At 71.1% G+C, this 57,671-nt stretch carries 39 protein-coding genes and 2 pseudogenes (1 of these 41 running past the window's edge); 28 read left to right on the top strand and 13 right to left on the bottom strand.

All coding sequences use genetic code 11. The features are described 5' to 3' along the window. On the bottom strand, nucleotides 1–1,141 hold the 5' portion of the coding sequence (locus AB0J86_RS33630) for an RICIN domain-containing protein (RefSeq protein ID WP_363861715.1). 692 nt of this gene lie to the left of the window's left edge; the window shows 1,141 of its 1,833 coding nt (coding positions 1–1,141); the start codon lies at nucleotides 1,139–1,141; its stop codon lies beyond the left edge, outside the window. A gap of 306 nt (nucleotides 1,142–1,447) precedes the next feature. Between AB0J86_RS33630 and AB0J86_RS33625 the strand changes: the two genes are divergently transcribed. From AB0J86_RS33625 to AB0J86_RS33610, 4 genes are all read left to right on the top strand, one after another. Continuing rightward, nucleotides 1,448–2,680, top strand: coding sequence for an extracellular solute-binding protein (locus tag AB0J86_RS33625; RefSeq protein WP_363861714.1), 1,233 nt, complete (start codon nucleotides 1,448–1,450; stop codon nucleotides 2,678–2,680). Between the two features lie 149 nt (nucleotides 2,681–2,829). Next, the gene (locus AB0J86_RS33620; RefSeq protein ID WP_363861713.1) at nucleotides 2,830–3,669 is read left to right on the top strand and encodes a sugar ABC transporter permease; all 840 of its coding nucleotides are present in this window, start codon (nucleotides 2,830–2,832) and stop codon (nucleotides 3,667–3,669) included. Beyond that, nucleotides 3,666–4,490, top strand: a complete 825-nt coding sequence (locus AB0J86_RS33615) for a carbohydrate ABC transporter permease (protein WP_363861712.1) — start codon at nucleotides 3,666–3,668, stop codon at nucleotides 4,488–4,490. The genes AB0J86_RS33620 and AB0J86_RS33615 overlap by 4 nt, the downstream gene beginning before the upstream one ends. Before the next feature lie 32 nt (nucleotides 4,491–4,522). Continuing rightward, a complete protein-coding gene (locus AB0J86_RS33610; RefSeq protein WP_363861711.1) occupies nucleotides 4,523–6,235 on the top strand; it encodes a trehalase family glycosidase in 1,713 nt (570 codons plus the stop codon). Between the two features lie 60 nt (nucleotides 6,236–6,295). Here AB0J86_RS33610 and AB0J86_RS33605 read toward each other — a convergent pair whose 3' ends face one another. Together AB0J86_RS33605 and AB0J86_RS33600 are read right to left on the bottom strand one after the other, a co-directional pair. Continuing rightward, the gene (locus AB0J86_RS33605) at nucleotides 6,296–7,309 is read right to left on the bottom strand and encodes a LacI family DNA-binding transcriptional regulator (RefSeq protein WP_363861710.1); all 1,014 of its coding nucleotides are present in this window, start codon (nucleotides 7,307–7,309) and stop codon (nucleotides 6,296–6,298) included. Between the two features lie 141 nt (nucleotides 7,310–7,450). Further along, nucleotides 7,451–8,653, bottom strand: a complete 1,203-nt coding sequence (locus AB0J86_RS33600) for an ROK family transcriptional regulator (protein ID WP_363861709.1) — start codon at nucleotides 8,651–8,653, stop codon at nucleotides 7,451–7,453. Between the two features lie 153 nt (nucleotides 8,654–8,806). On the opposite strand from AB0J86_RS33600, the gene AB0J86_RS33595 reads away from it, so the two are divergent. The 6 genes from AB0J86_RS33595 to AB0J86_RS33570 all read left to right on the top strand — a co-directional run bounded on the left by AB0J86_RS33595 (nucleotide 8,807) and on the right by AB0J86_RS33570 (nucleotide 17,839). After that, nucleotides 8,807–9,850 (top strand): substrate-binding domain-containing protein, encoded by a 1,044-nt coding sequence (locus tag AB0J86_RS33595; RefSeq protein WP_363861708.1) that lies wholly within the window; start codon nucleotides 8,807–8,809, stop codon nucleotides 9,848–9,850. Between the two features lie 18 nt (nucleotides 9,851–9,868). Further along, the gene (locus tag AB0J86_RS33590; RefSeq protein WP_363861707.1) at nucleotides 9,869–10,579 is read left to right on the top strand and encodes an ATP-binding cassette domain-containing protein; all 711 of its coding nucleotides are present in this window, start codon (nucleotides 9,869–9,871) and stop codon (nucleotides 10,577–10,579) included. Further along, nucleotides 10,567–11,751 carry a sugar ABC transporter permease gene (locus AB0J86_RS33585; RefSeq protein ID WP_363861706.1) on the top strand — a complete coding sequence of 395 codons (1,185 nt, stop codon included), beginning with the start codon at nucleotides 10,567–10,569 and terminating at the stop codon, nucleotides 11,749–11,751. Before AB0J86_RS33590 ends, AB0J86_RS33585 begins: the two co-directional genes overlap by 13 nt. After that, nucleotides 11,748–12,689, top strand: coding sequence for an ROK family protein (locus tag AB0J86_RS33580; protein WP_363861705.1), 942 nt, complete (start codon nucleotides 11,748–11,750; stop codon nucleotides 12,687–12,689). Before AB0J86_RS33585 ends, AB0J86_RS33580 begins: the two co-directional genes overlap by 4 nt. A 199-nt stretch (nucleotides 12,690–12,888) precedes the next feature. Beyond that, nucleotides 12,889–14,679, top strand: coding sequence for a polysaccharide deacetylase family protein (locus AB0J86_RS33575; RefSeq protein ID WP_363861704.1), 1,791 nt, complete (start codon nucleotides 12,889–12,891; stop codon nucleotides 14,677–14,679). A 19-nt stretch (nucleotides 14,680–14,698) separates the two neighbouring features. After that, on the top strand, nucleotides 14,699–17,839 hold the full coding sequence (locus AB0J86_RS33570; RefSeq protein ID WP_363861703.1) for a beta-mannosidase: 3,141 nt from the start codon (nucleotides 14,699–14,701) through the stop codon (nucleotides 17,837–17,839). A gap of 221 nt (nucleotides 17,840–18,060) precedes the next feature. On the opposite strand, the gene ligA is transcribed toward AB0J86_RS33570, so the two are convergent. Together ligA and AB0J86_RS33560 are read right to left on the bottom strand one after the other, a co-directional pair. Next, entirely contained in the window at nucleotides 18,061–20,319 is a 2,259-nt protein-coding gene (ligA, locus tag AB0J86_RS33565; protein ID WP_363861702.1) for an NAD-dependent DNA ligase LigA, read from the bottom strand. A gap of 496 nt (nucleotides 20,320–20,815) precedes the next feature. Further along, nucleotides 20,816–21,181 carry a DoxX family protein gene (locus AB0J86_RS33560; RefSeq protein ID WP_363861701.1) on the bottom strand — a complete coding sequence of 122 codons (366 nt, stop codon included), beginning with the start codon at nucleotides 21,179–21,181 and terminating at the stop codon, nucleotides 20,816–20,818. Nucleotides 21,182–21,281: 100 nt separating this feature from the next. On the opposite strand from AB0J86_RS33560, the gene AB0J86_RS33555 reads away from it, so the two are divergent. The 4 genes from AB0J86_RS33555 to AB0J86_RS33540 all read left to right on the top strand — a co-directional run bounded on the left by AB0J86_RS33555 (nucleotide 21,282) and on the right by AB0J86_RS33540 (nucleotide 26,807). After that, the gene (locus tag AB0J86_RS33555; protein ID WP_363861700.1) at nucleotides 21,282–21,659 is read left to right on the top strand and encodes a helix-turn-helix domain-containing protein; all 378 of its coding nucleotides are present in this window, start codon (nucleotides 21,282–21,284) and stop codon (nucleotides 21,657–21,659) included. Nucleotides 21,660–21,854: 195 nt separating this feature from the next. Beyond that, nucleotides 21,855–23,117 (top strand): hypothetical protein, encoded by a 1,263-nt coding sequence (locus AB0J86_RS33550; RefSeq protein ID WP_363861699.1) that lies wholly within the window; start codon nucleotides 21,855–21,857, stop codon nucleotides 23,115–23,117. Nucleotides 23,118–23,242: 125 nt separating this feature from the next. After that, on the top strand, nucleotides 23,243–26,161 hold the full coding sequence (locus AB0J86_RS33545) for a tetratricopeptide repeat protein (protein WP_363861698.1): 2,919 nt from the start codon (nucleotides 23,243–23,245) through the stop codon (nucleotides 26,159–26,161). Between the two features lie 97 nt (nucleotides 26,162–26,258). Beyond that, on the top strand, nucleotides 26,259–26,807 hold the full coding sequence (locus AB0J86_RS33540; RefSeq protein ID WP_363861697.1) for a hypothetical protein: 549 nt from the start codon (nucleotides 26,259–26,261) through the stop codon (nucleotides 26,805–26,807). 454 nt (nucleotides 26,808–27,261) lie between these two features. Here AB0J86_RS33540 and AB0J86_RS33535 read toward each other — a convergent pair whose 3' ends face one another. Then, nucleotides 27,262–27,705, bottom strand: a complete 444-nt coding sequence (locus AB0J86_RS33535) for a helix-turn-helix domain-containing protein (RefSeq protein WP_363861696.1) — start codon at nucleotides 27,703–27,705, stop codon at nucleotides 27,262–27,264. 222 nt (nucleotides 27,706–27,927) lie between these two features. Beyond that, entirely contained in the window at nucleotides 27,928–28,941 is a 1,014-nt protein-coding gene (locus AB0J86_RS33530; RefSeq protein ID WP_363861695.1) for a hypothetical protein, read from the bottom strand. Nucleotides 28,942–29,801: 860 nt separating this feature from the next. Here AB0J86_RS33530 and AB0J86_RS33525 point away from each other — a divergent pair. Next, nucleotides 29,802–30,005: a hypothetical protein gene (locus AB0J86_RS33525; protein WP_363861694.1), complete on the top strand. Its 204-nt coding sequence runs from the start codon at nucleotides 29,802–29,804 to the stop codon at nucleotides 30,003–30,005. A gap of 135 nt (nucleotides 30,006–30,140) precedes the next feature. Here AB0J86_RS33525 and AB0J86_RS33520 read toward each other — a convergent pair whose 3' ends face one another. The 3 genes from AB0J86_RS33520 to AB0J86_RS33510 form a co-directional block, all read right to left on the bottom strand. After that, nucleotides 30,141–30,884, bottom strand: a complete 744-nt coding sequence (locus AB0J86_RS33520; protein ID WP_363861728.1) for an alpha/beta hydrolase — start codon at nucleotides 30,882–30,884, stop codon at nucleotides 30,141–30,143. Between the two features lie 97 nt (nucleotides 30,885–30,981). Next, nucleotides 30,982–31,551, bottom strand: coding sequence for a DJ-1/PfpI family protein (locus tag AB0J86_RS33515; protein WP_363861693.1), 570 nt, complete (start codon nucleotides 31,549–31,551; stop codon nucleotides 30,982–30,984). Nucleotides 31,552–31,638: 87 nt separating this feature from the next. Beyond that, complete coding sequence (locus AB0J86_RS33510) at nucleotides 31,639–32,382, bottom strand: GntR family transcriptional regulator (RefSeq protein WP_363861692.1); 744 nt, start codon at nucleotides 32,380–32,382, stop codon at nucleotides 31,639–31,641. A 269-nt stretch (nucleotides 32,383–32,651) separates the two neighbouring features. On the opposite strand from AB0J86_RS33510, the gene AB0J86_RS33505 reads away from it, so the two are divergent. Together AB0J86_RS33505 and AB0J86_RS33500 are read left to right on the top strand one after the other, a co-directional pair. After that, entirely contained in the window at nucleotides 32,652–34,112 is a 1,461-nt protein-coding gene (locus AB0J86_RS33505) for an NAD-dependent succinate-semialdehyde dehydrogenase (protein WP_363861691.1), read from the top strand. A gap of 489 nt (nucleotides 34,113–34,601) precedes the next feature. After that, nucleotides 34,602–35,810: an iron-containing alcohol dehydrogenase gene (locus AB0J86_RS33500; RefSeq protein ID WP_363861690.1), complete on the top strand. Its 1,209-nt coding sequence runs from the start codon at nucleotides 34,602–34,604 to the stop codon at nucleotides 35,808–35,810. A 204-nt stretch (nucleotides 35,811–36,014) separates the two neighbouring features. On the opposite strand, the pseudogene AB0J86_RS33495 reads toward AB0J86_RS33500, so the two are convergent. Together AB0J86_RS33495 and AB0J86_RS33490 are read right to left on the bottom strand one after the other, a co-directional pair. Continuing rightward, nucleotides 36,015–36,244: pseudogene (locus AB0J86_RS33495) on the bottom strand (site-specific integrase); the annotation flags it as partial. A 38-nt stretch (nucleotides 36,245–36,282) separates the two neighbouring features. Beyond that, on the bottom strand, nucleotides 36,283–39,303 hold the full coding sequence (locus AB0J86_RS33490) for an AAA family ATPase (protein ID WP_363861689.1): 3,021 nt from the start codon (nucleotides 39,301–39,303) through the stop codon (nucleotides 36,283–36,285). Nucleotides 39,304–39,935: 632 nt separating this feature from the next. Between AB0J86_RS33490 and AB0J86_RS33485 the strand changes: the two genes are divergently transcribed. The 5 genes from AB0J86_RS33485 to AB0J86_RS33465 all read left to right on the top strand — a co-directional run bounded on the left by AB0J86_RS33485 (nucleotide 39,936) and on the right by AB0J86_RS33465 (nucleotide 47,129). Beyond that, the gene (locus AB0J86_RS33485; protein ID WP_363861688.1) at nucleotides 39,936–40,832 is read left to right on the top strand and encodes a GNAT family N-acetyltransferase; all 897 of its coding nucleotides are present in this window, start codon (nucleotides 39,936–39,938) and stop codon (nucleotides 40,830–40,832) included. A gap of 1,348 nt (nucleotides 40,833–42,180) precedes the next feature. After that, nucleotides 42,181–42,738, top strand: coding sequence for a hypothetical protein (locus AB0J86_RS33480; protein ID WP_363861687.1), 558 nt, complete (start codon nucleotides 42,181–42,183; stop codon nucleotides 42,736–42,738). 219 nt (nucleotides 42,739–42,957) lie between these two features. Next, nucleotides 42,958–44,994, top strand: coding sequence for a S8 family serine peptidase (locus tag AB0J86_RS33475; protein ID WP_363861686.1), 2,037 nt, complete (start codon nucleotides 42,958–42,960; stop codon nucleotides 44,992–44,994). A 50-nt stretch (nucleotides 44,995–45,044) separates the two neighbouring features. Further along, a complete protein-coding gene (locus AB0J86_RS33470) occupies nucleotides 45,045–46,283 on the top strand; it encodes a S8 family serine peptidase (RefSeq protein ID WP_363861685.1) in 1,239 nt (412 codons plus the stop codon). A gap of 66 nt (nucleotides 46,284–46,349) precedes the next feature. After that, nucleotides 46,350–47,129 carry a hypothetical protein gene (locus AB0J86_RS33465; protein WP_363861684.1) on the top strand — a complete coding sequence of 260 codons (780 nt, stop codon included), beginning with the start codon at nucleotides 46,350–46,352 and terminating at the stop codon, nucleotides 47,127–47,129. 228 nt (nucleotides 47,130–47,357) lie between these two features. On the opposite strand, the gene eccCa is transcribed toward AB0J86_RS33465, so the two are convergent. Continuing rightward, the gene (gene eccCa / locus AB0J86_RS33460; RefSeq protein ID WP_363861727.1) at nucleotides 47,358–51,335 is read right to left on the bottom strand and encodes a type VII secretion protein EccCa; all 3,978 of its coding nucleotides are present in this window, start codon (nucleotides 51,333–51,335) and stop codon (nucleotides 47,358–47,360) included. Between the two features lie 227 nt (nucleotides 51,336–51,562). Between eccCa and eccD the strand changes: the two genes are divergently transcribed. The 6 genes and pseudogenes from eccD to AB0J86_RS33430 all read left to right on the top strand — a co-directional run. Continuing rightward, on the top strand, nucleotides 51,563–52,957 hold the full coding sequence (gene eccD / locus AB0J86_RS33455) for a type VII secretion integral membrane protein EccD (RefSeq protein ID WP_363861683.1): 1,395 nt from the start codon (nucleotides 51,563–51,565) through the stop codon (nucleotides 52,955–52,957). 3 nt (nucleotides 52,958–52,960) lie between these two features. Beyond that, a complete protein-coding gene (gene eccB / locus AB0J86_RS33450) occupies nucleotides 52,961–54,385 on the top strand; it encodes a type VII secretion protein EccB (protein WP_363861682.1) in 1,425 nt (474 codons plus the stop codon). Between the two features lie 131 nt (nucleotides 54,386–54,516). Beyond that, complete coding sequence (locus tag AB0J86_RS33445) at nucleotides 54,517–54,846, top strand: hypothetical protein (protein ID WP_363861681.1); 330 nt, start codon at nucleotides 54,517–54,519, stop codon at nucleotides 54,844–54,846. Between the two features lie 106 nt (nucleotides 54,847–54,952). After that, on the top strand, nucleotides 54,953–55,252 hold the full coding sequence (locus tag AB0J86_RS33440) for a WXG100 family type VII secretion target (protein WP_363861680.1): 300 nt from the start codon (nucleotides 54,953–54,955) through the stop codon (nucleotides 55,250–55,252). A gap of 126 nt (nucleotides 55,253–55,378) precedes the next feature. After that, the gene (locus tag AB0J86_RS33435) at nucleotides 55,379–55,747 is read left to right on the top strand and encodes a hypothetical protein (RefSeq protein WP_363861679.1); all 369 of its coding nucleotides are present in this window, start codon (nucleotides 55,379–55,381) and stop codon (nucleotides 55,745–55,747) included. A 105-nt stretch (nucleotides 55,748–55,852) separates the two neighbouring features. After that, nucleotides 55,853–57,671 (top strand): annotated as a pseudogene (locus tag AB0J86_RS33430) (hypothetical protein); the annotation flags it as partial.

Genomic DNA, 57,671 nt, shown 5'->3' with positions numbered 1-57,671 from the left:
CGGTGGTGCGACCACCGCCGACCAGGACCTTCGCCACGCCACTCGTCTTCGTGGCGTACGCGTCGTAGGACGGGCTGGCCGTCACCGCGGCGATCTGCCCGGTCTGGGAGGCGTAGTAGCGGTAGGCCCACCATTCGCCCTTGGGCTGGTGCTGGCCGGCCGAGTTGCGGACCAACAGGTTGCCGAGGTCGTTGTGCAGGTTGCCACCGCCGGCCCAGTTGGCCCGGAGACCGTCCGCGCGGGCCCGCTCCAGCCGCGTGATGTACCAGGCGCCGTCCGCCGGGTTCTGCTCGTCGGGCGCACCGTACTCGTTGATCTGGTACGGACGCGGGTGGGCGATGCCGCGCGGGTCGAGGGTGGCGTTGGCGGCGGCGACGTTGGCGACCGGGTCACCCGGCAGCGAGTGCCAGCTGACGATGTCCGGCACCGTGTTGGTCGAGCGGACGAAGTCCAGGTACTGGTTCCAGAAGGTGTGCGTGCTCGACGGTACGCAGGCGCAGCTCGGCCCGACGATCAGCTGGTTGGGGAACTCCGCCCGGATGCGCTGGTAGGTGCGGCGCCACAGCTCGAAATACTGCGAGATGGGGCGGTTCCAGAAGATGGTGATGTTGGGTTCGTTCCAGATGTCCCACTGCACGCTCAGCCCGGACGCCCGGACGTCGCCGACGAGGCGGGTCAGGAAGTTGTCGTAGTCGGTCCAGTCGCCGTTGTCGCCCGGGAAGCGGGAGATCCCGGCCCCGTCCGCACCCCACAGGTCATGCGGCAGGATGATGAACCGGCCGCCGAGCGCGGTGGTCCGGCGCGCCTGGGCGAGGGTGGAGTTCCACCGGCGGTCGTAGTTGCCGCCGACCCAGCCACTTCCCGGCAGCTGCGCGCCACCGGCGCGCATGTACTGGAACCTGACGTCTCGGTAGAAGTGGTCGGCCGGACCGCTGGCGTTCTCGGTCATGCCGTATATCCAGCCGGACGCGCGGTAGGTCGGCGTACCGCTGGTCGTGGCGAAGTCGACACTGATCGACTCGTCCGCCGCCCGGGCCGGCGACGCGGCGACGGTTAGGGCGGCGGCGGCGAGCAGACCGACCACGAGTGGGGCGACGAGCGCGCGGACTCGTCCTGGCCTGCCGCGGGACGGGGTTTTCACGGGCGGCTCCTTCGTGGGGCGTGGGGGCGCGCTCCGGAGGGCTGCACTTGCGAATCGATTCGCAGGGATCGTAGGCTCGGGAACTCAAGTATGTCAATGAAATGACGGGCGGATGAAGCCCGTATTTCCGAGGTAGCCTCCCGCCAGGCCGAGACTCCCTTGACCACCGGGCATGGACGGACCTATCTTCGTGCGAACCGATTCCTCGAACCGATTCGCCACATGGTCCCGCGCGATCCCGCCACCCTCACTCCCGAGGGTCGACCGCACGTCCCACCTGACGATCGACGTGAAGCGAGGCAACACATGACAGGACCCCATCGTCGGCGGCGCCTGGTCGCCGTCGCCGTGACAGCACTTGCCGTGGCGGCGGGCGGTGCCTGCTCGTCGTCCGCCGACGGCCCCACCGGCGACGGCGCCTACCTCGTCTGGGACCCGTATCCGCAGTTCGCCGCCGACTCCGACTGGGTCGCGCTGGTCAAGAAATGCGGCACGTCGGCGGGGGTGACGGTCGAGCGGACCGGCTACGACACCACCGACCTGACCAACAAGGCACTGCTCGCCGCTCAGCAGGGCAATTCACCGGACGTGCTGATCGTGGACAACCCGGTCATCTCGACACTGGCCGAGGCCGGCGTGCTCACCACCACCGACGACAACAAGCTGGACGTCTCGGCGATGGCGGCGAACCTGCTCGGCGCCGGCCAGCGCGAGGGCAGGACGTACGGGGTGCCGATCGGGGCGAACACCCTCGCCCTCTACTACAACAAGGACCTGCTGACCGCGGCCGGCGTCGATCCGGCCACGATCAAGGACTGGACGTCGCTGACCGCCGCGCTCGGCAGGGTCAAGGCGGCAGGAAAGAAGGGCATCACCTTCTCCGCGATCGGCACCGAGGAGGGCAGCTTCCAGTTCCTGCCCTGGTTCTGGGGGGCGGGAGCCCAACTGACCAGCCTGGACTCGCCGCAGGCTGTCTCCGCGCTGACCCTCTGGACGGACTGGGTCAAGCAGGGCCACGCCCCGAACTCCGTCATCAACAACACCCAGACCACGAGCTGGCAGGAGTTCGCCACCGGCGAGTACGCGTTCGCCGAGAACGGCACCTGGCAACTGGCCAACGCGAAGAAACTCGGCTTCTCGTACGGCATCATCGCGATACCGGCCAACGCGGGCGGCCCGGCGCCGGCGCCCACCGGCGGTGAGTTCGTCTCCATCCCCGTGCAGGACGACACCGGCCGGTACGAGGCGTCGCGAAAGCTCGTCGCCTGCCTGACCAGCGCCGACAACCTCCTCACCACCGACACCACCCTCTCCTACGTCGCGCCCGTCGCCGCCGTCCAGGAGCGACAGGTCGCGGCGCAGCCCGAGCTCAAGGTCTGGGTGGAGGCGGTCCGGGCGGCCAAGGGCCGCACCGGCGACAACCTCGGCACGAGGTATCCCAAGATTTCCGAGTCCCTGTGGACCGCGGTGCAGGCGGCCCTCAGCGGGGGGAAGCCGCCCCGCGAGGCGCTGACCGCCGCGCAGGCCGCGGCCGGCTGAGCGCGACGAGCCGACCAGTGCCCTCTACGACACGGCCGCCCGCCACGGTACGAGACCAGGGTGGGGCGGCGCCGGACGCTCCACCCGGGCCGGTCCGGTCCCGCACCCGCCGGTCCAGCCGCTGGCTGGCGTGGGGCTTCCTGGCACCCGTGACCGGCTACCTCGCGGCGTTCTACGCGTACCCGCTCTGCCGCAACGTCGAGTTGAGCCTGCGCGAGTACACCGTCCGCTCCTTCGTGCGGGGCGGCGCGCCCTTCGCCGGCCTCGACAACTACCGGACGGTGCTGACCGATCCGGCCTTCGGACCGACCCTGGCGCACACCCTGGTCTTCACCGCGGCGTCGCTCGCCTTCCAGTTCACCATCGGGATGGCCCTGGCGCTCTTCTTCCACCGGCATTTCCCGCTGTCGCGCACGCTGCGGGCGTTGATCCTCGTACCGTGGCTGCTGCCGCTGATCGTCTCGGCGTCGACCTGGTCGTGGTTGCTCAACAGCGACTCGGGTCTGGTCAACGCGGCGCTCGGCGTCGTGGGCATCCACCCGGTCCACTGGCTCACCTCGCCGAGCTGGTCGCTCACCTCGGTGATCATCGCGAACGTCTGGATCGGCATCCCGTTCAATCTCGTGGTCCTCTACAGCGGCCTGCAGGCGATCCCGACCGAGATCTACGAGGCGTCCGCGCTCGACGGCGCGACGGGATGGCAGCGGTTCTGGTGGATCACCTTCCCGGTGCTGCGCCCCGTCTCCGCGATCACGCTGCTGCTGGGGCTGATCTACACGCTGAAGGTCTTCGACGTCATCTGGATCATGACCAGGGGTGGCCCGACCGGCTCCTCGGCCACGCTCGCCACCTGGTCGTACCGACTCGGCTTCGGCAACCTGCTGCCCGACTTCGGACCGGGCGCCGCCGTCGGCAACCTGCTCATCGTGATGGCCCTGATCGCCGGGCTCGGCTACCTCCGGATCGAGCGGAGGCGGCAGCTGCGATGAGGACGTCGACACCCCGAGCCTGGTGGAAGACCGGTATCGGCCTGGTGCTGACCGGGCTCATGCTCTTCCCCGTCTATTGGATGGTCAACGTCTCGCTCACCCGGGACCAGGACATGCGGGCCGACCCTCCGCACCTCATCCCGACCAACGCGACGTTGGACGGCTACCGGGCGGTGCTCGACCAACAACTGCCGTACCTGGGCACCAGCCTCCTGGTCGGCCTCGGCACGGTGCTGCTGACGGTGGCGCTGGCCGCCCCCGCCGGATACGCGCTGGCGAAGCTCCGACCGCCCGGCGGTCCGGCCCTGAGCTTCGTGCTGCTGATCGCGCAGATGATCCCGGGAATCATCATGGCGATGGGCTTCTACGCCATCTATCTCAACCTCGGCGTCCTGAACACGCTGCCCGGCCTGATCCTGGCCGACTCGACACTGGCGGTGCCGTTCGCCGTGTTGATCTTCACGGCCTTCATGTCCGGAATACCCGACGAACTGCTCCAGGCCGCCGTGGTCGACGGCGCCGGCCGGCTGCGGACGTTCTGGTCGGTCGTGCTGCCGCTCAGCCGCAATTCGATCATCACGGTGTCGCTGTTCGCGTTCCTGTGGTCCTGGTCGGACTTCATCTTCGCCTCGACCCTCGCCGGCGGCGGCGACCACCAGCCGATCACCCTCGGCATCTACCGCTACATCGGCAACAACAACCAGCAGTGGAACGCCATCATGGCCACCGCTGTCGTCGCCTCCGTCCCCGCCGCCGTGCTGCTGGTCCTGGCCCAGCGGTACGTCTCGACGGGCGTGACCGCCGGCGCCGTCAAGGACTGACCACCCGCACTACAGAGAGGCACCCGCCGCCCATGACCGTCGCCCCGTCCGGTCCGGAGTTTCCCATCCAGGAGATCCCCTTCAGCTACCGCGGATCCTGGTTCGACATCTCACCCGTGGTAGCCGAGCAGACGTACGCCGACGACCTGCACCTGGTCTCCCACCAGACCGGGCTGCATCCCGTACTGCGCCTCGCCCCCACGGTCGCCGGCAGCACGGTCGTCGCCACGCCCACGCTGCTGAGCTGGCGGAACGGCGTGGACCGCATCGAGGCCGTCTACGACGGGACGGACACCCTGCGGATCCGGGGCCGGCGGCTCGGCCTGCGGGTAGCGGCGGCCGCGAGCACCCTCACCCCGTTCAGCGGCACCTACCTCTACCTGGACCCGGTCGACGGGTCACACGTGTTCACCTCGTACGAGACCGGTCGCCGCTACCGGATCACGGTGCTCTCCGGCGCTCTCCGGCGGTCCGACGGCGTGGAGGCGCTCGGCACCGCCGACCGCTTCCTCGAACTCGCCGCCGACCGGTCCTGGGAGATCGCGATCGAGGAGTACGCCACCGCCCGCCGTCCGTACGCCGGGTCTGTCACCTTCGAGCAGTTGTGCCGTGACCGGAGCGCCGAGTTCGCCGCGTTCGTCGACGCGGTCGCACCGTGGCGCGGCCCGAACACCCCGGCCGCCGAACTGGCCGCGTACGTGCTGTGGTCGGCCACCGTCGCCCCGGCGGGCTTCGTCACCCGGCCGGCCGTCCTGATGTCCAAGCACTGGATGGACAAGGTGTGGAGCTGGGACCACTGTTTCAACGCGATCGCCCTGGCGGCCGGCGAGCCGGAACTGGCCTGGCACCAGTTCCAACTGCCGTTCGACCACCAGGACGAGTTGGGCGCCCTACCCGACTCGGTGGCTCACTCCGAGGTCCTGCACAACTACGTCAAGCCCCCCATCCACGGCTGGGCCCTACGACATGTACGCCGACGCCTTCCGCAGCCGCCGGACCGGGCGGCGCTGGCCGAGACGTACGACCGGCTGGCCCGCTGGACCGGGTTCTGGCTCGACGCGCGCCGAGCCCCCGGCCAGGAGCTGCCCCACTACCAGCATGGCAACGACAGTGGCTGGGACAACGCGACTACCTTCGACGACGACCGGGTCCTGCAGACGGCCGACCTCGCCGCGTTCCTGGTCTCGCAGCTTCGCTGCCTGGCCGACCTCGCCACCGAACTGGGCGAGCCCGCCGACCGGTGGTCCCGGGAGGCCGACCGGATCCGCGGGGCCATGTTCCGGGACCTGTGGGACGGCGAACGCTTCACCGCCCGTAGCCCCCGGACCGGACGACGGCGGGCGGGTCGCAGCCTGCTCGACCTGATGCCCGTCGCGCTCGGGGCCGACCTGCCGGCGCCGGTCGCCGCCGTACTGGCTCGGGGCGCCGAAACCCACCTGACCACGCACGGGCTGGCCACCGAGCCACCGGACTCGGTCCACTACGTCGCCGACGGCTACTGGCGCGGGCCCATCTGGGCACCCTCCACCGTTCTGGTCGAGGACGGCCTGCGGCGGGCCGGGCAGACCAGGATCGCCGACGACATCAGTCGACGATTTCTCGCGCTGTGTGAGAAGTCCGGATTCGCGGAGAACTTCGACGCCGAGACCGGCGCCGGCCTCAGGGACCGCGCCTACACCTGGACGGCCAGCAGTTACCTCATCCTCGCCGCCGCCCAGGAGCAGCGGCGAACCACGGGTGGGTAGTCGCGTCGACCGAGCGGGGTCCGGTCCGGGCCACCGAGGCAGTTCCCCGCCCTCGCCGGGTCAGCGGGACCAGGCTGGACCGGTGCTGGACCGCAACGAGATGGGCGGGCTGTACAGCCGGTGGCGGGGGACGGCCCCGGGCGTGGCGATGATCTCCAGCAGCAGTGACACCGCCTCGGCGCCCATCTCGACCATCGGAACATCCGCGGCGGTCAACGGCGGGCGGAAATCCTCGGCCCAGTGCCGGGCGGCGACGCCGGTGACGGAGAAGTCGCCCGGCACGGACAGCCCGGCGCCGGTCAGGGCACGCTGCATTCCAGGTAGCGCGGCCTCGTTGATGGTGGCCACCGCGGTGACGTCCGGATGCGTCGCGAGCAGTTGTTCCACGCATGCCTCGCCGGCGGCCGTGTCGTCACCGCAGCAGACCTCCACACCGGTCAGGCCCCGCTCCTCCGCCGCCGCCCGGAAACCAGCCAGCGCTCGATGGCTGGGGCCATAGCCCGCGGCCACCAACTCGGCGGAACGGTTCACGAGTGCCACGTGCCGGTGCCCCAGATCGGCCAGGTGGTGCACGCACCGGGCGATCAGCCCGGCGTAGTCGATGTCGACCCAGCTCATGCCGTGCGGCTCGGCGGTCCGCCCGATCGTGACGAACGGCAGGCCGGCCTTGGTCAGCCGGAGCACCCGGTCGTCCGCCAACCGGATCTCCATCAGAATCACACCGTCCACCCGACGCCCGGTGACTATCCGCTCGAACGACCGGTCATGGTCGCCGCCGGACGGGGACAGCAGCACGTCGAGGTCGTGGCGGGCGGCGGCCTCGACGACGCTGGCGACGAAGCCCAGCTGCATGTCGGTCAATCGCTGGCTCGCCGGGGGGATCACCAGTCCGAGGGTGCGGGTGCGTCCCTCCTTGAGCGCGCGGGCGCTGGCGTTGGGTCGGTAGTCCAGCTCGTCGATGACCGCCTGGATCCGCTGCCGGGTCGCCTCCGACACGGTCCGTTTCCCGCTCAGCACGTAGGACACGGTGCTGCGGGACACCCCCGCCCGGCGGGCGATCTCGCCGATGTTCATACACCGCCCTCGGATCGATTCCTGCCCCGACGCGGGGACGTGCTGCCTCGTCGACGAGCATATCCGTCCCGAACCCAGCCCCTGGGCGGCGACGGCTGGCATCCACCGCCCGCGCGGATCGACGATCTACCAGGACGCGGCCTAGCCGTTCGCGGCCACGGTACGGTCCAGCACGAGATCGCGGGCGGCGGTGACGCCGACGGCCACCGCGCCCATGAGCACGGCGTCGGCGCCGAGCGTGGAGACCTCGATCCGCGGGGGCTGCAGCGCCACGAGGTGCCGCAGGCGGTGCTGGACCGGACCGATCAGCAGGTCGCCGCCCTGCACCCCGACACCGCCGCCGAGTACGACGAGTTCCGGGTCGAGCACCGCGGCCACCGCGGCCAGGCCGTGCGCGACGTGGTTGACCTCCACCTCCACCGCGCGCCGGGCGATCGGATCGCCGGCCCGCGCCGCGTCGAAGACCTCCTTGGCGCTGGTCGCCTGCGCCCAGCCCAGCCGCTGGGCCGCCGCGACGATGCCGTCGGCCGAGGCCACCGACTCGAACATGCCGCGGCGGATGGCGGCCGGGTCGTCCAGCACCGGATCGCCCTCACCGATCGGCAGGTAGGAGATCTCGCCGGCGCCGCCCCGCGAGCCGCGGTAGAGCTTGCCGTCGATCATGATGCCCATGCCGATGCCGGTGCCGATCGACACGTAGGCGAAGTGCGCGACCCCCCGGCCCAGACCGTAGGTCGCCTCGCCGACCGCGGCCAGGTCGATGTCGTTCTCCACCAGGTACGGCGACGCGGAAACCGCCGAGAACCGGTCGACGGCGCCGGGCCGGTCCCACCCGGGCAGGTTCGGCGCGAGGTGGAGCGCGCCGGTCTTCTTGTCGTGGATGCCGGGGGTACCGAGGACCGCGAGGGTGACGTCGGCGCGGCCGATCCCGGCCTGCGCGGTCAGCCGGTCGGCCAGCCCGGTCAACTGGGCGAGCAGCTCCGTCGGGTTCCGGCTGCCCGACGGGTCGTCGACCCGCGTGACGACCGTACCCACCAGGTTGGCCAGGGCCAGCCGGACGAAGGCCTGTCCGATGTCGACGGCGAGCACCCAACCCGCCTCCGGACGGACCTCGTACAGCAGCGCGGAACGGCCCGCGACCCCCGCGCGCAGGCCGACCTCCCGCACCAGACCTGCGCGGCCGAGGTTGGCGAGCGCGACCGAGATCGTCGGCTTGGACAGACCGGTGGCCTGGGCGAGCTCGGGCCGCGACACCGGACCCAGCCGGAAGATCTCCCCGAAGACCGCCCGCTCGTTCATGACCCGCAACACGCTCGTCGTGCTCGCGGTCTGGTGAGTCGGCACCCGCCCACGCTCTCACACGACTTCGTAAAGGTCCAATACAAATTTCGTTAGAGACATTGCCAAACGGCATTGTGAGGGTGCATTCTGCTGCCCTGGACCACCGACGAGAGGTATCCCATGAGACCTAAGTGGTTCCTTCTCCCACTGGCGGCCGTGTTGCTGGCCGCAGGCTGCGGCGGCGGGTCGGGCTCCGGCTCCGGCGGGCCCGCGGGGGATGCGCCGACGATCGCGCTGTTCCTGCCCGAGTCCAAGACCACGCGCTACGAGGCGTTCGACCGGCCGTTGTTCGAGGCCAAGGTCAAGGCGCTCTGCGCGAACTGCAAGCTGCTCTACAACAACGCCGACCAGGACGCCGCCAAACAGCAGCAGCAGGTCGAGGCGGCCCTGGCGCAGGGCGCCGACGTCCTGGTGCTCGACGCCGTGGACGCGAGCGCGGCCGCCTCCCTGGTCAACCAGGCCAGGCAGAAGAGGGTGCCGGTCATCGCGTACGACCGGCTGATCTCGGGCATCTCCTACGAGTACTACGTGTCCTTCAACAACGTCCGCGTCGGAGAGGTGCAGGGCCAGGCGTTGCTGGACGCCCTCAACGCCAGGGGGACGGCCGACAAGGGCAAGATCGTCATGATCAACGGAGCGCCGACGGACCCCAGCTCCGCGGACTACAAGTCCGGTGCCCACAAGGTCCTCGACGGCAAGGTCCAGATCGGGCGCGAGTTCGACACCCCGGACTGGAGCCCCGACAAGGCCCAGCAGCAGATGGAGCAGGCCATCACGGCGCTCGGCCGGGACAACATCGTCGGCGTGCTCTCGGCCAACGACGGCATGGCGGGCGGTGCGATCGCCGCCATGAAGCGGGCCGGCTACACCACCCTGCCGCCGATTACCGGACAGGACGCCGAGCTGGCCGCCGTCCAGCGGATCCTGACCGGCGAGCAGTACATGACCGTCTACCTGGACATCCGCAGCGAGGCCGAGAAGTCCGCCGAGCTGGCGGTGGCGCTGACCAAGGGCGAGCAACCCCCGGCGACCACCAAGGTCGACAACGGTGGGGCCGAGATCCCGGCGTTCCTGCTCGATCCGATCGCGGTCACCGCCGACAAGGTCAAGGACACCATCGTAAAGGACGGCTTCTACCAGCCCGGCCAGATCTGTACCGGTGCCGTGGCCGCCGCCTGCGGCAAGGCGGGAATCCAGTAGATGTTCGCGGCGCGAGGAGTGTCCAAGCGATTCGGTGCGGTACGCGCACTCGACGCGGTCGACCTGCACCTGGACGCGGGCGAGGTCGTCGCGCTGGTCGGCGACAACGGCGCCGGCAAGTCCACCCTGGTGAAGGTGATCTCCGGCGCGGTGACCGCGGACGAGGGACGGATCGAGTACGACGGAGTCCCCGTACAGATCAACAACCCCCATCAGGCCAGGAGCCTCGGCATCTCCACCGTCTACCAGGACCTCGCGCTCTCCGAGAACCTCGACGTCGTCGGCAACCTGTTCCTCGGCTCGGAGCGCCACCGCTGGGCGGTGCTCCGCAAGATCGAAATGGAACGCGCCGCGCGGGCGCTGCTGTCCTCGTTGGACGTCCGGATCCAGGACATCCAGGTGCCGGTCGCGATGCTCTCCGGCGGCCAGCGCCAGTCCGTCGCCATCGCCCGAGCGCTGGTGGGCGAGCCGCGGCTGGTCATCCTCGACGAGCCCACGGCCGCGCTCGGCGTCGAGCAGACCGCGCAGGTGCTGGACCTGATCCGGCGCCTGCGCGACCGCGGTCTGGCCGTACTCGTCATCTCGCACAACCTCGCCGACGTCCGCGCCGTGAGCGACCGCACGGTCGTGCTGCGGTTGGGCCGCAACGCCGGCGAGTTCCGTACCGCCGAAACCAGCCCGGAGGCGATCGTGGCCGCAATCACCGGAGCCGCAGCATGGCCACAGTAGCGAAGGAGATCCGCTGGCCGGGTCGCTCGGCGTCCCGACCCACGAGGCGCGGCGACGCCGGCGTCTGGCCGGTCGTGGGCGGACTGGTCGCCATCGCGATCGTGTTCGGCTCGCTCAACGGCCACTTCCTCTCCGCCGAGAACCTCACCAACCTGGCCCTGCAACTCGCCGCGACCGGCATGCTCTCCCTGGGCATCATCCTGGTGCTCCTGCTCGGCGAGATCGACCTGTCCGCCGGATCGGTGAGCGGGCTGTGCGCGGCGGTGCTCGCCATCGTGCACGTCCGGCAGGGCCACTCCGCGCTGCTCGCCGTCGCCATCGCGCTCGCCCTGGGCGCGGCGATCGGCCTGGTGCACGGCCTGATGTTCACGCAGCTGCGCATGCCGTCGTTCGTCGTGACGCTCGCTGGCCTGATCGGCTGGCAGGGCCTGCTGCTGTACGTACTGGGCCGGGGCGGCACGATCAACCTCCCGTTCGACGGCTCGATCGCCCGCCTCAGCGACACCTGGCTGCCGCCGTGGGCGAGCTGGCTGCTGGTCGTGCTCATCGTCGGCGTCGCGGGGACCAGCGCCGTGCTCAACCGGCGGTTGCGCCGGGGCGCCGGCCTGCCGCTGCCGCCGCTGAGCCGCCCGGTCCTGCGCATCGCCGGGCTCGCCGGGCTGCTCTGCGCCGCCGTGCTCGTACTGAACACCGACCGCGGCGTACCGCTGCTGTTGGTCATCTTCGGGGCCCTGGTCGTCTCCGTCGACCTGGTGCTGCGGCACACGGTGTTCGGGCAGTGGCTCTACGCGATAGGTGGCAACGCGGAGGCGGCCCGGCGGGCGGGCATCCCCGTCACCCGGTTGCGGATCATCGCGTTCGTCCTGGCGTCGACGTTGGCCGCGTTCGGCGGTCTGCTCGCCGCCAGCAGGCTGGCCGCCGTCAACCAGAGTTCGGGCGGCAGCGACACCCTGATGATGGCGATCGCCGCCGCGGTCATCGGCGGGGTGTCGCTGTTCGGCGGCCGGGGCCGCGCGTACGCGGCCCTGCTCGGCATCCTCGTGATCCAATCGATCACGAACGGGATGCTGCTGCTCAACGTGGACTCGTCGATCCGTCTCATGGTCACGGCCATCGTCCTCGCGGTCGCCGTGGCCATCGACTCGATGTCCCGCCGGGGCAGCCGACAGTGAGCGCGGCCCAGGTGCTCGGCATCGACTTCGGCGGTACGAAGGTCGCGCTGGCCACCGCCGACGCCGGGTCACCCATGGTCTCCTCGACCCCGCTGAGGATGCCGACGACCGGGGGCGCCGACGAGGTGGTCCGGCGGTCGCTGGAGGCCGCCCGCGGCCTGGTCGCCGCGCCGGTCGCCGTCGGCGTCTCCACGATCGGCGTGGTGCGCGGCGACCGGATCCGGCTCGCCCCCAACGTGCCCGGTTGGGAGGGCATCGAGCTGCCGCGGATGCTACGGGACGAGTACGGGGACACCCCGGTCATGATCGACAACGACGTCAACGCCGCCGCCGCGGCCGAGCTGCGGTGGGGTGCGCTGCGCGGCGTCGACGTCGGCGCGTACGTCAATCTCGGCACCGGCCTCGCGGCCGCACTGGTGGTCGGCGGTCGCGTCGTCGGCGGCGCGCACGGCGCCGCCGGCGAGATCGGCTACCTGCTCGACCCGGCCACCGACGACTGCTATGCCGACGGCCACGCACCCCTGGAGGAGCTGGTCTCCGGCAGCGCCCTGGCCAGCCGGGGCTCGGCCCTGGTGGGCCGGCCGGTGGCCGCCGCCGAACTGTTCACCATGGCCGGCGACCCCCGGGTGGACGCGCTCATCGACGGGGCGTTACGGCGGCTGGCCCAGGCCGTGGCCAACCTGTGCATCACCCTCGATCCGGAGCGGGTGGCCGTCGGCGGCGGGATGATGGGCGCCGCGGACCGCATCCTGCCCCGGATCGCCGCCCTGCTCTCCCGGGCGGTCCCCTTCCCGCCACAACTGGTACCGGCACGGTTCATCGACGACGCGCCGCTGCTGGGGGCGCTCGCCCTGGCTGCCGAGGCGGCGGCGTCACGCCGGTACGTCCAACCCTGGCCTGGACCCTCGGGCCAGCCTCGTTCGCGCCCGACGAGCTGAGATCCGCAACGGAGGGCCGCCAGACCGCAGGAATCCGTTGGGGCGCACTGCCCGAAACAACCACATCAAATCAGCCCCGTGAAGGAGGAACATGCTCCATTCGCATCGGAAAGCGTTGGTCGTGGTTTGGGGGATGGCGTTGGCCGTGGTCGTGCCGGCATCCCCGGCGTCGTCCGCCACGGTGGGGGCGGAGTTGACCGTGTCCGCGACGCACGGTCCCGACACGTTCCTGCGGGTCGACGCCCCGAACACGACCGTGTACGGGGGAAAGCTCACGCTGACCGTCGCCAACCGTGGCGGCGGCCCCACCGACGGGTCCACGGTCACCGTGACCGACACCCTCCCCGCCGGCCTGGCCGCGCTGGTCAACAACCCCGGCTTCGGCGCGGGCCCGGTGGCGGCGTCCGGTGCGGGCTGGACCTGCACGGGCGCGGCCACGTTGAGTTGCACGCGCGGCGACGTGCTCGCCGCCGGAGCCGCCTACCCGCCGATCACGATCACGGTACGGGTCACCAACAACGCGGCGGCGCTGCTCACCAACTCCGCCTCGGTCGCGGGCGGCGGCAGCGTGGCCCCGAGTTCGAGCCTCGACCGGATCCCCGTGGGAACCGACGCCTGCCCGAACGGCTGGGCGGCCGCGAAGGAGGTCGTCTTCTCGCCCCCGTCCGGCGGCATCCGCTCCGGCGTGTCCAACCCCGAACGCGCCGACGGCTGCACCCTGCTCGACGCCATCTGGGCCGGCGAGCCGTTCGCCAACCACGGCGCGTTCGTCGCCCACGTCGACACCGTCACCGACCGGTTCGTCGCCGCCGGGCTGTTGACGCCGGCGGAGAAAGGCAAGGTCCGGTCGGCCGCGGCCCGCTCGCAGGTCGGCACCGCGAGCGACCACCAGGTCGACAACTCGTGCCAGAACCGGGTAGCCATCAAACTCGACGACGGACCGTCGGGGTACCGCCCGCAGACCCTGCGGTTGTTCCGCGACAAGCAGGTCCACGCGACGATGTTCGACCTCGGCGTACGGATCGACGACAACCCGGCCGTTGCCGCCTTCGCGGCACGCGAGGGGCACGTCGTTCTCAACCACACCTACTGGCACCCGCACCTCGACGCCCTGTTCGACGCCAACCCCCGACTGGTCGAGGACGAGGTTCGCGCCGCCGACGCGGCCATGCGGCGCGCCGGCTCGCGGTTCACGCTGCGCGGGGTGCGACCGCCGTTCGGCGAGGCCAACACCGGGGTGACGCGGACGCTCGCCTCGCTCGGCTACACCGTGTACACGAGCAGCATGATCAGCTCGATCGACTACGAGCCCACGACCACCCCGGACTACATCGTGAACGACATCGTCGGCCGGCTCCGGCCCGGCGTCATCTTCACCCTGCACGACGGTCCGATCGACACGACGGCCGGCGCGAACGTGCTGGCGGCGCTGGGACCGATCATCGACCAGGCCCGGGCGCTCGGCTACTGCTTCGGCGTACTCGACGACAAGGGGAACGTCACGGCGGACCGCTACGTGTCGTCCGGGAAGGCCATTCCGCAAATCACCCGACCCGTGTCGTACCTGCCGCTCGTGAGCGAGGGGACACCGCCCGCCCCGTGGCACCCCACACCCCAGCCACTTGAGATCTCCGCGAGCCACCGCCCCGACGCGTTCGCTCCCGGTCAGGTCGGCAACACCCTGACCCTGACCGTCCGGAACGTCAGCGCCGCCCCGACCGACGGAAGCACCATCACCGTCACCGACCAGCTCCCGACCGGCCTCGTCGCGACCTCGGCGTCCGGTGCCGGGTGGACGTGCACCGGAACCGCGACCAGGACCTGCACCCGCGCGGACGTGCTCCCGGCGCACGCGTCCTACCCGCCCATCACGGTCACCGTGGACGTCACCGCGACCGCGCCCGCCGCCATCACCAACTCGCCAACCGTCACCGGCCACGGCGGCAACGTCTGGGTCGACACCACCAGCGATGTCATCGACGTCGGGTGACCCCCGAGGAGGCAACCCCGTGCCCACCAGAAGTCGCAGATTCACCGCCGTCGCGGCGGCCCTACCCGCGGTCCTCGTCTGGTCGCTGTTCACCGCCGTCCCGGCGACCCCCAGCAGCGCGGCGGCGGCCGCGGCCACCGCACAGTCGACGGTCGACCTCGCCCCGAACTGGCAGGTACAGAGCAGCACGGTTGTGCCCGAGACCGGCGACCGCATCTCCCGGCGCGACTATTCGCCGACCGGTTGGCTGCCGGTGCACACCAACGACGCCAACGCGGTCGGCAGCGTCGTCGCGGCGCAGCTGCAGAACACCCCGCCGGACGACCGCTGCGGCGCGAACAACATCTTCTACTCCGAGAACATAACGGCGTGCCAGGGACCACAGCCCGACGCGCACGGCGCTCCCAACGAGCAGTACAACCACCCGTGGTGGTTCCGCACCGAGTTCAGAGCGCAGCCGCTGTCCGGCGGCCCCGACCGGAACGTCCTGCTCGAGGTACGCGGGATCATGGGGCAGGCCGACCTGTGGGTGAACGGTGTCCAGGTCGCCACCCGGGACGTTTTGCAGGGCTCCGAGCCCGAATACACCCTCGACATCACCCACCTGGTCAACGGCGCCAGCCCGAACGCGCTGGCGTTCAAGATCTACCCCAACAACCCCGGGGCGATGCTGACCCAGGACTTCAACGACTGGACCCAGGCCGCCCGCGACCAGAACACCGGCATCAAATATCCCGTCCGGCTGCACATGTCGAACACGTTCCGGCTCGACGACGTGCACGTCGTCCAGGACAACGCCGCCGACCTGAGCAGCTCCGACCTGACGGTCAAGGGCACCGTGACGAACACGTCGCCGAAATCCCGGACCGCCGACGTCGACGCGACCATCACCGATCCGCGGGGAAAGCATCCGATCCGGCTGCACAGGACGATCACCCTGAACCCCGGCGAGACCAGGGGCGTGGTCTTCGACCCGAGCACCGATCCCGCCCTGCGCCTGAGGCACCCGCAGCTCTGGTGGCCGTACCAGATGGGTGATCAACCGCTCTACCGCCTGTCGATGAACGTCTCCCGGAACAGAGTGGTCTCGGACTCGGACACCACGACGTTCGGGATCCGTACGATCGACACCTGGCTCTCGTCGCCCGGCAGCCAGGCGTACGACGGCTCGCGGTGGTTCGCGATCAACGGCAAGCCCTTCGTCTTCCGGGGCGGCGGCATGATGGACCAGGACATGTTCCTGCGCTATTCGCACGAGGGCGTGGCGCACCAGATCCAACTCATCAAGGCGATGGGCCTGAACGGGTTGCGACTGGAGGGCGACGTCCAGCCGGACGACTTCTACGAGCAGATGGACCGGGCGGGGCTGCTCATCTATGGCGGCTTCCTGTGCTGCAACTTCTGGGAGGACCCCGCCCAGTGGAGCGAGAAGGACCACGAGACGAACTACCGCAGCGCCCTCACCCTCGGTCGCCAGCAGCGTAACCACCCCAGCGTCGTCTTCTGGGGCTGGAGCGACAACGTGCCCTCCCCGCAGCAGGAGAGCGGTGTCCTGCAGGGCTTCGCGGAGGTCGACTTCCACATCCCGGTCATGGCCTCGGCCGAGTACAAGTCCACCCCGACGCTCGGCCCGTCCGGCATGAAGGAGGGACCGTACAACTGGTTCCCGCCGAGCTACGCGTACAGCCTGAACTGCCGGTCGAGCTCGGGGAACGCGCCCTGCACGAGCGGCGCGTTCGTCAACCGCGGCGGGGCGTGGGCGTTCCAGACCGAGTCCAGCCCCGGGTCGACCATCCCGACGCAGGAGTCGCTCGACCGGTTCATGACGCCGGCCGACCAGACCCGGATGGTCACCTCGCCGAACCTGCGACAGTTCAACTCCGGACGGGGAGAGGAGGACAGCGGCACCAGCTATTCGAGTTTCCAGCACGTCGGCGTGCTCGCGACCGCGATCTGCCACCGCTACGGCGCCTGGACGGCCAACCCGGTCACGTGCCCGACGAACCCGCCCGGCAGCACCGGCCTCTACAGCGACAACCCGAGCGTGAGCGACTTCGTCCGCAAGGCCCAGGCCATCAACTACGAGACGGTGCGGGCCCAGTTCGAGGCGTACCTGGACCACTCGACCAGGACCGACTCGCCCTCGACCGGGCTGGTCTACTGGATGATGAACAAGCCCATGCCGAGCCTGCTCTGGAACCTGTACGGCTACGACTACGACCAGGCGGGCACCTACTTCGGAGCCAAGAAGGCGAACGAGTCCCTGCACGTCTACTACGCCTACCCCGCACCCGAAGCCGATCCGGGCAACCGCACGGTGGGCGTGTCCAACCTGACCGGCCAGACGCAGAGCGGACTGTCGGTGACCGCGCGGACCTACGACATGCGCGGCAACGTGCTGACCACGCAGAACGCGTCCGGCATCACCATGCCCAGCCAGGGTGTGATGAACCAGCTCCTGACCGTACCGAACCCGACCCTTCCCGACGTCGACGGCAAGCCGCAACGGACCTACTTCCTGGAACTGCTCCTCAAGCGCGGGACGCAGGTGGTCGACCGCAACGTCTACTGGCTGTCGACGATCAACGACATCCCCACCTACAGCGGCAACGCGTACCCGAACCTCTCCACCTACGGCGACCTGCGCAATCTGCAGAGCCCGAGCGAGGATCCGGCCAACGGCCTGCTGCCCGGGACGAGCGTCCACGCCAGCGCGGTCACGCACCCGCAGGCCGGCCTCTCCGACGGGCAGGACACCGCCACCGACGTCACGTTGACCAACAATTCCGACACGGTGGCGTTCCTGCTGCGGGTCGACGTGCACCGGGGCAGGGGATCGAGCCCCGGCGCCGGTGACAGCCAGGTCAGGCCCGCCACCTACAGCGACAACTACGTGACACTCTGGCCCGGACAGTCGCAGACGATCACCGAGACCTACGCCTCGTCACAGCTGGGCGGGCAGGACCCGGTCGTGACCATCAGTGGCTTCAACGTCGGGACCACGACGATCGCGGGCAACTGCCGCTGCGTCGCCCAGGCCGGCGGTGAGCACTTCGGCACCGCCAACGGGTACGCGGCCGCCGGGACGGCAACCCCCGGTCCGGCCAACACCCCGGAGAAGATGGCAGAACTCAAGCAGCGGGTAACGGTCCAGCGATGACCCGCCCGTGCTGAGCGAGGCGGGCCCGTAGGTAACCACCGCGTCGCGTACCCCCAGGCGGCGGCCGCCCCGCGCGGCCGCCGCCTCGGGTCGTCCCACCGGGTGCGAACCGCGCGGATCGCGACACCACGGGTCACGGCATGTCGGCGACGTGCCGCTGGCGGTGACGCATCGCGTGGCCGCCTCGGGGTGGCCGCGACAGTTGCGACGGGGCGCGCCCCCTACTCGCCCGCCGTGGGGGTGTCGCCGGCGGTGAGGGTGGCAAGGATCTGGGTGACTGTCGCCGCGTCATCCGCAACGTGGGCGGCCAGCAGGTCGGCGAAGCGCTGCGCGGGCAGCATCGGTACGCCCAGGGCCGCGGCCTTGTCCGCCTTGCTGCCGGCGCCGTCGCCGACGACGACCAGGTCGGTGCGGGCGGAGACCGATCCGGAGGACTTCCCGCCGAGCCGTTCCACGGCCTCCTGGCCCTCGGTGCGGGTGAGCCCGGGTACGGCGCCGGTGACGACCACGGTCATCGGGGTGCCGTCCGGCCGGCGCAGCGGCAGGGCGCTGGCCGTCGATCCCGGCCCGCTGGCGCCCGTGGTGGCGGCCGATGGGACGGACAGTCCCGGTTCGGTCATGTTGACGCCGCGTCGGGCGAGTTTCTCGATGACCGGGGTGAGGTCGACCAGCTCGGCGGCGATGGTGACGGCGCGTTCCGGTCCGACCCCCTCGACCTGTTGTAGGTCGGTCGCGGACGCGGCGAGCAGCGCGTCCATGGTGCCGAAGTGCCGGGCGAGCCGACGCGACATCGACCGGCCGGTCATCCGGACCCCGAGCCCGGTGAGGACCCGGGAGAGCGGCTGCTGCCTGGAGGCGTCGATGTTCGCGACGAGCTTGCGGGCCGACAGGTCCCCGAGCCGGTCGAGCCCGGCGAGGGTGGCGGCGTCGAGGGCGTAGAGGTCGGCGGGGTCGGCGACCAGACCCACCTCGACCAGCAGGTCAATGATCTTCCCGCCGAGCCCTTCGATGTCCATCGAATCTCGGGAGACGTAGTAGCTGAGTGACTCGCGGGCGCCGCAGGCGCGTCCCTGGACACAGCGCCAGCGTTTCTGCGACCGGTCGATCTGCCCGCCGCAGCGGGGGCAGTCGACCGGCGGCTCGTACGGTGTCGAGTCCGCCGGGCGCTCGTCGAGTTTGGCGCCGGTGACCTCGGGGATCACGTCGCCGGCGCGGCGGACGAAGACGGTGTCGCCGGCCCGGACGTTGCGCCGGACGAGGTCGTCGAAGTTGTGCAGGGTCGCGCTGGTGATCGTCACGCCGTCGATGAGCACCGGCGCCAGTACCGCGACCGGGGTGATCACACCCGTGCGGCCGACCTGGACCTCGATGCTCAGCAGGGTGGTGGTGCGGGTGTCGGCCGGGAACTTGTAGGCGACTCCCCAGCGTGGCGCGCGGCTGCCGGACCCGGCCGTGTCCCGGTCGGCGGCGGAGTCGGCCTTGATGACGGCCCCGTCGATGCCGAAGCCGAACTCGCCGCGGCGGGCGTAGAGGGCCTGCACCGCGGCGATGGCCTCGTCGACGGTGGCACAGAGCGGCATTCCGGCGGGTGAGCCGGCGGTGGTGGCGACGCCGAGCCGGCGGACGTAGGCCAGCGCGGCCGAGTGCGCCGACGTGCCCGGCCCGTCGCCGTCGGTGTCCGGTCCTGCCGCCGTGGCCGATGGCGCGCCGTTGGCGGTGATCGTCATCCGGTCCCTCACGTCCAGGCCGTGCACGGAGTAGGCGAGGAAGCTCAGCGGCGCCTCGTACGCCCGGTCCTGGGCGCGCAGCGTACCGGCGGCGGCGCTGCGCGGATGGGCGAACGGCGGCTCGCCGAGCCCGATCCGCAGCTCGTTGCCGCGTGCGAAGTCGGCGTCGGTCATGAACACCTCACCGCGGATCTCCACCGTTACCGGCTCGGCGAGGCGCTCGGGCAGTCCCGCGGCGCGGCGGGCCTGGGCGGTGACGTCCTCGCCGGCCCGGCCGTTGCCGCGGGTCGCGACCTGGACCAGTCTGCCCGAGGCGTAGCGGGCGGCGACCGCCAGCCCGTCGATCTTCGGCTCCACCGTGAGCCCGGCGACCGGCCGGCCCAGCAGCTTTTCCAGCCGGGCGGCCCACCGGCGCAGCTCGTCCGCACCGAACACGTTGTCGAGGCTGAGCATCGGCTCGCTGTGCACGACGTCGCCGACCGCGCCGACGCCGGCCGCGACCAGCTCGGTCGGCGAGTTGCCCGCCTTCCAGTCCGGGTGGGCGGCTTCGGTGGCGACGACCCGGGCCATCAGCGCGTCGTACGTCGCGTCGTCCATCTCCAGGCCCGCGCCGTTGTAGTACGCCGCGGCCGCCGAGCCGATCTCGGTGAGCGCCGCCGCGTACGTCGCTGGATCCTCGAACGGCTCGGCCAACCGGGCGTTGACCACCGGGGCGACGGCAGGCTCGACGCTCTCGACCACCAACTCGCTCATGACATCTCCCCGTTGTGTGCACCGGCTGTGGTGGCCAGCCTAGGCAGCGGGTACGACGATTCGGCCGTGCTGGCGAGCGCCTGTCTCGGCCGGTGTCAGGGCCTGTCTCGCGGGTCGCTGGTCAAGTTCAGTGGGTTTAATGGGTCATGAGACACCGGGGTATCCCGGGAGCCAGTGTCAGACCGTCCGCTACCGGGGGAGGTGTGCAGCGGGCCCAGGGAGCCCACCTCTCAGGACCTGACCTGGGTGGCGTGTTCCGGGCTTCCGCCTCGGTGGCGAACGGCGCGAAGATGAAGAACGTTCCGCACAATTCCCCCGATGCCTCGTCGGTCACAGGGCACGACATTTCTTCGCCCTGAGGAACGGCCGGAGCGGCGAACACGTGCCCCGCGTAGCAAGACCACCACAACATTTCTGCAGGTTACCGGGTTTTTCGGTGCTCTTGTCCGACGCAATCAGGTCGAACGGGAGGCGGGCCTGTGACAACTCGCACCGGTCAGCGGGCGGTCGCGAGCCAGGCCGCGACCGCGGCGAGCACGACCAGCACGATGTTGAGCCACAGATCCTTCACCTCGCCCCGCGACAGGTGGAAACCTGCCGCGAGGACCTGTATCACCAGCAGCCCGACCGCCGCCAGGGCGGCGAGCGCCGGCACGATCCCGGTAGCCCGCGGAAGGAGGAGACCGGCGGCGCCGAGCAGCTCCACGAGGCCGATCGCCCGGACACCGGGCATGGGGATCGTGGTGCCCGCCCAGGCCATCATCGGCGCCAGCTTCTCCTGGCTCCGGAACACCTTGATCCCACCCGTGTAGAGGTAGAAGAGCGCGAGGAGCCCGGCCACGATCCAGTATGCGACGTCCATGTCCACTCCAATAGTTACCCTTTGTTAGTAGCCCATGGTGCGGCACAATCCTGGGGTCTACAAAAGGCACACGCGTGTGCGTGAGGAACAACGGAGTGCCATGAGCAAGTACCAGAGGATCTGCTTGATCCGAGGCGACGGTGGGCGGTCGATCCGCGGCATCCTCGACCGGATCGCGGACAAGTGGACCCTTCTCGTGATCGCGACGCTCGACGCTGAGCGCATGAGGTTCACCGACGTGCAGCAGCGGATCCCCGGGATCTCCCAGCGCATGCTGACCCGCACGCTACGGCACCTCGAGCGGGACGGACTGGTCTCGCGAACCGTCTACGCCGAGGTGCCACCGCGGGTCGAGTACGAGCTGACGCCCACCGGCCGGACCCTGATCGAGCCCGCCGTGACGCTCGCCGAGTGGGCGGTCGAGCACAACCCGCAGATCGAGCGCAGCCAAGCGGCGTACGACGCCAAGAACGGTTGATCGCCCGCTGATCGCCTTGCGGTCCTTCGCCGGGCCTCTTTCGTCGACCGATGCCACGTCGGTCCTCCACCCAACAGGTGGCCGTGACCGGTCGAAAAGCCAAGCCGCCAGCGCCAGCGGTGGTCCAGTCGCTGTCCAGTCGCCGCCCATAGGCTGTCGCCACTTTGATCACTTTTTGGTCTGCAGGAGGCGCTGATGAGTCGAATCGCGCGCAGAAAACTGATTGCCGTGCTGGTGGTGGCGGCCACCGCGCTGGCACCGACGAGCGCGGCGTCGGCCACCCCGGCCGACCTGGCACCGGCGAGCGCGGCGTCGGTCGACGCCGACCGTCTGCCGGAACCGCCGGCCGAGGCGGTCGCCGCCGCGGAGCGGGCCGGCAGCGGCCCCGTCCTCACCGAGAAGTGTGCGCGGGAGCGTCGCCAGAAGGTCGCGTCAGCACGGGCCACGACCGGCGACGCGACCGGCAAGGCGACGGTGGCGACGTGCAGCGACTACAAACCCGCCAGCGGAACCGGCGGTGCCCGGCCCAACGCCATTCCGAGCAACTGCCCCAGCACCTGGGGTTATACCCGTACGACAGGCTGCATCAACACCACCGCGGGCGTGATCGTCTACATCGTTCAGACCGGTGCGATCGTCGGCGGGTTCGACTACCAGGTCGTCAGCTACGCCAACGTCTCGGTGACGTCGCGGTCCTGGACGCACGAAACCGAGTTCACGATGCTGCTGGCCTGGGGCCAGGTCGCGGGCACGTTCATCCGGGGTGACGCCTGGTGTACCGGGCCGTGCTCGGCCAACCCGTCGACACCGGACCAGTGGTTCTACGCGCTCACCGCCCGGGCGCAGATGTCCGTCACGGCCAACGCGATCACCGGTGGTACGCCGGTCAACGTGCAGACCAACGTCGGCTGGTGGTTCTGCAACGTGGCCTGGTACAACGGCTGCACCAACGCCCTCATCGCCACGCCCCAGCCGGTACGCTGCGACACCTCGGTCCCGGGTGCGTCGCCAGGCTGCGTCTTCGGCCATGTGGTTCCGGTGTTCAACGTGTACAGCTTCGAGCATCCGAGCTTTGCCCGGCACGTCGCGTTGGCCATCGGCTACGGACTCAAGTCGCGGCTGACCCGGCTGACCGACCCGACCGCTCAAGAGAACAACGGCAACCGGGCCTGCCCGGCCAGCATCCCGAAGCCGAGCAGCGACTGGAGCTGCGACGAGTACCCGTTCCGGTCGACGTGGGAGGGCGCCTACACCGGCGGCCACCAGTACGGGCGCACCTTCGACGGGTGCCAGATCGCTCCGAACATCGCGCAGGTCAGGCAGCCGGGTGACAACGGTGGATACAGCATCTGCCTGATCCCGGCGACGGAGAACAGCGGCGGCGGCTCGGACCTCAGCGTCTTCTACCGGACCAATCGGGTGCTCGAACGCGAGGCGTTCGACGTAGTCGTCAACTGACTCCCGACGCGTTCCCCCGAGGACCGTCCGGTCCTCGGGGGACACAATCGTACCGATCGATCTGGAATCGTGCTGGATGACGCACCAAAATGGAGACCTCGAGCATTGCTGCGAGGGAGTGCGGATTGCTTGTCATCCAGGTCCTCGGTCCCACCCGGCTCTGGCGCGACGGCAGGGAGATCGACCTCGGTCCAGCCGGCCGTCGCGCCGTGCTCGGCCTGCTCGTGCTCGCGGGGGGCCGCCCGCTGCTGGGTTCACGCATCGTCGACGTGTTGTGGGGTGAGCAGGCGCCGCCCAGCGCCACCAACGTGATCCAGACCCACGTGAAGCATCTACGCCGGCTCCTCGAACCCGACCGGCGAGCTCACACGCCCAGCGCGGTTCTGCCCTTCGCCGGGGGCGGGTACGCGCTGCGACTGCCGGCCGGCGCGGTCGACCTCGACCGGTTCCGCGACCTGCTGGCCGCCGCGGCGGAGGCCGACCGCCGCGGCGATCCGCAGGACGTCGCGGCGCGGCTCGCCGACGCGCTCGACATGTGGCAGGGAGCACCGTTCGCCGACGTACCCGCGCTCGCCGGGCATCCGATGGTCCGTTCGCTGCTCGACGAACGCCGCGCGGCGGTGGCCCGCTACGCCGATGTGATGCTGGCCCTGGGCTCCGGCGACCGGGCCCTGCCGTTGCTGCGTGAGGAAGCGGCGGCACACCCGCTGGACGAGGCGGTGCACGCGCGGCTGATCCTGGCACACCACGCCGTCGGTCGGCGCGCCGAGGCGTTGACGGCCTACGATGTCGCGCGCCGGCACCTCGCCGAGGAACTGGGCGTCGGCCCAGGACCCGACCTCGTCGCGGCCTACCTGCGCGTACTCGACGACGAGGCACCCGCGCCGCCGGTGGATCCGCTGGTCGGCACGGCCCTCACCGCGCCGCCGGTCAATCAGCTCCCGGCTGAGGCCGCCGGCTTCACCGGGCGCGAGACCGAGTTGTCCGCCCTGGACGAGCTGGTCAGGGAAAATGGCACGGCGGTGCGGATCGGCGTCGTCTGCGGCACCGCCGGGGTCGGCAAGACGACGCTGGCCGTACAGTGGGCACACCGCACGCGCGACCGGTTTCCCGATGGGCAGCTGCATCTGGACCTGCGCGGCTACGATCCGCGCCGCCCCGTGTCGGCCAGGACCGCGCTCGGACACCTCCTGGAGTCCCTTGGCGTCCCGGCCGCCGGTATCCCGACCGACCTCGACCGCCGGGCCGCCCGGTACCGGGCCGAGACTGCGGGCCGCAGCCTGCTGATCCTTCTCGACAATGCCGCCTCCGTCGACCAGGTCCGACCCCTGATCCCGGGCACGGGTGCGGCCACGGTCCTCATCACCAGCCGCGACAGCCTCGCCGGACTGGTGGCCCTGCACGGTGCCCGCCGCCTCACGCTGGACCTGCTCTCCGCCCCGGAGGCGCTGGCGCTGCTGCGCTCGCTCGTCGGCGTACGCGTCGATCGGGAACCGGAGGCCGCAGCCGCGCTGGCTCGGCTGTGTGCACGCCTCCCACTGGCCCTGCGGGTCGCGGCCGAACTGGCGGCGTTCCGGCCCGCGGAGCCGCTCGCTGGTCTGGTGAGCGAGCTAGCCGACCGACAGCGGCGGCTGCGGTTACTGGATCCGGGCGGTGACGTGCGGGCGGCCGTACGGGTGGTGTTCTCCTGGTCCTACCGGCAGCTTCCGGCGGAGGCGGCCCGGCTGTTCCGGCACCTCGGACTGCATCCCGGCCCGTCGTTCGACGGAGACGCCGCCGCCGCGCTCGCCGCCATGGCGCGCACCGACGTCGCGACGCACCTCGAACTGCTGGCCCGCAAGCACCTCGTCCGCGCCGAACCGCCCGGCCGGTACGTGATGCACGACCTGCTGCGCGCGTACGCCGCCGAGCTGGCCGCCGCCGACGATCCCGCAGGGGCGCTCGACCGGCTGCACGCCCACCTGCTCGGCACGGCCGCGGCGGCGATGGACCGGCTGCATCCCGCCGACCGGGCACACCGCCCGGCGGTGGCACGCGCGCAGAGCTTTCCGGATGCGACCGCGGCACGTGCCTGGCTGGACGCGGAACTGCCCGGCCTCGTCGCCACCGCCGCCACCGGGCTGGAGCACGGCCGGCCCCAGTTCACGACCGATCTCGCCGCCACGCTGTACCGCCACCTCGAGGGCGGCGGCTACACACACGCCGAGGCGCTGCACGGCTACGCGCTCGAAGCGGCACGGCACAGCGGCGACCCGGCCCGGCTCGGCGTGGCGCTGACCAACGTCGGTGCCGTACACCGGCTGCTCGGCCGCTACGAACTCGCCGAGACGCACCTGTCCGAGGCCGTCGCGGTTTTGAACCGGTGCGGCTACCAGCTCGGCGCCGCCCGAGCCCTGTCCAACCTCGGCATCGTCTACGAACGTCTCGGCCGCGACGACGCCGCCGCGCACCAACGGGCCGCGCTCGCTGCCTATCGCCGGGCCGGCGACCGATACGGCGAGGCATCCACGCTGGTTAACCTCGGCAACGCCAACACCCGTCCGGGCCACCTCGACGAGGCGTACGACCAGTTGTTGCGCGCCGCCGCCCTGTTCCGCGAGGCCGGCGCCGCCGTCGGAGCGGCCACGGCCCTGACGAACCTCGGCGACGTGTGCACCAGCCTCGGGCGGCACGACGAGGCGGCCGGGCATCTGTCGGCGGCAAGCGATATTTTCCGGACCGCCGGACACGCCTACGGCGAAGCCGTCGCGCTCACGAACCTGGGCCGGGTGCACGGCACTCGCGGCGACCACGCGCGCGCGATCGGCGACCTGACCATGGCGATCCGCATCCTGCGTTCGATCGGGCATCGCTACGGGGAGGCGAGCGCACTCAATATCCTCGGTGACGTACTGACGGCCGTGGGCCGTACCACCGAGGCCGTGGCCCGGCACGCCGCCGCGCTGTCGATCGCCACCGCGACCGGCGACCACGACGAGCAGGAACACGCGCACGAGGGCATCGCCCGGGCTCAGCGGGATACGGTACGCGCGATAGGCGGGTGATCCAGACTCCGTCCAGTCCGATTCCAAACTCATGTGGGTCCATGTCGTTCAGCACCGGCCGGTTCCGGCCGGGCCGACAACGTGAAGGGAAACCCGCATGTATCAGGGGTTACGGCGCACAGCCGGCATCGTCACCGCAGCACTGCTCGTCGCCGCCGTGCTGGCGGCGCCGGGCACTGCCTCGGCCGCACCGCAGACCGACACTCCCGGCGCCGGAGCCGCCGATCGCCGGGACAACAAGCCGGGCCTGAGCAATCCGCTCGTTCTGGGCAAGAAGTCGGCCGGCGGGAACTCTACGAACACGACCATCACCTGCTATGTCTACGGGGGTGGTCCGTACCTGAGCGGCAACTCGGTGGTGTTCTCGGTGTTCGTCGACTGCGTCGGCGGCGTGCCGCAGTCGCTGGCGGCGGGCGTCGACATCTACCGCTACTACAACAACTACCCGGTTCCCCTCCAGGAGTCGTTCAACACCTGCGCCGTAGCCGGGCAGACCCAGCTGCTCTGTCTGACGAATCCCGTTCCATGCTTCCAAGCCGGCAGCTACTACGACGGACAGGCGATCCTCCTCGCCTACGACGAGAACGGTGTCCGGCACGACGCAACCTTCTATGTGCCGCCCAAGTGGGTGGGCTGCCTCGTCTGACGGCCCCCGCCGGACCGGCCGCGGCACCGACGAGTCCGGGTGCCGCGGCCGGTCCGGTCGACGCCCAACGTCGCGTCGTGAGGGTCTCGGCGCAGCGGCGGGAGTACCGGTTTTGCCGTGGAGGTGTCGAAACCCACGACGGTGGCGGGCCGACGTGAGCCGTGCGGTCGGTGTCGGCCCGTCCCAGGAGGAGTAGATCGACGACGGCGCCGCAGGCGAGGCGGAGCCGGGTGTAGACGGCCAGGACGAGCCGGGTCCACCGGTCGGCGGCGGCCGGGTCGCGCAGTTCCGGGCTGGTCCAGCCGAGGGTCTGTCTGAGCACGCGGAAGGTGTGCTCGATGCCACCGCCAGCATCGATCGAGCCTGCTCATCTTGATCGGACAGCTCGACAGCCATCGACCCGAGACCGCATCCATATTTGCCGTTGTTCGGCGAGTTGGCCTGGACCAGCGCGTTACGGCACCGCGTTACGCCACCGGACCAGCCCTGAGAACGATCTCAGTCGTTCGAGCCCTCCGCGCTCGCGCTGAAGCACAAGCGCGCCTCGATATTTGACCAACGCGCGCACGAGCTCCTGCTTGTCGGTGAAGTGGTGATAAAGCCGAGAATCACTCGTCTGGCTTGCCTCAAGGACATCGTCAAGGGTCGTCGCGTTCACGCCGCGTACGAACATCAGCCGGTTCGCCGCGTCGAGGATTTCGCATGGAGCGTGCGGACCGAGTTCGTTGGGCCGCACTGAACCAGGCCGTTTGCTCCTCGCGGGACCGGGCCGCCCACTGCCCGTCCAGGCCGGCGAGACGATCGTCGCCGAGGAGCGAACGGTTGCCGTGCTGAATCCGCAGTAGATGTCTACCTTGATCTGGCTACGGCTCGGGTCTTCGAAGGCGTAGCGCGCCATGACCGAAGCAATGCCACGATGCCGTCAGTCTCCGTCCACCCGAGAACCGCTGACTCTGTGCATGTTGGAGTCGGCGCCAGCGCGAGATCGTCAAGGAGAACGATGGCGGGCAGATCGGCGACCCGGCCAAGGCCACGGCCGCCGTCCGCGCCGCGCTCGACGCGCTACGATTCCCGCTGCGCCTGGTGCTGGGCGCGGACGAAAGCAGGCACCTACCGCCCGCTACTCGTCCTTGCTGCCAGACGACCGCACCGAGGTGCTCGAACCAGCTTGAGGTCTGACCTGCGGTTGGACGGTATCGGCCGTGGCGAGGTCGTCGGTCAGCGCGGTGCGGGACCCCGTGCCGGAGGGCTGCTGCGGGTTAGTGCCGGCTGGCATTGGGTCGGGCGCCCGGTTGGCTGTGAGCGGAATCCGTGCGGTCACCTCGGAGCGCAGGACAAGGTCGTCCATCGTGTCCATGACCCACAGCTGCCGCACGGGCATCGGGATCGCCATGCTCTGGTAGGTCGCGACCAAGTCGCGCAGTTCCCGGTAACCGGCACCGGTCACCGCTCCCGTGAGCTGGAGGTACCCGGCCAGCAGTGGCCGACGCTCGGCGCCGGCCCGTGCGCGTACCTGCGCGAGGTAGGTGGCGCAGTGCCGGTCGGCGGCCTGGACTGGCAGGTAGATGCGCCCGGTGTTCATCCGGCCGATCCAGGGGCCACGCACGAGCACCATCACGCCGCCGCTGCTGCCGCCGGAGCTGGGGTCTGGATCGGGCTCGCTCTGGTTGTCAGGTACGAGGGTGGCGTGCGTGCGGTCCGCCCGTAGAACGAGGCCTTGCCACCAGACGAGCTTACCGACGGCGCTCCTGGCCAGCTCGGTCAGAAACGCCCGCATCTGCGGATCCGCGGCCACCAGATGTCCGTCGATCGGCACGACGATGGAGCGGACCGGCGGCCAGTACTCGCCTGGCCCGGTGTCGGGGCCGAGCGCGGCCCGGGGCCGATCGTGGAGCAGGGGGAGTTGGCGGGTCCGGTAGCGGCTGTCGAGCCGCAGCTCGTCGTGGCCTGCCCAGTCGTATTCCGCGCCCTGCGCCGCGAGCGTTGCCAGCGGGGCGAGGAGCGGTTGAATGCCCTCCATGCCGTCCCTTCGGGTCGTGGGCGCAGCCAGCTCCGCCCTCCTGCCGGGCCCGCCAGTCAGCGGGGTGCCGGCCGTGTCGATGTGACGGGCCAGCGCGTTCGGTAGCTGCTGCATGGCTGTCGGTCGGAGGGATAACGACACGGACCTTCGTTTGGCCGTGGTTCCGCCTGCTATCCCCAACAGCGGGTCGGGCTGCGGCGCCGACGGCGAGGAGGTCGACGCCTACGGCCGGCGGCGGCGTGTGGGCGCGATCCTCAGCCGCCGCGGGCGCGGCGCCGCACCCGAATCGACTGGTTCAACTCGCGGTCGGCGCCGGTGGGTCAGCGGCCGTCCATCGCGGTAGCGCAGCAACGGGAGGTCACGATCGCCGTGACCCCGCTCGGCGGGATGGGCCAGCAAATGCCGCATCAGCGTCGGTGAGACCGGCTGCCAGCGGAACGTGCCGCCCAACTCCCGCAGGAAGAATCGGGCATTGGTCGGTGTCCAGGTTGCACGGGCGCAACGCCAAGGCGCCGCCGCGGCGGCGGGTTGTCCACCTTCAACGCCGGGGTGTCGGCCGCGTCCAGGTATCCGTCGGCCACCGCCCCGGGAGTACAGGCATCGCAGCGCGGCTACCAGGTACTCGGCGGCGGATCGTCGGCCTCGGGGGTTGCGTCGCGCCACCGCGTTGGCCTGGACCTGGGAGCGCAACTGTTCGATCTCGGAGGGCAGGGGTTCGTCGATGCGTCGGTCACCCCAGGCCTGTATCACCCGGTTCCGGTACGAGCCGTACGCTCGGCGCGTTCCGGGTGATTCGGCGGCTGCGACGACCGGTGCGTACTCGGCGAACGTGGGGGCCGGCGGCCGCGCGGGTCGTACCTGCAGCAGGTCGGCGGGGGAGATCCCCATCCGTTCCAGCAGCAGCCGGACCGCCTCCAACTCCGGCCGGCCGGCACTCGTCTGGCTCATGGCGCCCCACCACCCGTTGCCGAAGCGTGCGGCACGGCAAGCAGCCGGTCGAGTATCGCGAGGGGATACGCCGCGAGCACATCCTCGGCGCGGTCGACGGCGAGCAGTACCCGGTCCCCGGCCGCGAGGCGGCACCACCGACGTACCGCCAACGGCAGATGCAGATGGGCTTCCCGGACCGCCGTCTGGACTCCGCCTCGGCTCGACCGCCCTTATCGAACGCGGCCTAGGAGCAGGCGCGTCGTCCCGAACCATCCGCCCCGCAGCCGCATGGTTCGGGCTCGGAGAGGGCGTTGGCTTCTGCGCGGATCACGTCTGCTTCATGCTGATCTGCTTGAGCACGGGCTGCGGATCCGCCGCAGCAATTAGTGACCTCGGTTCCGGTGGAGGAAGCACGACAACAGTTGCCTGAACTCGTGCGGGTGCTCGATCGCCGGCACGTGCCCGCATCGGCCAAGCACGTGCAGACGGACATCGGCCAGGTGTTCGAGCAGGGGCTGGGCTGCCGTCCCGAGCGGGGTGACTCGGTCCTCGGCGCCGTGCACGAGTAGCACGGGCGCGCGGACCGCTGCCAGCGTGTGCGCCGAGAGGGTGAGATCGTCGACCCATCGTGCCCTGGGTGGAGGAAACAACGACGCGAATGCGGCCGCCCCCGCTCGCATCGCAGCTGCACGGGCATCGACGGCCGCGTCGGTCACGAGCGCTTGGTCGAGGACGAGGCGACTCAGCATGTCTCGTGCCCCGAGCGGGCCGGCGGGGGCGGCCCAGACCGCGTCGAGCTCGGCGGACAGCGGCGCCCCAGGGGCACCCATCGTTGAGACCGCCACGACACGGGTGACCTGCTGGGGGCGCGCGGCGGCCAACGCCAGTGCCACGGCACCGCCCATGGAGTGACCCACCACGGCGTAGTGCTCGATACCGAGAGCATCCATCAGGCCCGCGGCCTGCTCCGTCCACAGCCGGAGCCCACCCCTGGAGCCCGCCGGGATAGGTGTACGGCCGAACCCCGCCTGGTCAGGAACCACCAGGTGCCAGGACGTGCCCAGCGCCTGCGCCGTCGTTGCCCAGGCGCCGGACCCGGTCGTGCCGGGTCCGGAGCCGTGCAGCATCAGCACCGCGGGCCCGGTGCCGCTCTCCAGGACGTGGACGGGGGAGCCGTCGACTGTGACGGTCCGAAGTGCCGTCACCGGGGCAGGCCAGGTGTGGTCATGCCGATGCGGGGTTGACGGACTTCGAAAAGAGCTCCATCATCGCCCTGCCGAATTGCGGCATGTCGGGCCACCCCCGGCAGGAGACGAGGTTGCCGTCCACGACGTCGGGAGCGTCGACGACCGTCGCGCCCGCGTTCTCCATGTCCCCGGTGATGGGGGGAAAGCACGCCGTCTTTCGACCCTTCAGTAATCCGTACACCGCTGGTACCTGCGCGCCGTGACACACCAGCGCGACGGGGAGGTTGCGCGCGAAGAAGTGCTCGGTGATGCGCCTGACGTCGGTGTCGACCCGGATCCACTCGGGGGCACGTCCCCCGGGGATGATGAGGGCGTCGTAGCGCTCGAGGTCGACATCGGCCCAGGGCACGTCGACCGGCAGCTTCCGACCGTTCTTCTCCACGTAGGCGTCGGAGTTGGGGTCGAACTCGTGGATGACCAGCTGCACGTCACGCATCGTCCGTGACGAGACGTCGACGTCCCAGCCGCCCTCCTGCACGCGATAGTAGGGATACATGGTGTCGAGTTCCTCGGCGGCGTCGCCGGTCAGGAGCAGCGCTCTGGGCACCTGCTTCTCCTCGCATCTGGGGCGGGTGGTGGAGATCCAATCCGATCCGATCCGGTTGGGCTAGCATTCCTCGGCCCCGCCCGCCCGTCAAGCCTCTACCGCCATTCCGTCCGCGCCCTTGACCTCGTCGAACAATCGTCGGAAACGCTCGCCGGACCGCAAGATGTGCCGACGCATCGCGTAGGCGGCGGCGTCGGGATCACGCGCGGCGATCGCGGCCACAACGTCCTCGTGCTCGGCCATGGCCAAGTGAGTGACCTGGGTGTCGTGGTGAAGCCGGAAGAGGTGCACATGACTGTGCAGGCGAGCGAGCGCTTCACGGATGACCTGGTTCTCCGCGCTCAGGGCGACGAGATCGTGAAAAGCGGCGTCGCGTAGCCCGAAGGCGCCATAGGCCATGGGCCCGTTGCCCCCCTCCAGTTCTGCCATCTCCTCCAGCATTCGTCGCAGACCGGCCACCTGCTCCAAGGACGCGCGTTCGGCGGATCTGCGCGCCGCTGCCGGCTCGAGGAGCAGGCGAACCTCGAGCATGTCCTCGAATCGGTGACGGGTGATCTGGGGAGGAATGCGGTAGCCAGCATGGGGCACACGTACGACCAGGCCCTCGGCCTCCATGCGGTTCAGAGCGTCTCGGATCGGAGTCTGCGAGACCCCCAGCTCCCGCGCCAGGACGTCGATCGTGACGCGGGAGCCAGGCTCAATCCGTAGCGACATCAGCTGTCCGAGCAGCGTGTCGTACACCTCGTCGGCAAGCCGGCCGCCAGATCTTCCCGGCGGCATTCCGCCCGTCACGGCCCTACGGCCCGGCGCGATCATCGCTTCGTCGTCCATCGTGACCTGAGGTCCCTTCTTGCGCCGTCGCGAACCTGTTGACATCAGTCACAACGCTGCGGCATGCTGACGCCCCCGGCAGATCGTATAGGAAAAGTGTCGGATGATCTTGATCTGGCACCATCGCGGAACCGCCGGCCTCGCTCCACTCTTCGACCTGCTCGGCAACCTCGTCCCCGACGAGCGCGGGTGACCCGTCCGTATTAGGCGCATAGCGCGGTCGCTGAGGCACGCCGGACATCACCAAGAAGATCACAGGAGGCGACGCAATGAGTGACCCGATGAACGTCCTGGCCCCCGAGTACCGGCGGCTCCGGATCGGCGACGCCTGGCGCGACGCCGCGAGCGGAGCCACCTTTGCCGTCGAGGACCCGGCCACCGGCAAGACCATCGCCGAGGTGGCGGACGCCGACGTCCTCGACGGGCTCGCCGCGCTGGATGTGGCGAGCAAGGCAATGGCGGAGTGGGCGGCGACCCCACCGCGAAAACGGTCAGAGTTGTTGACCGCGACGTACCGGGCACTGACCGAGCGATCCGAGGAGGTCGCCCGGCTGATAACGCTCGAGATGGGCAAGCCGCTGGCCGAGGCTCGGGCAGAGGTAGCGTACGGCGCCGAGTTCTTCCGTTGGTTCGCCGAGGAGGCGGTGCGCGTCGAGGGGCGCTACAGCACCGCGCCCACAGGTGGATATCGCATCCTCACCGTGCCGAAGCCGGTCGGACCGTGCGTCTTCGTGACGCCCTGGAACTTTCCGTTGGCCATGGGGGCCCGCAAGATCGCTCCTGCGCTCGCTGCGGGCTGTACGACGATCACCAAGCCAGCAGCCCAGACGCCACTTACCACGCTGTTCCTGGCCCGCATCATGGAGGAGGTCGGCGTTCCCCCGGGCGTCGTCAACGTGGTGACCACCAAGCGTGCCGGCGAGGTGGTCTCCGCACTGTTAGCCGACAGTCGGACCCGCAAGCTCTCGTTCACCGGGTCGACCGAGGTCGGGCGTGTGCTGCTACGACAGGCTGCGGACAACGTGCTGCGCACCTCCATGGAACTGGGCGGCAACGCGGCCTTGATCGTGTGTGCCGACGCTGACCTGGACGTCGCGCTGGACGGTGCCATGGTGGCCAAGATGCGCAACATCGGGGAGTCCTGCATCGCGGCCAACCGAATCTACGTCGAGGAGCCGGTGCGCGAGGAGTTCACGGCGCGCTTCGCCGAGCGGATGGGCGCGCTGTCGGTGGGCCACGGTCTCGACGACGGCGTGGACGTCGGGGCGTTGATCGACGAGGCCTCGGTCACCAGGATCGACGAGCTCGTCGCCGACGCGGTCGATCGCGGCGCCCGGGTCTTGGTGGGCGGCGAGCGTCCGGATGGGCCGGGCCACTTCTACCCGCCTACGGTCCTCGTCGACGTACCTGAGGATGCGCGGATGCTGAAGACGGAGATCTTCGGCCCGGTGGTGCCGATCATCTCGTTCACGTCCGACGACGAGGTGATGGCGAAGGCCAACGACACCGAGCACGGCCTGGTCGGTTACGTCTTCACCCGTGACCTCCAACGGGCGCTCCGGTTCGCCGAGGGGCTGGATACGGGGATGATCGGCATCAACCGTGGTCTGATATCGGACCCGTCAGCTCCGTTCGGAGGCGTGAAGCAGTCCGGGATCGGCAGGGAGGGGTCACACGAGGGCATCCTTGAGTACCTCGACCTCACCTACGCGGCGATCGACCTACCGTGACCGGCCTGCTGCTCCGGGCGCCCGCCAAGGATCACCGCGCCCTGTGCACACATGACCTGACCGGCCTCCACCCGGGGGGGCGGGGCTCGGGCCAGGGCCGGCACGAACCCGCTGGCATCCGGGACGCCGGCGACTCCGCCGGTGTGCGCACCACCGCCGCGGCCCGCGGCGGTGGTTCGGGCGATCAGCCCCTTCGGCGGTCCCAACGGCTACGCCCTCGGGCTCATGATCGAGGCGCTGGTCGCGACCCGGACTCGTACCGTCCTTGGCGACGATGTCCGCGGGACCCTCGACCCGACCCACCCGTCCATCAAGGGCGACGTCTTCATCGCGATGGAGCCGAGGGCGACCGGGCACGATCGGGTCCGGGCGCCCGGCGCGCGCCTTGCGCCACCCGGGCGGCCACCCTTGCCGACGCCGTCCGGGTCTCGCGGGTGACCTGGACGTCCCGCCAGCACATCGCCGCCGACGTTCCGGAGAGGCACTGACATGCTTGAGACCGTCCGCGGACCACGCCAGCTGATAGTGGGCGAAGGGGTCGCGCAGAACATCCCACGAGTGGTGGCCGAAAGCGGCTCGCGAGTCCTCGTCGTGACCGACCAGGTTCTTTTGAGGCAGCCGCGCGTGGCCGAGATCGTGGCCGCCGTGCGGGAGAAGGTCGAGGTCGTCGGGGTGTTTTCCGACGCGACTCCAGAGGTGCCCCTCGCCGATGTCGCCCTGGCCGTCTCGGTCGCCGCCGAGGTGGACGCCGACGTGATCCTCGCCATCGGGGGTGGCTCGGTGATCGACCTCGCCAAAATCGTCGGCGTCATCCGGCGCCACGGTGGGACGCCGCGCGACTTCTACGGCGAGTCGAAGGTGCCGGGGCCGACGATTCCTCTTGTCGCGGTCCCGACGACGTCAGGCACCGGCTCCGAGCTCACTCCCGTCTCGGTGTTGACCGACCCGGACCGCGAGCTGAAGGTGGGGGTTTCCAGCGTCCACATCGTGCCCGACTTCGCCATCGTCGACCCCGAACTCACCTACACCTGCCCTGCGACCGTCACCGCCCACTCCGGCATCGACGCGTTCTGTCACGCGGTGGAAAGCTACACCGCGCGACCCCGGGCCCACGGACCGCGCGACCCGGTGGAGCAGGTCTTCCTCGGCCGCAATTCGATCACCGACCACTACGCGCTGCTGGCCGCGGAGCGGATCGCCCGTAGCTTGCGTCGTGCTGTCAGGGACGGAGGCGACACGGACGCGCGCGCGGACATGTCCTATGGGTCCATGCTTGCCGGGCTCGCATTTTCCCACGCGGGCAACGCGGCCCCGCACGCTCTCCAGTACCCCATCGGCGCAGCCACGCACACGCCGCACGGCCTGGGCGTCGGGCTGCTACTGCCCTACGCGCTGGACGCGGCCAGGGATGCCATCGGCGACCGGTTGGCCATCCTCGCCGGGGTGTGTGGGCTCGACGTGACCGACGCCTCGGATGCCGAGGCCGCGGATACGTTCCTCACCTGGCTCGACGGACTCCTTGCCGACATCGGCATCCCGCCCACCTTGGCGGACATCGGCGTGGCACGCGCCGACCTCCCGCGCTTCGCGGAGATGGCCAGTGGCGTCACCCGCTTGATCCAGAACCACCCCGGCCCGACCGACACCGCCAGCCTGACCGCGATCCTCGAAGCGGCCTGGACCGGGGACCGGACATGACACGTACTGACTCCGAGCAGAGACAGTGACCGGCCTTTCAGATGACGACGAGGCTCCCTGTCCCACCCTGGGTGTCGGAATGCTCGGCTACGGAACCTGGCGAGTCAAGTGAGACTGAAGCTCCATGAAAGCGGGGGGCTCACACAGTGTCCAAACTGCGCCGACGCGCTCTGGGTATCCGCCCCTCCTGGGGCAGGACGACCTTCGGTAGCCGGCGTCGCTCTTGGTCCAGGTTGCCGGAAGAAGCCTTGGCTTTTGACGAAGACCAGGGTGCCGCAGATCGTCAGGGTGGGGACGCTCGGCGCGCGGTCCAGGTCTTCCCCGCTCAGGGCGAGGATTTCACCGATGCGGGTGCCGGTGGCCAGCATGAGGTCGACGATGTCGGCCAGGTCGCCGGTGTGCCGAGGTCCGGGTTTGCCGGGGACGGGTCGCTGGGCGGATGTCGGCCCGGGCTTCCCCGTACCGGTCCCGATCACTCCGTCAACGGAAGGCCGTGCCGGTGCGCTATCGCCGCGGCCTCGGTGCGGCTGGCCGCGCCCAGTTTCGCGAGGATGTTGGAGACGTGGAGGCTGGCGGTCTTCTGCGAGATGTAGAGCTCCTCGGCGATACGCCGGTTGCGGTAGCCGCGCGCAACCAGACGCAGCACTTCGGTCTCGCGCGGGGTGAGCCCGAAGGCGACCAGTTCGTCGGTGGGTGGCTCGGCGGTTGGCTGCCCGGTCGGCGGGGTCTCCGTTCGGGTTGGTACCTCGGCATGTCCGGTGAGCGCGGCGATGCTGGCGAGAAGGCGGGTGGCCCCGAGTGAGCTGGCGATCTCGTGTGCGCGGGCCAGCCGCGCGAGCGCGGTATTCCGGAGCTGATGGTTCCCCGCCAGTGCTCGCCCCTCGCCGAGGAGCGCGACTGCGAGTTCGTACGGACGGCCCAGCGGTTCGAAGGCCGCCACGGCGGCCGTCCACCGCGCCGGGTCGTCCGTCCCCTCCGCCCGCCGTACCTCTGCCCAGAGCAGGGTCTCGAACGCGCGTGAGATCGGGAACACGATGTCCAGCCGCGAGACAGCTCGCCGTACGGCGGTCAGGACCGCCGCCGACCGTTCGTCCGGGGCGGTGGACCGGCGCGCGTCACCTTCCATCGACGCGGCGTCACAGAGCATCGGAAGTGAGTACCGGATCGGCCCTGTGGTCAGGCCCTTGGCGTCGGCGCGGAGGAACTCCATTCGCGCGTCGGCGACGCGGCCCTGCCCCGCGGCGACCGCCATGTCGCAATGGCTCATGGCGACCAGGAACTGCGGCTGGAGGTCCCCGGTTCCCAGCAGTTCGCGGGCGAGAGTGACCTGTTCGGCGGCCCGTTCCACGTCCCCCCGGGCCAACAGGCTGAATGCACGGCGTCCCGCGAGTGCTCCGCGCGACTTGTACGACCAGGCTACGGCCGCCGCCTCGTCGAGTTCCTCGTCCGATTCGGACCACCGGCCGACCGAGAACAGCGACAGCGAGAGGTTGAGGCGTGCCCATGCCTCGCGGTTGGGTAGGCCGAGCGACCGGCAGACGTCGATGCTGTGGCGGGCCGCCACGATCGCCTCGTCGGACCGTCCCATCCCCTCCAGCGTCGACGGAAGATTCTGGTTCACCTGTCCGATGATGTCGGCCACGCCGAGCTTCTCGGCCCGCTCTCGTACCTCGTAGAGTTCGGCGACGTTGGTGCCGTCGAGGTCCGACTCGGCCCTGAGCCAGCAGCGGGTGATCCGGGCTCTCAGTTCCAGTTCCTCGTTACCGATGCTGGTCGTACGGTGCACCGCTCGTTCCGCGATGGCGAGGCTTTCCGGTCCGGGTCGGTGCCGGGCGCTCCAGTTCGCCAGGTAGGTCAGCAGGGCGGCGTGCATGGTGGAGGACGGTAGGTGACGGACGAGCCCCTGCGCCGTCTGTAGCTCCCGCCATCCATCTCCCTGGTTCAGGTCCTGGACGACCAGCGAACGCTGAACCCAGAACCACGCGGCGCGTCGTGCCCGCTTCTCGGGCTCCCCGGAGAGATGCTTCAGCGCGAGACGGGCCAGGTGCAGGGCGCGATCGAGGTTCCCACCGCGCCGTGCCGCGATGACCGCGGCGGCGAGCAGGTCCGTACGACCGGGGGCGGACCCGCGCGTACCCTCATCCTGGGTCGGGAAGTCGGTCGGCAGCGGTATGGCGGGCAGCGCGTGCCGGGCCTCGGCCGGTACCTGGTCCCACAATTCGAGCGCGCGTTCCAGCAGCTCCCGCTGCTCGGCGTACGCGTACCGGCACCCGGCGGCGTCAGCGGCGGCGACGCTCATCCGCAGCGCCTTGACGTGGTCGTGCGCGGCGTACCAGTGCTGCGCCAGGCGAGAGATGAGCTCCTCGGCGGGTACGAGCGAGGGCTCGGCCTCCAACGCCTCGCCGTACCGTTGGTTGATCAGGACCCGTTCGCCCGCCAGTAGGCTGGCGCTGACGGCCTCCCGCATCAGCGAGTGGCGGAACCGGTACGCCGTCCCGTCCGGTTCGGCGACGAGGATCTGGGCGAGCAGAACCGCCCGGAGCGCTTCGATCAACTCGTCCTCGGCGAAGCCGGCGACCGCGCGCAGCAGCGGATAGCTGATCAGGGGGCCGCTCTGTGACGCCACCCGCGCGATCCGCTGACCGGCCTCCGGCAGGGAGTCCACCCGGGCCAGCAGTACGTCGTGGAGGTCGTCCAGCCCGGCTCCCGTGTGCTCGTGGTAAAGACGGGCGAGTTCCTCCACGAAGAATGCGTTCCCGTCGGACCGGGCGAAGATCTCATTGAGGATGGCGGGGTCGGGCGAGGCTCTGAGGATGCCGGTGAGAAGCTTCGTGACCTCGACTCGATCAAATCGATCCAGCTCAATCCGACGCACCGATCGTAATCGATCAATCTCGGCCAGGAAGGGTCGTAGGGGATGCTGGCGAGGGATGCCGTCGGACCGGTACGTGGCAATGATGAGGAGCCGGCCGGTGTGTGGGGTGCGGAACAGGAACTCCAAGAGGCGACGGGTGGAAACGTCGGCCCAGTGCAGATCTTCGATAATCAACACGAGCAGTCGGTTCGCCGCGAGCTGCTCCAGGATTTGGGCGATCAGAGCGAACAGGGCGCTGCTGTCGTCATCGCGCCATCGGGAGACCGCGGGCACTGCCACATCCGGCACGATCCGGGCCAGCAGGTCTTCCCGGCCCAGGCTCGCGGCACCCACCTCGTCAGGCAGGCGTCGCCACAACGAGCGGAGAGCGGCGGTGAAGGGCGCGAAGGGGAGGACGTCCGCGCCGCCGTCGAAGCAGTTGCCGAACGCTGCCACGGCTTGCTCGGGGGCGAGGTTGCGGACGAACTCCTCGACCAGCCGGGTCTTGCCCACACCCGCCTCGCCCCGCACCAGGACGGACTGGCCGGCGCCCTGCTCCGCCGCCGCTGCGGCCAGCGTTAGCTGGGCCAGCTCCGCAGCCCGACCGACGAAGATGGAGCTGACCGGGACGCTTCGCACGAGACAAGGATGTCACAAGCCCAAGCGCCCACCGCCAGGGATACCGGACTCGTCCTCCGGCCGGTTCCGGCGCGGTAGGAGTCGGGTCGGCCAACGACCGACAGAACCGGTCCGGCCGTTCCGCCCGCCCCGCAGATCGACTCGAAAGCCCGGTGCTGCCGCACGGATCCACCGTATCGCGAATGCTGCGCCGTCACGGGACTCCTCGGGTCCGCCCAGTCCGAAGCGCACCCGACGGATTGTCGCCCCGCCGTACCGAATCCGCCGGTTACCCGCCCAATGGGAAATTTGACGTCACGAAGTCCTTCCATCTTTCGTATGGGTCATCGTCTGCCGCCGCCGAGTCCACCCGCAAAGAGCGCGGGATTCCCACTCGCCTAGGGAATTTTCCCGAGTGCCTGGTCGTGCGCTGCCCGGACGAAAACTGGTGCTGTTTCTGATGCCGTCGGGCCCGTGCCCGACCAGCATGGTCATTGCTTGTTCTGGCGCCGACCCGGGCGACCGCGCCGGGCGGTCATAGCCGATTTAGGAAGTGTGCGTTGTCTGATCATGGGTGTGTCTTTCCGACCTCGCTGGGGCCTGGGGGTGGCGCCGCGGGTGGCCTGCCGCCGGAGAACATCGTCATCCGGCCGATGGAAACCCCGGATGTCGGCCGGTCGATCGATCTGCTAGTGCTCAGCGCGGGGACGCAGCGGCGACACTGGTTGGTTCAGCATCTCACCGCCGGCCCCGACACCGAGGTGCACCACGCCTTCGTCGCCACGCAACACGATTCCCTGGTCGGTGCGGCTCACCTGATCAGCGAACCGGCGTTCGGTACGGTCAGCGCCTGCGTCGCGGTCGCCCCCGGTTCCCGCGGTCAGGGCATCGGGACGGCGCTTGCCAACGAGCTCGACCTGGCGGCACGGCGCCTCCGGCCGAGTCTGTCGGTGACCAGCACCCTGCGTGACGACCTTGAGCAGGGGCGCCGATTCGCGCAGCGGTACGGCCTGGCGGTCACGTCGCACAGTGTCGGCTGGCGGTTCGACCTGACCGGTGCCGTCGGCGACCTCGCCGAGCGCGCCGCGCGATCAGCTCGCCAGGCGGGCGTCCGCGTTCGCCGCGCCGACCTGGTCGCCGAGGAGGCCGACGTCTTGGACTGTATCGGCCGCAGCATGGCCGGGTTGCCGCTGCCCGGCAGGGCCAAGCAGGAACCCGACCTCACCCAGATACGGCGGAGAATTCCCGACGACGCCCTCGTCCTGCTGGCGGAAAGCGACGCCGTGCCGTACCCGGTGGGCACATCGATCATCACGCCGCAGGCCGACCTCGCGGATTGGTACACCGTCTACACCGGAGTGGTCGTCGCGCACCGTGGCCAGGGCATCGCCGGTGCCCTGAAGGCCGCCGCGATGCTGGCGGCGCGAGACGCCGGGGCCCCGGGTCTCACCACGCACAACGACGACACCAACGAGGCCATCCTGCGCACCAACCGTCGTTTCGGCATGCGGCCGAGTGTCGGTTTCTGGACCCTCACCCGATACGCGTAGCGACCCGGCACCTGCCGGCCGGAAGCTTCGATCACGGCAAACGCATGTTGCCGAAGCATCTGTGCTGGCAGATACCGAAGGCTGTTGGTGGATTCGACTTGTCCGGTTCCTGGGCGGCAATCGGATCTCAGGTGTCCGGCTGCTCGGCCGTAGGGACCACTCAAGGGGAGCATGCGGGTGCGGCCGGCCTGCCCCCGCCGCGACTCGGCGCGAGATCAGCGTTGGTGGCCAACTCTGGTACGTCGCCCGTGACCTCGCATCGGGTTGCCGATCTTACGTTCGTCCACGCAGAGCGAGTCCTCGACCGCCCGCTGCCGTCGCGCGATCAGTTGGCCCGTCGACCCGGCCCGGACGTTCTCCTGCGCTCGCCCCGGCGGACGAGCGCGGGGCGGCCATCGCCCGGCCCGACGGGTGTGGCTACGGTCTGGGGCCGTACTCGCGGGGGTGGAGAACGAGAGGACATGTGGCTATGGATGGCTCGGGTACGGTCCGGTCAGGGTGCGACCCGACGGTGCGGGTTCGCGAGGTCGCCCAGCGCGGATGGCCGCTCGGGGCGGCGCCGGTACTGGCGATGGTTCTGGCCGTTCTCGCGTCGCCGATGACACCGGCGGAGGCGGCGCCGATGGCCGCGCCGACGCCGGACCCGAGTGTCACCGCCGGCGCGCGCGTGACCCCTGGAGCCACCACCGGCGGGCCGGGGGACCGGCGGTACTACGTGGTGGGGACGCCACAGGAAGGACAGCGCGAGTACCTGTACCAGATCGCGGTGCAAACGCTCGGGGACGGCAACCGCTATCGGGAGATCTTCGAGCTGAACCAGGGCCGCGTGCAGCCGGACGGTGGCCAGTTGACGGACCCGTTGTCGCTGAGCCCAGGGTGGATTCTGGAGCTGCCGTCCGATGCGGACGGTTCGGGAGTACGCGTCGGGACACCGCCGTATCCGTCGCAGCCGCCGTCCCGACCGGAATCCGCCGGTGCCGCACCGGACGGTACCGGCGGCGTGTCGCCGTACCTGATCGGGGCGGTCGGGCTCGTGGCGATGGTGCTGCTGCTCGCCGCGGCGCGACGCCTGCTGCGGCCGGGACGCCGGCATCGTCCGACCGCACCGTCACCGCCACCGGCGGAGGCGGACACGCCCGTCACCCGCACGGCCGCGGCTCCGGCCGAAACCATCGCTTTGTCTCCCGCGCCGGCTTCGGCTCAGACTCCCGCGCCGGCTTCGGCTCAGGCTCCGGCCGCGAACCGAGCCCGGGCGGCGGCGGGGCCCGTCCCACAACCCGCGCCAGCGGCAGAACCGACCCCGGTGGCGTCGGAGCCGCAACCGACGGCACCGACTCGGCGTGGTCGTGTGGCCGTGGAACTGTCCGCGCTGGACGCCGAGACCGACCATCTCGACGTCCGCCTGCTGGCGCGGGTCGCCGACGGCGTCGACACCCCGTACGGCTGGCTCTCCGATGATGCGGTGCCCGCCGGGTTGCTGCCGATCGTGCTCGGACGTTGGAAATCGTGGCGGTTCTACCTGGACCTCGCCGCCACACCGGATGTCTTCACCGTCACCGGATCGCCGGCGGCGGCCCGGCGGCAGGCGCTCGGCATCGCCCGCCAACTGCTGGCCGCCGGAGTGACCGTGACGGTCGTCGGCGCCGTGCTCGGGCCGGACGTTCCGCCTGGATGCCGCCGGGTCGACGAGTTCCCGCCGCCCGAGGGCTTCGGCCCGGGGAGCCGACCCGAGGTGATCGTCACTGAGCCGTTGCGCGGCAAGGCGCTGACCGCGGCTCGGGGCCTGACCGCCCGGACCGCGTCGCGCGTGGTGCCGGTGCTGGTGGGCGACGTGTTGCGGGCCCGCTGGTCGGTCCTGGCCACCGCCGAGGCGGACCGGCCGGACAGGCCGACACCCGCCCGGTGACGGCGCGCGTGCGGCCCCGGCCACGGTGCCCACCGGCGGGCCGGGCACGTACGCCGCCCGTGAACGGACGGTTCGACCGGGCCGGCCGGAGCACGGCGGGACGGGGCGGGAAGCGGTTTTGAACCGGATGGGATCCGGAGGCGTCGTCGGGATGGGCGGCGATCCGGCCGGCGGCCGGAGCATCGCCATCGGACGGACATGAGGCGAAGGAGGCCGCCGGTGACGGCGAGGGTACGGGCCTGGTCGGGCCTGCTGGGGTGTCTGGTCATGTTGGCGGCGCTGACCCCCGCGCGGGACTCGGAGCAGGCGTTCGCCGCGCCGGTTCCGACCGGGACGTCGTCCGTGACACCGCCGGCGGCGTCCCCGTCGGCGCCATCGGCCACGGTGACCCCGCCGGCCCCGTCGACCACACCGCCCGTGCGGCCCACCGGGCCCGCGTCGCCGGTCGCCGGCGACGAACGCGTCAAGTTCTACACCGTCGCCGAGGCTGGGCAGAGCCGGCCGGAGAGCCTCACCGACATCGCCGGCCGGCTGCTGGGCGCGACCGGGCGCGCGCAGGAGATCTACCACCTCAATGCCGGTCGGCGGCAGGCCGACGGCGGGGTGTTGACCGACTCGACACAACTGCGGGCGGGCTGGACCCTGGTGTTGCCGTGGGACGCGGTCGGCGACGGGGTGCGGTACGGCCTGCTCCCGAGCAAGCCGGCGTCCACGTCGCCATCGCGCCGGGAGGCCGCGTCGTCCCCGTTCGCGCCGGTGGCCCCGGTGCCCGCACCCTCCCGGCGTCCCGCCGCTCCGCCCACCACCACGGCTCCACGGCGTCCCGGCGCGGGTACGCCCCGGACGAGCGCCCCGACCGATCCGGCGCCGCCGACCGTGGGGCCGAGCCTCCCGGCGGGTGGTGGCCAGGCGCCCCCGCCGGCGGATCGTCAGCCGGACAGGGGGCGGAAGCCGAAGCCGGACTCGTGCACCGTGTCGGCGTCGTCCCGGGCGGAGTCCCGCTGGGCGTACGACCGGATGGCGGTGGACCAGGCCTGGGGGCGTACCCAGGGTGAGGGCGTGCTGGTCGCGGTGATCGACTCGGGCGTCGACGGCGACGCGCCGGAGCTGAGTGGGCGGGTCGCCATCGGGGCCGACATCCCGACCGGCAGCGGGCGTGGGAACAGCGACTGCCTCGGCTCCGGTACCGCGATGGCCGGCATCGTGGCCGCTTCCCCGGTCGGATCGGCCGGGGAAGCGGGTCGGATGACCGGGTTGGCCCCCGCCGCGACGATCCTGCCGGTGCGGGTGGTGAACCAGACTCCCCGTACCACCGAGCCGGGTGACGCGGCCACGGCGATCGAGGTGGCGGCCTCGGCCGGTGCTCGCGTGGTTGCCCTGGGGGCCTACGTGGACCTCACCGCCCCGGCCGTGCGGGACGCGGTGCAGGCGGCCCTCTCGCACGACGTGGTGGTGGTCGCTCCGGCACCCACCGTTCCTGTGGCGGGGGACAAGGCCGCGCCCCCGTCGAAGCCGGAGGGCCTGCTGCTGGTCGGCGGTGTCGGCCCGGACGGGCAGCCGGCGGCGAACTACCGTCCGGAGACGGTCGACGTGCTCGCGCCCGGTATCGACGTGGCCAGCCTCGGCGTCGGTGCGACGGAAACCCGGGCGAACAGCGGCTCGCAGTACGCGGCGGCCTTCGTCGCGGGGGCGGCGACCCTGGTCCGTTCCGCCTACCCCAACCTGAGCGCGGCCCAGGTGGTACATCGGATCAAGGCGACCGCCGAACGAGCCGGGCAGGACGGGCCGGACCCCGTGGTCGGCTGGGGCATGATCAACCCAAACGCGGCGGTGAGCATGGTCCTCGCCGGGGAGACCGCGGCCGCGGCCTCCGGCGGCACGGGCAGCAGCCCGCTGCGCGCCCTCACCATCGGGCTCGTGGTGGTGACCGGACTGGCCGCCGTGACGATCCTCGCCCGGCGGTCGTCGACCCGCGCGGCCGAGGCGGTGGGCGCCGCGTCCGCCGCGCGGCCGGCGCCCCGGGCGAGTGGTGGGGACGCGGGCAGCGCCGGCGCCGAGACCGTCCCGCCCGCCCGCGCGGTCGCCACCGAGCCCACCCCCGGCGCGATCGGCGCGCCGGCGGCGGCCACCGGAAACCCGGTCTCGACCGGCCCGGCCTCGGCGGGACGCGGCGCCGGCTCGGCCCGGCAGCCGGACCAGGCAGCGGCGGAGGCGGGACGCGAGGCGGACGGCCCCACCGCGCCGGTGCGACGGTGAGCCACGCCGCGCCGGCGCCCGGCCGATGCCACGGCGGGGGAACTCGTCGGTTGGCGGGCGCCGGCGCGGCGCTGGCGCTGGCCGCGCTCGCGGTGGCGGCGCCGCCCGAACCGGCATCGGCCGGACCGGAGACGTCGGGCGTGGTTGCGGGGCAGCGGCTCCTGGCGGCCCGGTACGCCGCCGCGGCGGGGGACGAACCCCCGGCGCTGCCCTCATCCGGCGCGGGCTGCGTCGGCGCGTCGCCGGTGGTGGCTCGCGCCGTGCCGTGGGCCGTACGCCGAACCGCGCCCCAGGCGGTCTGGTCGCTCACCCGGGGCGAGGGAGTCGTGGTCGCCGTCGTGGACACCGGGGTGAGCGCGACGGCCGGCGGCCTGGTGGGCGCGGTGCGGCGCGGTGCCGACGTGGTGAGTTCGGGACCGGGCGACCGAGACTGCGTCGGCCGGGGTACCGCGCTCGCCGGCATCGTCGCGGCGCGGCCGGTGACCGGCAGCGGCTTCGTCGGGGTGGCGCCGGCCGCCACCGTGTTCCCGGTCCGGATCGTGAACAGCCGAGGCGAGGTCGGCCCGGGGGCGATCGCGAAGGGCATCCAGCAGGCCACCGAGGCCGGTGCGGACGTGATTCTGCTCGGTGTCGGCACCGCCGAACCCGACGCGGCGCTCCGGTCCGCGGTCCGGGCGGCGGTCGAGCGCGACATCGTGCTGGTCGCCTCGGTCTCCGACGCCAGGACCTCGGGCGCCGCGCAGCGCCCCACGCCGTGGTACCCGGCCAGCGACGAGAACGTGCTCGCGGTCGGCGGCGTCGGGACGGACGGGATGCCGACCGAGGCGTCACCGCCGGAGGCGGGGGTGGACCTGCTCGCCCCGGCCGCCGGCGCGGTGAGCGTCGCGCCGAGCGGAACGGGCCACTACTCGGTTGGCGGACCGGCGGTGGCGGCGGCGTACGTGGCCGGGGCCGCGGCACTGCTCCGGGCGTACCGCCCCGAGCTGGAACAGGCCGAGGTCCGGCACCGGCTGGAGTTGACCGCCGAACATCCCCTCGGCGGCAAGCCGCTACCCGGCGTGGGGTACGGCACCCTCGACCTGTACGAGGCGGTCGCCGCGCTGGAGGTCGGGGAGGAGCGGCTGCCGAGTGCCCGGCCCGGAACGGTCACCCTGCCGAAGCCGCCGGCGGACGACCCGGCGGACGCGGTGGCGGCGGCCGTCGCCGTCGGTACGGCGGGCACGGCGGGGCTGGCGTACGTTGCCGCGCGGGTAGTCAGCTGGGGACGTCGCCGCCGTTGGCGCCCATGAGTCGCCGTCTTCTGGCCGTCGGGCGGGTTCCGCCGCCCGCCCACCTCCGTACCCCCTGGGGCAGCCATGGCCAAGCTCGTGAACCTCACCCCACATCCGGTCGTCGTGGGAGGGATCACCCTGGACCCGGCCGGGCCGGTGCCCCGGCTCACCCAGACCACCCGGCCGGTGGGCCGGATCACGGTTCAGGGGCAGGACGTCACCGTCACGGAAAGCGCTCTCGGGCAGCTGACCGGCCTCCCGGAGCCGCAGGACGGCACGTACCTGATCGTGTCCCGGACCGTCGCCGAGGCGGTTCCGCACCGCCGCGATCTCATGATTCCCGGTGCGGCGCTGTGGGACGAGGCCGGCCGGATCATCGGATTCGCCGACCTGGCACGCGTCCCGGCCCCGGTCGGCACGGTCCCGGCGGCGCTGCTCCTGGTCCACCTCGCGCCGGAGCAGGTGACCTGGTACACCGGGGCGGACAGCCATGTCCGCCCCGCACCCGTGGGCGCCGCGGATCTCGGTGACTACGAGAGCAGCCGTGGAGAGGGAGAGTCCTCCAACGGTTTCTCCTTCCAGGAGATCGGCCTGGATGGTCTCCTGGCGGCGGTGGACGCCGGAGAGACGGTCTACCTGGAAATGCCGGGCGGGCTGCACGACCTCGACACGCCGCCCCTGGGGGTGGCGCCTCGGAGGTTCGAGGCGTGGCAGGAACTGAAGGAGCGCCACCCGCGGCACGTCGTCCTCATCGAGCGCGTCTACCCGGGTCGCTACGCGTACCGCGCGATCGCGGTCCGCCTGGATGTTCCCCTGCCGAAGGAACTGCACCGGGAGATCCCGACCGTGATAGGCCCGGACTGACCTCGCGCAGGCATCCGGTTCCCCGGCGGACCGATCCGATGGGGGCGCGGAGCGGTACGGCGGGAGCCGTGGTCGGTGACGCTTCACCGCGCCGTACGACGACCTCGCGTAGGACACCGCCCGCCGGGCGTGCCGCGGTGTCCTACGCGCCGCACCCCCGCCCCCGCGGCGGTCCAGCCGTGGCTGAGACAACCGGTGCGGAGGGCGAGGGTACGGGCGTTCCGGGAGTCAGACGGTGGCCGCCGTGGCGGTCGCGGCGCTCGTGTCCCCCTCCGGCGGACTCCACGGTGTCTGGACCAGGCGGGCGCCGCGCCGCGTGCAGAGCAACGCGCGCCCGGGCGGCAGGTTGCGCGGCTTGGTGTTGCCGAGCAGCGGTCCCTCGTTGGGCGGGCAGGAGAGTGCCAGGTCCGGGCTGTTCGTCTCCTGCAATCGCCGGATCAGCGGGTCCATCGACATTCGTAGCACGTTCGCCGCGCCCCGGGTGAGGACCAGGTGGAAGCCGATGTCCGCGCCCTGAGACAGGTACGGCACCAGTGGCAGCAGCGGGTTGTCCTGCCCGGCGAGCAGGTCGTAGTCGTCCACCAGGACGAACAGGCGAGGTCCCTGCCACCAGTCCCGGCGGCGCAACTGTTCCGGGGTGATGTCGCTGCCCGGCATCCGTGGCCCCAGGCCGAGCACCGCGTCGGCCACCGTCGCCTTGGTGGAGTCGGCGGAGACGGAGTACCCCAGGCGGTAGGGTTCCGCCACCGCGTCGAAGAGCTGCCGGCGGTAGTCGACGATCATGATCCGGGCCTCGGCCGGGGTGTAGCGGGCCATCACCGAACGGGCCAGGTGGCGCAGCAGGTTCGTCTTGCCGCTCTGGCTGTCACCGAGCGACGTCAGGTGCGGCAGCTCGGCGAAGTCGTGCCAGACCGGCTGCATTCCGGCCTCGTCCAGGCCCAGCGTGACGCGGAGGTCACCGTGCGGCTCGGGCAGCGAGTCGACCGGTAGCACCGCCGGCAGCGTGCGCACCGGCGGGGCCGCCTCGCCCGTCCAGAACTCGTCCACCATCGAGACCAGGGCCCGCACCCCGTCGGCGAGGCTGTCCGGGTCGGCGCTGCCGTCGATGCGCGGCAGCGCGGCCAGGAAGTGCAGCTTCTCCGAGGTGAGGCCCCGCCCGGGCAGCTGCGGCACGGTGGCCGCCATGCGCAGGTCGACCGTCGAGTCGACCGGATCACCGAGGCGCAGCTCCAGCCGGGTACCGATCTGGTCGCGCATCGCGTGGTGAATTTCGGACCAGCGGGCCGCGGTGAGCAACAGGTGCACTCCGAAGTTGAGTCCCTGCGCGGCGATCTGCCGGACCGCCGGTTCCAGCGCCTCGAACTCCTGCCGCAGGGTGAACCAGCCGTCCACGATGAGGAAGACGTCGCCGTACGGGTCGTCGGTGATCCGGCCCTCCGCCCGCGCCTGCCGGTAGGTCGCCATGCTGTCGACGCCCAGCTCGGCGAAGCGCCGCTCCCGCTGGGCGATGAGGCCGGTCACCTCGGCGATCGTGCGGCTCACCCGGTCGGTGTCCAGCCGGCCGGCGACGCTGCCCAGGTGGGGCAGGTCGGCCATCGCGCTCAGCGTGCCGCCGCCGAAGTCGAGGCAGTAGAACTGCACCTCGCGCGGGCTGTGGGTGAGCGCCAGGCTGCTGATCAGCGTACGCAGCAGGGTGCTCTTGCCGCTGCGCGGTCCGCCGGCGATGCCGACGTGCCCGCCGACGCCGGCGAGGTCCACGATCAGCAGGTCGCGCAGCTGCTCGAACGGCTTGTCGATAAAGCCGACGGGGGTGATCAGCCGGCCGTTGCCCGGCCAGTCGAGCGCATTCAGGCCGAGGTCCGGGTCGGGCACCAGGGTCGGCAGCAGCTGGTCGAGCGTCGGCGACGCGCCCAGCGGCGGTAGCCAGACCTGGTGTGCCGGGGGCCCGTGGTCGACCAGTTGGGCGACCACGGTGGCGAGCACGCTGCGCTCCTCCGGCGTCGCGCCGTCGGCGCGGGTCGCGTCCGCCGCGTCGCCCACCGTTTCGGCGTCCGGCTCCGCGTCGGCCGGCGCCGGTTCCGGGGCCGCCACCCGCTCCAGCCGGTACGGCACCACCTGCTGTCGGACGATCTCCTGCCGGACCCGGGCCGTGGTGGTGTCCCGGTGCGCCCCGGAGACGTAGCCGGCCTTGAACCGGATCAGGGTGGAGACGTCGGTGCGCAGGTAGCCGTTGCCGGGGGCGGGTGGCAGTTCGTACGCGTCCGGCACGCCGATCACCGATCGCGACTCCATCGCCGAGAAGGTGCGCAGGCCGATCCGGTACGACAGGTGCGACTCCAGCTGCCCGATCCGGCCGTCGTCCACGCGCTGGCTGGCCAGCAGCAGGTGCACGGCGAGCGACCGGCCCAGCCGGCCGATCATGACGAACAGGTCCATGAAGTCCCGGTGCGCGGCGAGCAGCTCGCTGAACTCGTCCACCACCACGAAGAGGGTGGGCAGCGGGTCGAGCGGCGCCCCCTGGGCGCGGGCCCGTTCGTAGTCGAGCACGGAGCTGTAGCCGCCCGCGGCGCGCAGCAGCTCCTGCCGGCGGACCAGCTCGCCGTGCAGGGCGTCCTGCATCCGGCCGACCAGGGCGGCCTCGTCGGCCAGGTTGGTGATCACCGCCGAGGTGTGCGGGAGCCGGTCCAGGCCGAGGAAGGTGGCGCCGCCCTTGAAGTCGACCAGGACGAAGTTCAGCGTCTCGGAGGAGTGGGTGGTGGCCAGCGCCAGTACGAGGGTACGCAGCAGCTCGCTCTTGCCCGAGCCGGTGGCGCCGATGAGCATCCCGTGCGGGCCCATGCCGCCGAGCGCCGACTCCTTGATGTCCAGCTCGACCGGGCGGCCGGCGGCGTCGATGCCGATCGGCACCCGCAGCCGGTCCCCGGTCGGTCGGGGCGCCCAGAGCGCTTCCAGGTTCAGCCGTTTCAGGTCCGGGATGCCCAGCATGGTGCCGAGGTCGAAGGTGGACGTGAGGGCGTCCGCCGTGACCTCGGTGGTGATGCCCAGCCGGTACGGCGACAGGAGCCGAGCCACGGCCGCCGCCCCCGTCACGCTCAGCCGGTCGGGGCGGGCCAACCGGGTCCGTACCTCGTTGCCGACCCGGTCGCGCCGCAGCATCAGCAGGTCGTCGCCCTCCACCTCCAGGCAGAGCGCTCCCTTGCCGCTCGGTGGAGTGGGATCGTCGAGGTCGATCAGGACGGCGTTGCGGTAGCCGGCGGTGGCTATCCGGCTGCCGTTGCTCAGCCGACCGCCGTCGCGGATCACCACGACGTACGGCTCGTCGCGGCTGGGGGCCGCGCCCGGTTCCCACCGGGGCCGCGCGGTGAACGCCTCGCCGAAGTGCCGCTCCACCGACTCGATGGTCTCGCCGACCATCCGGACCGTGCCCGTGGCGTCCTGCTCGGCGGGGTGTTGCAGGTGTGGTAGCCACTTGGCCCACTCCCAGGCGGCGACACCGTCGCCGTCGAGGCAGAGCGCCAGCCGGACCTCCTCCGGCGCGTGGAACGTGACCAACTGGCCGAGTAGCGCCCGGACCACCGCCCGGCCGGCCTCCTTGTCGCCGGCCCAGCGCACCTGGGCGAAGCCGCGCAGGAACAGCGCGGTGGGCTGGTCGGCGATGGTGGTGTACGCCCGGATGAACCGGCGCAGCGACTTCGCCGAGAGCGGCTCCAGGTCCTCGATCGGCTTGGTCTGGAGCGGGGTGATCCGTACCGCCAGCCGCTGCTCGCCGGTGCCGACCCGCAGTTCCAGGAAGTCGGGGTGGGTGGGGCGCCGTTCCCAGCGCCGCGACGTCATCGCGAGCGACCAGAGCGACCGGGGATCCGGGTGCTGCCAGTCGCTGGCGTCGCGCTGGCGGGCCACGTCCCGGCGCACCCGTTTGCGGTTTTGGGCCAGGTAGCGCAGGTAGTCGCGGCGGTCGCCGCCCAGGCGCTTCTTGCGGTCCATCCCGCCGAACGCGACCTGGCCGAGCACCATGCCGCCCATGGACAGCACGATCGCGCCCAGCATGACAAAGGTGAGCGGCCCCCGGGACCCGCTCATGTACATCAGCATCATCACGCTGGACATCAGTGCCATCGGCAGCACCAGCATCGCCTGGCGCATGCCGTTGCCCTGCGGCTCGGGCAGTTCCGGCGGCTCCTGAAGGTTGATCTCACCGGTGGGCATCGCCGGACCGGCGCGGCGGGCGGGACGTCGGAACAGCACAGTACTCAAGGGGCTAGCCTTCCGCTCTGCGGGAAACCCCCGCGATCTGGCCGGATCGGGGCAACACGCGGGTCCGGTCTCTACAACGGATGCTGGCCGCGCCCGGGTCAACGCCGTGGCCGACCCTGCGGGATCGGTCACGTGCACGTTTTTTGAACTGGCCGACGAACGGCGCCGTTGTGCGGGGCATGAGCGTCTCTGCGGCCGAGATGTGCCGGCTCGTGGTGCACGGACCCGGGCGACGACTGGAGGTCGCGGTACCGGCCGACGTGCCGATCGCGGATCTCCTTCCCGCGATCCTGCACCACTTCGGGGACAACTTCGCCGACGCGGGGCTCGCGCACGGCGGGTGGGTGCTCCAGCGGCTGGGCGCGCCGCCGCTGGACGAGGACAGCAGCGTCGCGTCGCTGGGGCTGCACGACGGCGATTCCGTCCACCTGCGACCGCGCGCCGACCAGATCCCGCCGGTGCACTTCGACGACCTCGCCGACGGCATCGCGACCGGGGTGGGCGACCGGCCGGGGCTGTGGCGACCCGAGATGATCCGCTGGACGGCGCTCGGCGTGCTGGCGGTCCTGTTCGTGCTCGGGCTCGTGGCCGTGGCGCTGCCCGGGCCGCCGCTGCCCCGGGTGCTGGCCGCCAGCGTCGTCTCGCTGGCCTGCCTGGCCGGCGCGTTCGGCTACAGCCGGGCCGCCGCCGACCGCGGGTTCGGCCTGGCCACGGCGCTGGCCGGGATCGGGTACGCGGGTCTGGCCGGCGCCATCGCGCCGACCCTCGTCCGGGACGGCGTGGCGCTGGGGACCGCCGCGCCGCAGTTCTTCGCCGGCGCGGTGGCGATGGCGGGAACCGCCCTGCTCGCCGGGGTGGTCCTCGGCTGGGCCGGCCCGGTCGCCGTCGCCGTCGCCGGCGCGGCGCTGTACCTGGCGGTCGGCGCGGGGCTCTCCGCCTACCTCGAACTGTCCGCGGCGATGGGGGCGGCCGTGGTCGTGGTGCTCGCGACCGTGCTGACGGTGCTGGTTCCGATGACCGCGTTCCGGCTGGCCCGGATCCGCCTGGCCCCGCTGCCGACCGAGCCGGAACACCTGCAGGAGGAGATCGACCCGGAGCCGAGCGACGTGTTACTGGCCCAGACCGCGCGGGCGGACCGGTACATGACCGGGCTGTATGCGGGGAACGCGGTCGCCACCGCGGTCGCGATGATCCCGCTGGCGCTGTCCGACTGGTGGGCGCCGTGGACCCTGGTCGCCCTGGTCGCCCTGGTCCGGCTGCTGGCGCTGCGTCCGATGACCAGTGGTTGGCACCGGCTGGCGCTGGCCGCTCCGGGCCTGTTCGGGCTGGCCCTGACGGCGCTGGTCGGGCTCGCCGGCGCGGTGCCGCTGCTGCGGCTGGCCGTGGTCGTCGTCGTCCTGCCGGTCGCCGGGGTGCTGCTGTTCGCGCTCGGGCGCAAGCTGCCGGGCCGCCGCCTCATGCCGTACTGGGGCCGGATCGGGGACGTGTCGCAGCTTGTCGGCACCGTAGCCATGCTGCCGGTCCTGCTCGCCGTGCTCGGCGTGTACGGCGCCGCGCGGGCGCTGGGGGGCTGAACGGTGCAGAACCGTCGAGATCAGGTCCAGGCGCAGTCGTACGTGCTCGGCCGGTTGACCGCCGCGCTGGTCGCCGCCGAGCCGGACAGCCTGGAGAGCCCGCACCGACGGATGATCGTCGGAAGCATCTGCGGGCTGCTGGTCGGCGCCCTCTTCGTCGCCGGGTTCGCCATCTTCGGGCTGCTGCACCCCGGCGGCGCGACCAAGTGGCGCACCCCGGGCGTGCTGGTGGTGGAGAAGGAGACCGGTACGCGCTACGTCTACGTCGGCGGGGCGCTGCGTCCGGTGCTCAACTACGCGTCGGCCCGGCTGCTCCTCGGCAAGGAGCCGACGGTCGTCTCGGTCTCCCGCCAATCGCTGCGCGACGTGCCGCGCGGTCAGCCGGTCGGCATCGTCGGCGCCCCGGACACGTTGCCGCGCGCCGGCACGGTCACCAACCAGGTCTGGACCGTCTGCGCGTTGGCCGCGCGGGACCAGGCCGGCAGCCTCGCCACCACGACCACGCTCGCCATCTCGTGGGCCGGCGCGGGCCGGCGCCGGGACCGTCCGCTCGGTCCGGACCAGGCGATCGTGGCCACCACCAGCGACGGCGGCGACGCCATCGGCGGCGAGAGCTTTCTGGTTTGGCGGGGCAGGCGGCTGCGGTTGGCCGAGCCGTGGCTGGCCCGGGTCTTCGGCCTGGACCGGGGCGGCGTCCCGGTCCAGGCCGGCTGGCTGGACTCGGTGCCGGCCGGGCCGGACCTGGCGCCGGTACCCGTTCCCGGGAGGGGCACCCAGGGGCCGGCCATCGACGGGCGGAAGGCCCGAATCGGGGAACTCTTCGTGGCCCGTACCACCGGAGCGCAGGAGCGGCGCTACCTACTGCTGCCGGACGGTCTGGCGGAGCTCACCCCCGTCGCGTACACGATCATCGCGGCCGATCCGGAGACCACGAAGCTGTACGGCGGTGGCGCGGTGACTCCGGCGGAGCTGAGCCCCGCGGCGCTGGCCCAGATGCCGATCTCCCGCCGCGCGGTGCTGCCGACCGGTGTACCGGAGTCCCCGCCTCAGCTCGCGCAGGCACCGGCCGGTGCCGCCTGGTGCGTCCGGCACGCGATGGCCGACGGCCGGGTCGAGGTGACCGCCGACGTGCCGCCGGGAAGCTCGGCCGGGGTTCCCGACGGCGCGGGGCTGACCCGGACCTCGCGCACGGCCGCACGGATCGCGGTCGAGCCGGGGGTCGGCGGGTTGGTGCTGGTCGGCCGGCTGGACCAGGCGGCCGGCTCCGGCTTCTACCTGATGACCGACGCCGGGGTGAAGTACCCGCTGGCCTCGGCCAAGGTGGCCGAGCAACTCGGCTATCCACCGGGCGGCGCGAGACCGGTGCCGCGCCGGCTGCTGGAGCTGGTGCCGACGGGACCGTTGCTGGAGTCGGCGGCGGGAGGGTGATCGACGCCTGACCGCCCCGGTCGGGACCGGTGGGCGGACCGGTTTTCCGCCGGGGCGGATCGGTCGGTGACCGACCAAAAGTGTGGACGGCTCTACGGAGGGCCGTTCGAGGCGAAGGAGAGAACGGAGCCATGGCGGACAGAACCGCGTACGACAGCAGTACCAGCGAAGCCCTGGTCAGCGCGTTCACCGCGATGAACGACAGGCTGGCCGCGGCCCGCGCGACGGTGGCCGCGGGCAACGACGAACTCGACGAGGCCTACCGGGCCAATTCCGGCGAGGTGTTCAAGGCCGGGCTCGACGAGATCAATGCGGGTATCGCCAGGGTGGGGAACGCACTTCAGATACTCCAAGACGGGATGCGCCGCGCCGGTGCGATCAACACCAACACGGAGCAGGCCAACCGGAGCGTGGCGGCGCAGGTCGGGCTGGCGTCGTCCGGCCAGTCGAGCTGGACGTAGCCGAACCCGAGCGATCTCGGGCCGGACCGGCCGAGGTTCCGGTGTGTGACCGGCGCGGCCTTACTGCGCTCGACCAGTCCAACATTCGAGTAGAAAGGACAAGACGTTGGCTCCCTACGGCCACGACTTCGATACGCAGCTGGACAGGATGACCTCTGTCGCGACCAGCCTCGGAAAGGTCCCCGACAACATCAGTGACGGCATCAACGAACTGATGAACACTGTGAAGGCCTACGTCGACCTCAACAAGGGCGTCGCGGCCACGGCGTACGCGACCGCCCAACAGGAGTGGAACCAGGGCATGGAGACGGTCCGTGCGGGGGCCCAGAAGAGCGGCCCGCTCCTGATGAGCATCGCCCAGAACATCCAGGACGGCGATCTCGAAGCGTCGCAGATTTTCGTGTGAGGTCTCGGACCGACGTGACCGGGTCGGGTGGCGCGGGGTGCCCCCCGCGCCACCCGACTCAGCCCGGGAGGGACGACCCGCCCGGCGTGATTCCTGACCGCCCGACCCGCTCGGAAAGGAGCGGACATGCCCGAGCAATCCAAGATCACCTACACCAGCAGCGCCGTCGAGGCGATGACCAAGAGGGTGGACGACTGGCGTGCCCAGATCGGCGCCGCCCGGATGGGGATCAACGCCGCCGACGGCGGGCACACCCACGGCGTGCCCTGGGCCAACCTCACGGTCGCCGCCGGTGGCGACAACTTCACCAGCGGCGCATACCTGGAGAAGCGGCTGGTCGAGGTCGGTGGCCTGGTCGACAAGCTGCTCACAGGCTTCGAGACCAAGCTCAGCTCGACCTCCAAGGCGTTGCGGGCCACCGGTGACAAGGCCGCGGAGACCGAGAAGAGCAACACCTCGAAGGCCAGCCAACTGACCGTGACGCCGCCCGCCTGACCGTCCGAACCACCGACCGCCAGCTGACATCGTGTTGACCGGGAGAATCTGATGCCGCCGACGCCGCCGCCCGTCACCAGCCAGGGTGGACTCCGATGGGAGGAGGTGCTGGGACAGATCCTGAACACCGAGGGCATCGACCGCCGTCAGTTTCTCAACCGGCCCTGGATCAGCCTGGTGGAGGCGCGTACGGAGGGGTACAGCGGCATCGAGAAGTTCAAATTCAAGGATATTCCGCCGAATCAGTTCAGGTTCTCCCAGCGCATGGGCGCGCAGGACAGTAACGGCGACTACCCGATCCGGATCGTCCAAGGACGCATCGACTGGTACGTCGGTGAAAAAGGGGACTCGCCCCACGAGCGTTTCTGGAACGATTTCAACAACCGTACGCGGGACGCCCTGAATCAGCAGCCGGATTCGTCTCCCCTGAGTCCGAAGTCGTTCCATCTGGCGGCGGAATCGATGTACAACCTGGCGATGTGGTTGGACCGCGCGACCGGGCAGTTTCAGGCGGAAATCAACAACCTCGACGGCGGCGGGTCGGGCTTCGAGGGTGCCGCGGCGAAGGCGTTCCGCGAGTCGCTGGACGGCATGCGCAAGGACATGCTGACGCTGCGGCATGACCTGGAGTCGAACAAGAACTGGCCCCAGATGTTGCACGACAACGGGGACCGGGCGGAGTGGTTCTGGCGCGACATGCGGCAGACCTGGTCGGAGTGGATCGGCAATACGGCGAACCTGCCGAATGAGATGATCTCCCGGGCGCTGAGGCAGATCAGAAACCACGTGCTCGGCGGCGACCCGTTCACCGACGACGGGGCCAACTGGACGATCACCATCGATGTCGGAGGCGGCCCGAAGGGGTACGACTTCTCCAGCGGCGACCCGTTCGCACAGCTGAACCAGGATCTGCACGCCGTCTTCTTGGCGAAGATCGACGAGCTGGACCGGTGGGGGAACATCCACCACGGCAACCTGCGGGCCAGCTTCGAGGACACGGGATCGAACCTGCTCAACCCGCAGGCCACCCCGCCGTCGACGACGGGCGGCACGCCGCCGCCCGACCTCAGTGGTGCGGGCGGCGATGGCACCGACAACAAGACTCCGCCTCCGCCTCCTGACTTCGGTGGTGGCGATGACGGCACGGATGGCGCGGGTGGTGATCCTCCGCCTCCGCCGGAGTTCGGCGGTGGCGACGGTGGCTCGGACGGTGCGGGTGGCGGTCCTCCTCCGCCTCCCGAGTTCGGCGGCGGGGACAGCGGTAGTGGCAGCGGCGGGGGCAGCGGCGGCGGTGCGGGCGGCGCTCCTCCTCCCCTCCCCGAGTTCGGTGGTGGGGGCGGCGGTGGCGGTGGACTCGACGCCGTGGGCGGCCCTCCCCCGAGCGGCGACTTCGGCGGCGGCGGAGGGATCGACGCCGCCGGGCTCTCCTCCGGCGGTGGCTTCTCCGGCTCCGACCTGGCCGGCTCGGACGGGGGACCTGGCCTGGACGGACTCGGCGGTTCCGACGCTGGCCCCGGCGCCGGGTTCGGCGGTGGCTTCGGCGCCGGGGCGGGTCTCGGCGGCCTGTCGCTGCCGGGCGCTGGCGGAGGTCCGACGAAGGGCGAGGACAAGCCGGGTGCCACCGGCGCCGGCATAGGCGGCGCGAGCGGCGACTTCGACGAGGTACCCGGCACCATCGACCCGGACGACCTGCCCGGCTCGGATGTGCCGTTGCCGGGCTTTGCGGGTGGGTCGTCGGGTTCCGATGGTTCGTTGCCGGGTCTGGTTGGTGGGTCGTCGGGTTCGGATGTGCCGTTGCCGGGCTTTGCGGGTGGGTCGTCGGGTTCCGATGGTTCGTTGCCGGGTCTGGTTGGTGGGTCGTCGGGTTCGGATGTGCCGTTGCCGGGCTTTGCGGGTGGGTCGTCGGGTTCCGATGGTTCGTTGC

It is taken from the genome of Micromonospora sp. NPDC049559, from assembly GCF_040676675.1.
Classification (GTDB): Bacteria; Actinomycetota; Actinomycetes; order Mycobacteriales; family Micromonosporaceae; genus JBFAPK01.
This window is presented reverse-complemented; position numbering and strand designations above follow the sequence as displayed.

Bases quoted from the DNA above. Each gene is read 5' to 3' on its own strand.
- AB0J86_RS33625 (WP_363861714.1), top strand. From the start codon at position 1,448: ATGACAGGACCCCATCGTCGGCGGCGCCTGGTCGCCGTCGCCGTGACA.
- AB0J86_RS33615 (WP_363861712.1), top strand. From the start codon at position 3,666: ATGAGGACGTCGACACCCCGAGCCTGGTGGAAGACCGGTATCGGCCTG.
- AB0J86_RS33610 (WP_363861711.1), top strand. From the start codon at position 4,523: ATGACCGTCGCCCCGTCCGGTCCGGAGTTTCCCATCCAGGAGATCCCC.
- AB0J86_RS33605 (WP_363861710.1), bottom strand. From the start codon at position 7,309: ATGAACATCGGCGAGATCGCCCGCCGGGCGGGGGTGTCCCGCAGCACC.
- AB0J86_RS33585 (WP_363861706.1), top strand. From the start codon at position 10,567: ATGGCCACAGTAGCGAAGGAGATCCGCTGGCCGGGTCGCTCGGCGTCC.
- ligA (WP_363861702.1), bottom strand. From the start codon at position 20,319: ATGAGCGAGTTGGTGGTCGAGAGCGTCGAGCCTGCCGTCGCCCCGGTG.
- AB0J86_RS33560 (WP_363861701.1), bottom strand. From the start codon at position 21,181: ATGGACGTCGCATACTGGATCGTGGCCGGGCTCCTCGCGCTCTTCTAC.
- AB0J86_RS33555 (WP_363861700.1), top strand. From the start codon at position 21,282: ATGAGCAAGTACCAGAGGATCTGCTTGATCCGAGGCGACGGTGGGCGG.
- AB0J86_RS33550 (WP_363861699.1), top strand. From the start codon at position 21,855: ATGAGTCGAATCGCGCGCAGAAAACTGATTGCCGTGCTGGTGGTGGCG.
- AB0J86_RS33540 (WP_363861697.1), top strand. From the start codon at position 26,259: ATGTATCAGGGGTTACGGCGCACAGCCGGCATCGTCACCGCAGCACTG.
- AB0J86_RS33535 (WP_363861696.1), bottom strand. From the start codon at position 27,705: ATGGCGCGCTACGCCTTCGAAGACCCGAGCCGTAGCCAGATCAAGGTA.
- AB0J86_RS33530 (WP_363861695.1), bottom strand. From the start codon at position 28,941: ATGCAGCAGCTACCGAACGCGCTGGCCCGTCACATCGACACGGCCGGC.
- AB0J86_RS33520 (WP_363861728.1), bottom strand. From the start codon at position 30,884: ATGCTGCACGGCTCCGGACCCGGCACGACCGGGTCCGGCGCCTGGGCA.
- AB0J86_RS33510 (WP_363861692.1), bottom strand. From the start codon at position 32,382: ATGGACGACGAAGCGATGATCGCGCCGGGCCGTAGGGCCGTGACGGGC.
- AB0J86_RS33505 (WP_363861691.1), top strand. From the start codon at position 32,652: ATGAGTGACCCGATGAACGTCCTGGCCCCCGAGTACCGGCGGCTCCGG.
- AB0J86_RS33500 (WP_363861690.1), top strand. From the start codon at position 34,602: ATGCTTGAGACCGTCCGCGGACCACGCCAGCTGATAGTGGGCGAAGGG.
- AB0J86_RS33485 (WP_363861688.1), top strand. From the start codon at position 39,936: ATGGAAACCCCGGATGTCGGCCGGTCGATCGATCTGCTAGTGCTCAGC.
- AB0J86_RS33465 (WP_363861684.1), top strand. From the start codon at position 46,350: ATGGCCAAGCTCGTGAACCTCACCCCACATCCGGTCGTCGTGGGAGGG.
- eccCa (WP_363861727.1), bottom strand. From the start codon at position 51,335: ATGCCCACCGGTGAGATCAACCTTCAGGAGCCGCCGGAACTGCCCGAG.
- eccD (WP_363861683.1), top strand. From the start codon at position 51,563: ATGAGCGTCTCTGCGGCCGAGATGTGCCGGCTCGTGGTGCACGGACCC.
- AB0J86_RS33445 (WP_363861681.1), top strand. From the start codon at position 54,517: ATGGCGGACAGAACCGCGTACGACAGCAGTACCAGCGAAGCCCTGGTC.
- AB0J86_RS33435 (WP_363861679.1), top strand. From the start codon at position 55,379: ATGCCCGAGCAATCCAAGATCACCTACACCAGCAGCGCCGTCGAGGCG.